Source organism: Enterobacter nematophilus, assembly GCF_026344075.1.
GTDB classification, from domain to species: Bacteria; Pseudomonadota; Gammaproteobacteria; order Enterobacterales; family Enterobacteriaceae; genus Enterobacter; species Enterobacter nematophilus.
The window spans coordinates 287,254-344,218 of the sequence record NZ_JAPKNE010000001.1 but is presented as its reverse complement, the minus strand read 5'-3'; the positions used below and the strand labels follow the sequence as shown (position 1 = coordinate 344,218).

The window sequence follows — 56,965 nt, the reverse complement described above, 5'->3', positions numbered from 1 at the left end:
GGAAGTGGCCTCGGGACAGACCATCAGCGGTAAGGTGGCGAACGCGGAAGCGGGAAATACCGTCACCGTCTCCATTGGCGGCAACAGCTACACCGCGACGGTACAGAACGATCTGACCTGGTCCGTGAGCGTGCCGGAGTCCGTCCTGACCGCGCTGGGCAACGGCGATTTGACCGTGTCGGCGAGCGTCACCAACGGCCACGGCAACACCGGCGCGGGCGAGCGCGAAATCGTTATAGACGCCAGCCTGCCGGGTCTGCGCATTGATACCGTGGCGGGCGACGATGTGATTAACAGCATCGAACATACTCAAAACCTGATCGTCACCGGCTCCAGCGACGGGCTGGCGCCGGGCACCACGCTCACCGTCACCGTGAACGGCAAAACCTATGCGGCCTCCGTGCTGGCGGACGGCACCTGGAGCGCGGCGATCCCGGCCGCGGACGTGGGGGCCCTGGCTGCGGGCACGGTGACCGTGACCGTTGCTGGCCAGAGCGCGGCGGGCAACCCGGTGACCATTAGCCACGACGTGACCGTCGATCTTTCAGCGGTCGCCGTGAGCATCGATGCGATTGCCACCGACGACGTGATTAACGCGGCGGAGAAAGGCGCGGATCTGGTGCTCTCGGGCAGCACCTCGAACGTGGAGGAAAACCAGACCGTCACGATCGCCTTCGGCGGCAAAACCTACACCGCGAAAGTCGATGCTGACGGTAACTGGACGGCCACCGTGCCTTCCGCGGATCTCGCGGGTCTGAAGGACGGTGACGCCAGCGTGCAGGTGAGCGTCACCAACGCGCACGGCAACAGCGCGTCGGCAGGCCGCGAGTACAGCGTGGACGCGACCGCGCCGTCCGTGACTATTGATACGGTGGCTGGCGATAACGTGATTAACGGCAGCGAAGCGGCTGCGGGCGTGGCCATCTCCGGCACCACCACGGCGGAAGCCGGGCAGACGGTCACCGTGACGCTGGGCGGCAAGAGCTATACCGCGCAGGTGCAGCAGGGCGGTATCTGGAGCGTCAACGTGCCGGGCACCGATCTGTCCGCACTGGCGGATAACGGCTACACCGTGCAGGCCAGCGTGAGCGACGCCGCGGGTAACCCGGGCAGCGCGGGCAAAGCGATTACGCTTGATACCACGCCGCCGTCCGTCAGCTTTAACGCCGTGGCGGGCGATGACGTCATCAACAGCGTGGAGCACGGGCAGGCGCAGATCGTCAGCGGTACGGCAACCGGCGCGAGCGTCGGCGATAAGCTGGTCATCACCATCGGTTCGAACCAGTACACCACCACCGTTGACGCCAGCGGCAACTGGAGCGTGGGCGTTCCGGCCAGCGTGATTTCTGCCCTGACCGACGGCACAGTGACCATTAGCGCGACCATTACCGACGGCGCGGGCAACAGCAGTACCCAGACCCACGATGTGGTGGTGAACACCGCCTCCGTGGCGCTGACGGTGAACACCGTTAGCGGTGACGACGTTATCAACGCGGCAGAGGCGGGCAGTTCGCTGGTGATTAACGGCTCCAGCGCCCAGTTTGCCAGCGGGACGCAGGTCACCGTGACGCTGAACGGCAAGACCTATACGGCCACCATCCAGAACGACGGCAGCTGGACGACCACCGTTCCGGCCGCCGACGTGGGTGCCCTGGCGGATGGCGCGAGCTATCAGGTCTCCGTGTCGGCGCAGGACAGCGCGGGCAACAGCGCCTCGGCGACGCACGGCATCAGCGTGGATACCACCGCGCCGGTCGTGAGCATTGCGACGCTGTCGGGTGACGACATGCTGAACGCGCTGGAAGCGCAGCAGCCGCTGACGGTACACGGTTCTTCCAGCGCGGAGGCGGGCCAGACCGTCACCGTGACGCTGGGCGGCAAAACCTACACTGCGCTTGTCGGCAGCGACGGCACCTGGACGCTCGACGTGCCGGCGGCAGATTTGGCTATCCTGAGCCAGGGGGCGCTGACGGTCACCGCGTCGGTCAACGACAAAGCCGGTAACGGCGGCCAGACCACGCACACCTTAACGGTGGATACCGTCGCGCCAACCGTCACCATCAGCACCGTGGCCGATGACGATATCGTCAACAACGCGGAGCAGCTGGCGGGTCAGACCATCAGCGGTACCACCACCGCGGAACAGGGCCAGACGGTGACCGTCTCCTTCAACGGGCACAGCTATCAGGCGACCGTCGGGGCGGACGGATCGTGGTCGGTCTTCGTGCCGGGCCGTGATTTCCTCGGCCTGAGCGACGGGGATTACACCATCACCGCGTCGGTGAGCGATAAGGCGGGCAACCCGGGCAGTGCGACGCACGACGTGACGCTGAACGGCGATGTCCCAACCATCGCGATTAACACCTTTGCGCAGGACGATATCGTCAACGCCGCCGAGCACGGCACGCCGCTGGTCATCAACGGCACCACCGACGCGCCTGCGGGCCAGACGGTGACGATTACGCTGAACGGCAAAACCTACGCGGCGACCGTGCAGAATGACGGCACCTGGAGCTACACGGTGGGCAGCGCAGACGTCACCGCGCTGGCAGACGGCGGTTCATACGTGATTAACGCGCAGGTCAGCAACGCCATCGGCAACAGCAGCAGCGATAACCACACCGTCACGGTGGATCTCACCGCGCCGTCGATGGGCATCAGCATTGATTCGCTGCAAAACGATACCGGCCTGAGCGCGAGTGATTTCATCACCAACGACGCTCAGGTAGTGGTTAACGGCTCCCTGACCGCGCAGCTCGGCAATAACGAGAAGGCGCAGATCAGCCTCGACGGCGGCACCACCTGGATTGACCTGACCGTGACCGGGACCACCTGGCGCTACACCGACGGCCGTACCCTGACGGACGGTACGTATCAGTACCAGGTGCGTGTAATCGATAACGCCGGAAACGTGGGGGCTACGGACAGCCAGGACGTGGTGATTGACCTGACGAAGCCTGCGGCGACGACCATTACCTTGGATTCCGTCACCCAGGATACCGGCCTGTCCGGGAGCGACTTTATCACCAGCGACAACCAGATCAGCCTGAAAGGGACGCTCGGCGCGGCGCTGGGCAGCGGCGACCACGCGCAGATCAGCCTCGACGGCGGGGTCACCTGGACCGACGTCAGCGTTAGCGGCCTGAGCTGGACCTACGTGGACGGTCGTACGCTGCCCGACGGAGACTACAACTACCAGCTGCGCGTGATTGACGACGCGGGCAATATCAGCGCCACCGCCAGCCAGATAGTGACGATTGATACCGTTGCGCCGGACGCCAGCAAAACCATCGCCATCGACAGCATCAGCGACGATACCGGCCTGAGCAGCAGCGACTTTATCACCAACGATACGTCCCTGACGCTGCACGGCTCGCTCGGCGCGACGCTGGCGGACGGCGAGTATGTCCAGATCAGCCTCGACGGCGGCGTCACCTGGCAGAACGTGATCGTCACCGGCAGCAGCTGGTACTACGTGGACGGTCGTACGCTGGGTAACCAGACCTATGACTACTACGTGCGCGTGGTGGATGCCGCGGGTAACGTGGGGGCCAGCGCCCATCAGCAGGTGACCGTCGATACGGTCGCCCCGGATGCGGCGATTACGGTGACCGTGGATAACATCACCGTGGATACCGGCTTCGACAATAACGACTTCCTGACCAGTTCGACCTCGTACACGCTGCACGGAACGCTCGGTGCAGAACTCGGCGCGGGTGAGTTCGTGCAGGTGAGCATGGACGGCGGCAGCACCTGGGTGTACGCCACCGTGAGCGGTACGCAGTGGAGCTACGGCGATACGCGTACCCTGACCGACGGCAGCTACAGCTATCAGGTCCGTGTCATTGACCAGGCGGGCAACGTCGGGGCAACTACGTCGCAGGCGGTGACGGTGGATACCCAGGCGCCGCAGTACGGCGTCACCATCGACAGCATCAGCGAAGATACCGGCCAGTCCGGCAGTGATTTCATCACCATGGACACCACGCTGACCATCAACGGTTCGCTGGGTAGCGCGCTGGCAAGCGACGAGCGCGTGCAGATCAGCCTCGACGGTGGGAATACCTGGCTCGATACCACGGTCACCAACCTGCGCTGGAGCTACACCGATACCCGCGATCTGCCTGACGGAGACTACACCTACCAGGTGCGGATTATCGACCAGGCGGGCAACGTCGGCTCCACCGCCTCCCAGGTGGTGACGGTGGACACCACGCCGCCGACAACGGTGGGGACGGTCGTGAGCTATACCGACGTTGAAGGAGAGCGCCAGGGCACCTTCGGCAGCGCGGTGGCAACGGACGATAACGCGCCGCTGATTAGCGGGACGCTTAACCGTGCGCCGGAAAGTGGCGAGATTGTGCAGCTGTATCGTGACGGTGTGCTGCTGGGACAGGTGACGATGAACGGCGCTGCCAGCTGGTATTTCCAGGACAGCGGTCTGAACGACGGTAATCACACCTATACGCTGCGTGTGACCGATCTGGCAGGGAACTTCACCGATTCAGATGATTTCGTGCTGAAAGTGGATACGAGCATCCCAACCACCACGGTGAGCATTAACCCTGAGACTACGACGGACATCACCCCGATCCTGAGTGGTCAGGTATCGGCGGGACTGACCAACGGCGAGTACGTGGTTATCACCGTGAACGATAAGACCTATACCTCAGAGCCCGGCGGTGCGGTCGTGGTCGATCCGGATAATAACACATGGTATTTGCAGCTTCCGGACGGCGATGCGCTGAGCGTGAAGAACTACGATGTCACGGCACAGGTGAAAAGCAGCGCAGGCAACGGCAATACCGCCGGGTTGACTACCGGTAGCCTGATCGTGGGCAGTGAAGAGTCGTTGACACCGACCTGGTCATTTACCGCCGCGAACTACTCCTATTCTTCCAGCTATATGCTGGATGCGGACGGGCTGTGGACGATTATGGCTAACCAGCAATTCGCATCGGCAAACGCCGGTAGCCGTAATTCTTACACCGTTTCAGGTAATTTCTCGATGACGGGAAATTACACAACCGGTACCTACGCGGATATCAACCGCGACGGGCTGGCTGACGTGCTGGCGGAAGGAACAAGCTACTCGTACATGGCGCAGCTGATTAACAACGGAGATGGGACGTACACCTCCAGTACGCTGACCAATATGGGGGCTGCGGTGTGGTATGGCGCGGTGGTCGCCATAGACATTCAGGGCGATGGCTACACCGACTTTGTGATTGGCGATGCGGGTGGGCCGGATTCCAGCACATTTATGCTCAATAACAACGGCACGCTGATGGGCAGTTCGAAGTCCGGGACGTACTCCAATTTTGTATCGGGCTCAACGGTAGGTAACTACAACAGCCTGATTGAAACGTCCGGCGTGGATTTAAACAACGACGGAAAAGTTGATATTGCCCAGCATACGACCAATGGGGGCAACAACTACGCCCTGTCGACCATGTTTAACCAGGGCAATGGCACATTTACCTGGGGGCAAAATTTTACCAACACCATGTACAGCGGCTATGGCGCAGCCGCAGCGTCCAGCGCAGTAAGCATGACCTGGGCCGACTTTAACGGTGATGGTTACATGGACCTGTATATGAGCATGTCGCGCACCTCCAGCGGAACCAGCCAGGGCGGGGTGTTAATGCTGAACGACGGTAGCGGTAACCTTCTTGCCGGCACTGCGGTTGGAACGGCGACCACGGATAAGTTTGTGGGTAACGTCAGCGTGGCGGTGGACTGGAACCTCGACGGCAAGATGGACATCATCAAGCTGGCGAATAGCGGGCAGTCTTATCTTTACACCAATGATGGACTGGAGGGTACCGCAAGCTTTACCGCCTCAAAATTCAGTACCGCTACGTCAAGCCAGGTATCCGGCGCGGCCCTGCTGGATTACGACTGGGATGGCGCACAGGATCTGCTGATTTTCCGTCAAAACGGTACGGTGCTGCTGGAGCGGAATACCAATACGGTCGCGCCTGGAACGGCTTTGCATTTGAAGATTGTCGACAGCGAAGGGATTAACGCCTTCTTTGGCAACACGGTCCAGCTTTACGACTCGGCAGGTCAACTGGTCGCCAGCGAAATCATCAATGCCCAGTCCGGGATCGGCATTAACGATTCCTCATCGCTCATCAGTTTTTACGGTCTGGATCCCAGTGAAACGTACCGCGCGGTGCTGGTTCGCGCCGTTAACGGTGTATCGAGCAATGAAATTTGGGATGGGCTGACGGCAGGGGACGGTAAAGAAAGTTATGCCCTGACGGCTGAAGCGGCCACGGGCGGTCACCAGGGTACCCTGACAGGTACCGGCTACAACGATACCTTTATCGCTGAGGCAGGAACGTATACCTACAACGGTTCTGGTGGCTGGACGACGACCTCTGAACACGACACCTGGAGCAGTACAGGCGGTATGGATGTTGTGGATTATCGTAACGCCACTTCCGGCGTCACCGTGGATCTGGGACGCTCAACGGCCCAGAGTACCGGATTCGATACCGTAACGCTGGTGAACATTGAAGGCATTAACGGCTCGGACTTCGACGACGTCATTACCGGCAACAGCGGTGATAACCAGTTCGAAGGCCGCGGCGGGAACGACACCTTCAACATCGGCAGCGGCGGCCACGATACGTTGCTCTACAAGCTGATCAACGCGTCGGACGCGACGGGCGGTAACGGTCACGACGTGGTGAACGGCTTCACCGTCGGCACCTGGGAAGGCACGGCGGACACGGATCGTATTGACCTGCGCGATCTGCTCTCCGGCAGCGGCTATACCGGCACGGGCTCGGCGAGCTATGTGAACGGCGTGGCCACGCTGGACAGCAGCGCGGGCAATATCACCGATTACGTCCGCGTGGTGCAGAACGGCAGCAATACCGAAATCCAGGTGGATCTGGACGGTACCGCAGGCCAGTTCTCGCCAACCACCCTGGTGACGCTCAACGGCGTGCAGACGGACCTGGCGACGCTGCTGGCGAATCATCAACTGTTAATTGCGTAAACCAACGCCGCGGGGAGCAATCCTCGCGGCCTTTTGGCGGTTCTTTACACGAATGGCGTTAACCCGGAGATTATGAAGACACATCCACAGTACGAACCCTGGCTTCAGGGCATGCTCATCATCGCGAAGCACTACCGGCTGGACTTTTCGGTGGAGCACGTTCGGGTCACGATTAACCATGAAAGCCAGTCTCCGCGCCAGCTGGTGCTGGAGGAGATGGCGCGCCAGCTTGGGCTGGGGATGCGCGTGGCGGCTGATGCAACGTCTCTCGACCCGTGGCGCCTGCCGCTGCTGGCGGAATTCACCGGCGGACAAATCGCGGTCATTAACCGCATGGACAACGAAGGCAACGTCAGCCTGCAGTTCAGCGGCGACGGCGGGCTGGAGACGACGCTGACGCGGGACGCGCTCGGCTCACGGTTGAAAACGCTGCTGGTGCTGCGCCCGCTTGAGTCCACGCCGGATGCCCGCGTGGACGACTACATCAAACCGTATGAGAAAAACTGGTTCTGGCAGCTGGCGCTGAAGGACTGGCGCCGCTACAGCGATATTATGCTGGTGGCGCTGGTCGCTAACGTGCTGGCGCTCTCCGGCATGGTCTTCTCCATGCAGGTGTACGACAGGGTGGTGCCGTCGCAGTCGGAGGCCACGCTGTGGGTGCTGTTTGGCGGCGTCATGCTCGCCATCGTGTTTGAATTCATCATGCGCATGCTGCGCGTGCATATTTCGGACGTGGTGGGGAAACGCGCCGACCTGCGCATCTCAGAACGCGTCTTTGCCCACGCGCTGCGGATTAAAAACGGGGCGCGCTCCAAATCAACCGGCTCGTTTATCGCGCAGATCCGCGAGCTGGAATCGGTGCGCGAACTCATCACCTCGACCACCATTGCGGCGATCTCCGATCTGCCGTTCTTCCTGCTGTTCGTCTTTATTCTGTGGATGATTGGCGGCCCGCTGGTGCTGGTGGTCCTGCTCGCCGTGCCGCTGCTGCTCATTCCGGGCCTGCTGGTGCAGCGCCCGCTGGGGAAACTCTCCAGCGAAGGGATGCGCGAATCCGCCATTCGTAACGCGACGCTGGTGGAGGCGGTGCAGGGCATTGAAGACATCAAGCTGATGCGCGCCGAGCAGCGCTTCCAGAACCAGTGGAACAACACCAACGACGTGGCCGCCAGCGTCGGCATGAAGCAGCGCTGGCTGACGGGGCTTCTGTTGACCTGGACGCAGGAGGTGCAGTCCATCGTCTATGCGGTAGTCCTGCTGGTGGGCTGTTACCTGGTCATCAGCGGCGACATGACGACCGGCGCGCTGGTGGGAACCTCGATTCTGGCGTCGCGCACTATCGCGCCGCTGTCGCAGATCTCTGGCGTGCTCTCGCGCTGGCAGTCGGCAAAGGTGGCACGCAAGGGGCTGGACGACCTGATGCAGCGCCCGATTGACGATCCGCAGCACGGCAAGAAGGTGCATAAAGCGCACCTGCGCGGCGACTACGCGCTTGAAGACGTCGGGTTCTATTACGACGAGGAAGAGAAGCTCACCGTGCTCAACATCAGCAAGCTTAAGATCCGCGCCGGGGAGCGCGTGGCGGTGCTGGGGCGTAACGGCTCCGGTAAAAGCACGCTGCTGCAGCTTCTGGCGGGCATGCAGGAGCCGCAGCAGGGGAGCATTCTGCTGGACGATATTGCCCTCAATCATCTGGACCCGGCCGATCTGCGTCGCGATATGCAACTGCTCAGCCAGCAGGCGCGGCTGTTCTTTGGCTCCGTGCGGGACAATATCCTGATGGGGAACCCGCTCGCCACCGACGATGAAATTCATCAGGCGCTGGTCAACAGCGGTGCGCTGGAGTTCGTGCGCAAGCAGAAAATGGGAATGAACACCATCATCAACGAGGGCGGAACGGGCCTCTCCGGCGGACAGCGTCAGGCGCTGCTGCTGGCGCGCGCGTTGATCACTGCCCCGAATATCCTGCTGCTGGATGAGCCTACCGCCTGGCTGGACGAGATGAGCGAGAAGCAGTTTATTCAGCATCTTCACAAATGGCTGGGCAAGCGCCGGACGCTGGTGGTGGCAACCCATCGCCTGCCGATTCTGGACCTGGTCGACCGCATCATTGTGCTGGAAAACGGCAAGGTGGTAATGGATGGCCCGCGCGATGCGATCCTGCATCAGCACGGGCTGGCGCCGCAAAAGGCGGCACAGCGCACCGTGACCATGAAGCCGGCGGCGGTTGCAGAGGAGGGCGCGGCATGAACGATTTCTCCCGTTATAACAGCCGTCTGAAAGAGCCGCGCCTGCCGCGCTCCTCGCTGGTGGCATGGTCGCTGTTCGCCCTGCTGGCGGCGTTTATCGCCTGGGCGAGCCTGTTCCAGCTGGATGAAGTCACGACCGGCAGCGGCAAGGTGATACCGTCTTCCCATGAGCAGGTTATTCAGTCCCTGGAAGGGGGGATTATTCACAGCCTGATGGTGCGCGAGGGCGATATCGTCGAACGCGGCCAGCAGCTGGCGCAGCTTGACCGGACGAAAACCGAGTCCAGCGTGCTGGAGAGCGAGTCTCGTCTGAACGCGGCGCTGGCAACGGCTGCGCGTCTGAAGGCCGAAGTCAACGACACGGAGCTCGCGTTTCCCGAGGAGCTGGACGATGACGTTGAGCTGGTCAAACAGGAAACGGCGCTCTATCAGTCCCGTCGCGAGAGTCTCGAAAAAGGGCTGGCCGGCTTACGTCAGGGTGCCGAACTGGTGCAGCGCGAGCTGTCTTTGACCCGTCCGCTGGTGACTCAGGGAGCGGCCAGCAAGGTTGAGGTGTTACGTCTTGAGCGTCAAAAAAATGAGCTTGAGAATAAAATCACCGAGATGAAAAACCAGTATTACGTGCGCGCCCGCGAAGAGCTGTCGAAAGCCAACGCGGAGATTGAAGCCCAGCGTTCGGTGATGAAAGGGCGTGAGGACTCTCTGACCCGGCTGACCTTCAACGCGCCGGTGCGTGGGATTGTGAAGGATATTGACGTGACGACCGTGGGCGGTGTTATTCCCCCGAACGGCAAGCTGATGAGCCTGGTCCCGCTGGACGACCAGATGGTGGTTGAGGCGAAAATCTCGCCGCGCGATGTCGCGTTTATCCACCCCGGCCAGAAAGCGCTGGTGAAAATTACGGCCTATGACTACTCCATCTATGGCGGGCTGGAGGGCGAGGTGACCATGATTTCGCCGGACACCCTGCAGGACGAGGTGAAAAGAGATGTCTACTACTACCGCGTCTATATCCGTACCGACAGTAACCACCTGACCAATAAGCAGGGCAAAGACTTTCCGGTCTTTCCGGGCATGATTGCGACGGTAGATATTAAAACCGGCAGCAAAACCATCCTGGATTATCTGTTGAAACCGCTGAACAAGGCAAAAGAGGCGCTGCGCGAAAGATAAAGATTGGCGTTCGGGATACCGAACGCCATTTGTATTATACCGTAGACGTTACGCTGTTTGAGTGGCGTCGCTCCTTCGGCACCACGTTAATGTAATGAGTAACATAGGCGAAATATAATCCGGCATAGTTTTCGACCAGTTCGAAAAACGCCGGATACACCGACAGGCGACCGTCACCGCGATCTTTAAGATAACCTGCCTCATGCGCCGATTTGATAATCCGGTTGACGTGGATCCGGGAGACAAAGAATTCTTTCGCGAGCGTGCTGGCGGAGTAGTGAATAACCGCGCCGTGGGCTGATTTGTTTTTTATGGCCTGCTGGTAAAGATATAGCATAATCATGCGGCCTCCATCCTTATCAATAAATAATCCCACTTCCGGTAAAACTTTTCTGAAGGTTAATCCCCGAAAAAGATATTCTGCCGCGCGGCGGAAGAAATTATTTCTCAACGTGTCATTATCCAGCAGGTTTACATCAATATTAAACGTCGGGTAAAGAATGCTGACGGGCAAAAATGCACCGGACATATAGCGTTTGAGTTCATTCAATCCTTTTTCGGTTGGGGCAATTCTCGTTTTTCGCCGGTCTTCCGTACAGCGCCAGGTCCTGATGCGACCCGTGGTTCTGAGTATTGTAATGATTGCAATAACGCTGTTGGGGCTGGCTATTTTATAGCGGGAACATAACTCTTTTATCTCTGAGACTGATTCGGCCTGATTGCCAAATATAAAACAACACATGGAGAGGATAATGTTAAACCGTGATTCCTGAAGCATTGTCTTGTAGAACAAGGGTTGTTTTTTGTAGATGGCGTCATTGATTGTGTAGTGTTCTAATATTGCCTCACTAAAACGCGGGTTGCTTTTTATAACATCCCTTCGATGTAGCAAGGCCCTGGATGAGATGTGATTATCCATAGCATTTTTCTCGTATTTGATGAGCCGATAGATGAAGTATCCAGCCTTCTTTTTCGGAATTTTCATTATACCTGAGAAAAAGTGGCTTGAGGTCGGTATTTTAAAAGAAATATATAGTTATATTGATGCGCTTAAAAAGCGTGATTAACGCAAAGATGTTACGGGGTATGGCGTTGATAACAGTATCTTAACCTGATGGTGTATTGTAAAATTATTATACACACCGCTGTTGGTTTAAATATTCATAATAATAATGGCGCTTTCGTGCCCAGGAGCAGGTTATGACCGATAAAATTTCTCTCAGGAATGTTGCGCGCAACGAGCAAAGGTTTGTCATTTCAGCCTGCGGCTTTACGTTTCAGGGATATCACCTGCTGCTCAAAAAGTACGGAATAGAGACTGCGCATATTCACTTCGATGGAGATGAGTTATCCGATCCTGACAAGGAAAATATCCTTATTCATCAAAATGCTCACATCGTAGTGTTCCTGGGAAAAGGTACGATAGATCTGCTGGAGAGCCTGACGCGACTGGCATCCGTGCTCAATGCACTTCCTGTTATTCGTCGTGTTACCCTGTATGGTGATATACCCGACAGCTGGCTGTATCGAACCCTGGGAAGCCTTCTAAATAATAGCCATCAGTTATCATTGATTCGCATAGCCAGCGTTTCTGATGTAATAACCTGTTTCCATACCCACAATAATGGCTTTAAAGACTGCTCGCGCTTATTACGCGATTACTATCTCGATTGCACTTCGCGAGAAAATCTTAAATGGCTAACAAGAAGAGAGGTTGATGTTTTATTAAATTTCTATCGCGGCATGTCTATAAAAGACCTGTGCGACAAACTGAGGCTTTCTAATAAAACGGTTTACACCCATCGTAAAGAAGGTTTGCAGAAATTACATTATATCAAGCGATGGTTGAATGAACCGCGCAATGTAAAAGTGGAAAGGCGGATTAAAAGCCAAAATCAGAAAGTGGACTTCACCGATAAAGAGGCGGAGGTTTTTAATGCGCTGGTGAAAAGGGAGATATTCCCCGCCTATCAGATCATTACGGATCGTGACAAGAAAGGAGTGGGGTTTGAGATACTCATCCGCTGGAATAAGAACGGTAAAATAGTGAAGCCAGCCCGCTTCCTGAATGATATCGCTAATTATGAAGTATGGTTGAAGATTACGGCTATGGTGATCCACGCCGCCGTGTCCGGGATTAATAAATATAACGGTAAATTCTATTTTTCCGTGAATATTCCGCCTCGCCTGGCGTCCGGGAACGCGCTGCCAGAGATGGCAAGGAAAGCCATCGGCATGCTGCTCAACCCCCAGTGGGCGGAAAAGCTGGTCTTTGAATTCGCGGAAGATATTGATGTGACGAAAGATAAAAGCATCCCTGAAACCATGCGGCACCTGCGTAATACGGGGTGCAGACTGTTTCTTGACGACTGCTTCTCAAGCCATCACGCCATGTTCCCCGTCAGGCAGGTGCATTTTGATGGGCTCAAGCTGGATCGGGACATCGTCGATCATTTTGTGGCGAACGACAACGATTATAATCTGATTAAAGCGATACAGATTTACAGCGATATGACCGGAACGGCTTGCATTGCAGAGGGGGTTGACAGTGAAGAGAAATTTGAAAAATTAGTCGAACTGGGGGTGAAAAACTTTCAGGGATATTATCTTTCGCGCGCCGTGAAAGAGGAGGAATTAGACCGTATGGTGAGATTGTTCAGCTAAAAAATAAAGCCCCGAAGGGCCTTGATTATTTGCGTCCCAGCAACAGACCAAGCACAATACCGACGGCACCCGCGGCGATAAGACCGGTAAGCGGATTATTTCTGACCGCTTCAGTCACGTCAGAGACGGCATCGCTGGCCTGTGCGGCATATTTTTTCGCAGCGCCTTTTACCTGATGCTTCGGTGAATCAACAAATTCACCGAACTGCTGCTGGGCTGAACCTGAAAGTTCATCAAATTTATTTTTTGCTTTGTCTTCAGCAAACTGGGTGTTTTTATCAGTACCGAAATCAGACATTTTTGCCTCCTTTTGTTGATAGTTAAAGGATAGCCTCTCTTTGAAAAGATGAGAGGCGTAACGCTAAATTTCGGAGGGAATTGGCCTGTTTTCGGATATATCTACACCAGAAGAGGGCGTTATTTTTCGCTCTCATCCTGGCCATAATACAGTTTGCCAATGCGGATAAGCGGGCGACCCTGAGACTTGCGGTGCAGGTTGCTGTCCCGCAGGGAGTACACGCAGCCGCAATATTCCTGCTGGTAAAACTGTTCCCGCTTGCTGATCTCAATCATGCGCGATGAGCCGCCCTGTTTGCGCCAGTTATAGTCCCAGTAGACCATCCCCGGATAGCGCGCTGCCGCACGCTGGCCGCAGTCATTGATCTGCTGCATATTCTTCCAGCGCGAGATCCCCAGCGAGCTGCTGATAACGCTAAAACCATTTTCCGCCGCGTACAGCGCCGTGCGCTCGAAGCGCATATCGAAGCACATGGTGCAGCGGACGCCGCGCTCGGGCTCCCACTCCATGCCTTTTGCGCGTTCGAACCAGTTATCGGTGTCGTAATCGGCATCAACAAACGGCACGCCGTGTTTTTCTGCAAAACGAATGTTTTCTTCCTTGCGGATGAGGTATTCCTTTTGCGGATGGATGTTGGGGTTGTAGAAGAAAATGGTGTAATCAATGCCCGAGGCCTGAATAGCTTCCATTACTTCACCGGAGCAGGGGGCGCAGCAGGAGTGCAGCAGAAGCTTATCGGCGCCGTTTGGCAGGCTGAGTTGCGGGCGGATGAAGGGAGTTGTACTCATGTTGTTCTACAATATGTTAATGAAATTTATGGAATTGTAGCACAAGATATTAATCTCTTCAGACAGTACCGATGGGCTGAGGGATCCCCATAAATAAACGCAAGCAGCGAACAATCCCCTCGCCCCTTTGGGGGTGGGTTAGGGTGAGGGGAACATACGGCTCAGGTGGTCATTATTCGGCAAATTTAAGCAGCGCTTCGCCGTCAAGACGGTAGCGCACCCATTCGGACTGCGGCAGCGCGCCAATGCTCAGATAAAAATCGATGGCGGGCTGGTTCCAGTCCAGCACGCTCCATTCAAGGCGGCCACACTGCCGTTTAACCGCGAGCTGCGCGATATGTTTCAGCAGCGCTCTGCCCGCGCCCTTACCGCGATAGTCCGGAGAAATATACAGGTCTTCCATGTAAATCCCGTTGCGCCCAAGCCAGGTCGAATAGCTGGTGAAGAACACGGCATAGCCGGCGATCCTGCCGTCAAACTCCGCGATCAAGGCCTCGGTTTTACTGCCCGCACCAAAGAGGGTTTCCCGGATCTCGTCCGGCGTGGTTACGACCTCTTCGGGCGCTTTTTCATACACCGCCAGCTCATAGATCATGGCGTAAATAGCCGCTGCATCTTCGGGACGGGCCTGACGAAGGGTTATGCTCATTGTTTTTCCTGTTTTTTTGCACGGTTCGCGATTGATGGCGTTAAGCATACGGAGTATTGTCCGAAGAATTAAGTGCAATGAAATCAACGAATGATGAATATTATGCATCCGGCTCTGAGACGTCTTGATTTAAACCTGCTGCCCGTTTTTGACGCCATTTACCGCCACCGTTCCGTTCGCCTCGCAGCCGACGAGCTGGCGATGAGCACCTCGGCGCTGAGCCATGCGCTGTCGCGTCTGCGCATGACCCTTAACGATCCGCTCTTTTTCCGGGAAGGGCATCGTATGTCCCCTAGCGTGTATGCCGCTCAGCTTGCGCCTTCTATTGCTTCCGCATTGTCATTCCTTAACCAGGAGCTGACCCCGCAGCCGGAGTTTGACGCCGCCAGCAGTACCGAAAGCTTACAAATTGGGATTACGGATTTTACCGCGCTGTGTATTTTTCCCGCCCTGATGCACAAGCTGCAGGCTGCTGCCCCGGGCTTGCGTTTCGAATTGCGCTATCTGCCGCACAGCCCGGCGCTGACGGAACTCCTGGCCGGTGAGGTGGATCTTGCGCTCGGTTTCAGCACCCCGGAGGAGAGTCGCCATCCGGAGCTGGAGGAGATCGGCTGGTTTGAAGATGAGTATGTGGTCATCTGCAACGCGCGCCGGACCCGGCTGACGCTGGAGGATTACCTCGTTGCCCGGCACCTGGTGGTGACGCCGTGGAATGAAAAGCAGGGCGTTCTGGACGTGCGGCTTGAGCAGCTGGGCTATACGCGGCACATTGCGATCAAAACGCCGTCGATGCTGAGCGCACCGTTTATCGTAGCGGAAAGCGACCTGCTGATGGCCATTCCTCGTTACGCCGCCGAGAAGCTGGTTGCGGCAGCGGAACTCAGGATTTTTGCCTTACCGTTCTCTATTCCCAGGTTTGAGGTGAAAATTTACTCGCATAAGCGCAGCGGCCAGCGGGGGGCGACCCGCTGGCTTCAGGAGGCGCTGCAAATGCTGGTGCAAAATTCCATAAAGGCTTCGACTGCGGCGGGAGGAAGCCGACGTGAAGGGCGGGTGATATAGAGTGGATAGGTTTCGTCCGGCCATTCCGGGAAAAGGTCGACCAGCATTCCGTCAGCGATCTGCTGCGCAACGCTGAGCGAAAGCACCTGGGCAATGCCAACGCCACTTACGCAGGACTGAACCATCAGATCGACGTCGGTTGTGGTGAGGTGGCCACGGGTTTCAACCGTGAGTACTTCCCGACCACGGCGGAATTCCCATTCAAACGGCCTACCGCGGCGAGGATCGATGAACTGGATGCACTCGTGCCTGTTCAACGCTTCAGGATGCTCCGGTCGCCCGTACCGTTCCAGATAGGCCGGTGATGCGACCGTCAGCACGCGCGTCTTTAACAACAATTTTGACGTAATCGTTGAGGGGAGTTGCGGCCCGAAACGCACCGCAACATCAATTCCCTCCGTCACTAAATCCCCGACGTCCGGTTGCTGGACCACCGTCAGCTCCAGTTCCGGATGACGTTCGCGTAACAGCGGCAGGTTAGGCGCCAAAATATGTCGGGCAAATATTGGATTAACGCTGACCCTTAATGCACCCCGAACCGCCACGGCGGCACCGGCAACGTAGCTTGCTGCAACTTCGATACCTTCCAGATGTGGAGCGGCGCGCTCATACAAAGCCCGTCCTTCATTCGTCAGGTTCATGGTACGCGTCGTCCGGTTCAGCAAGCGCACGCCGAGCCTCTCTTCAAGCCTGTCTATCGATCTGCTGACGCCTGACGCGGATAGCCCCAGCACTTCTCCAGCGCGGCTGAAGCTACCCGACTCTACTACCGCAGCCAGTACGCTTAATCCTGACAGTAACCGACCGTCAAAACTCATCTTCGCTCACCTTTGACTTTATGCAAATATAATTTGAATAAACCTACCTTTATCAAAGATGGCGCGCAACCTATTGTGTCAGCCCGTTCGCTGCGAAGAGCAATTTTGACGATCGTCGTCCTGGCAAACCGCGCAACGAACGGCACCACTTAACCCAGAGGAACACGAAATGACAACGACGCGCACGCTTTTTAAAGGCGGCATTATCCTGACCCTGGATGCTGATGTACCTAATCTCTCCGTGGGCGATGTGCTTGTGCAGGACGACCGGATAGCGGCTGTAGGTCCGGATCTGCACGCAGATGACGCCCATGTGATTGACGCCACCGATCATATTGTTATGCCCGGCCTGATTGATGCACATCACCACATGTGGCTCGGGGTTATGCGACGCATGATGCCGGACGTCGATGACCTTTTTGCTTACATTGATGTCGTCGCAGAGAAGCTGGGCAAACATTATCGTCCACTGGACATGTACCTGAGTACAAAGCTCACGGCACTTGCCTCGCTGGACGCTGGTATCACGACCATTATTGATGCCTGCCACAACTCGCGCAGCCCGGAGCATACCGATGCCGCACTTGATGCTCTGAGCGAAAGCGGCATTCGTGCATTGCACATGGTTGGTGCGGCAATGGACAAGGGTGCTCCATCCGCGCATTTGCCGAACGATCTGGCGCGGCTGTCACAACGCTGGAACTCCACTGACAGCCTTGTTCAGGTGGGTCTGTTTGGTCAGCTCAATCTTGACTGGTGGGCGGTCGCACGCAAGCTCGACATGCGTATTCTGACTGAATTCATCGGCGATCTGGCAAATCTCGGCCACGAGTTTGCCAGACCGGGCGTACTGGGCACGGATAACATTTTCAATCACTGCTCAAGGGTGCCTCAGGATACGTGGAAGCTTCTGGCGGATGCCCGGGTCAACGTCACGGTCAATCCACGTTCGGATGCGTTATTTGGCTTCGACGATGAAACCTTTGCTTACCAGCAGGCCGTTGATAACGGCTTAACTCCGGCGCTGGGCATCGACCTGGACACGGCGTTTGGCAGCGATATGTTCGGAGAAATGCACGCGCTGTTCGCTCAGCAGCGTTCGGCTATGCGCTACCGTCGCTTCCGTGGCGAGGAGAACGTGCCATCTCCCATCACGGCAGAAGCGGTCCTCAAGGCGGCAACCGTGAATGGCGCGCGTGCGGCCGGGCTTGAGGAGCAGATTGGGACCCTTACGCCAGGAAAGCAGGCCGACATTATCATGATTCGTACTAACGGCGTCGCCGTTTTCCCGGTGACCAACGCGATCGGCACTGTCGTCCAGGCGATCGAACGGTCTGATGTGGATACCGTGATGGTGGCAGGCCAGCTGCGCAAGCGTGCGGGCAAGTTAACGGGCATCGATCTGGCGGCGCTGAGCGCGGATATTATTCACTCTCGCGATTATCTCCTCAAAGCCAGCGGCTATCACACCGATCTCTTTACAGCATCTTGATAACAGAGCGGCCCGATACGCCGGGCCGTTCAACTCTCTTACGCCTGTATCATCAAGGAGAATTTGATGGAAGCCCACGTAATAAAGCGGCTAGCGGAGGATAACGCTCCGTCCGCACTTCTTCCCCGCCCGGCAACGGGCGTTATTGCCGCGCTATTTTTTGGCTATCTGGCCGTCGGACTGCCGTTGCCGGTGATTCCCTTGTTCATCCACGGGCATCTCGGCTTTAGCAACGTCGTGGTGGGACTGGTCATCGGCATCCAGTTCCTGGCTACGGTGCTTACCCGCGGCTACGCCGGGCGGGTTACCGACCAGCAGGGCGGCAAACGTTCCGCTCTACAGGGCGCGATCCTTTCGGCGCTGGCCGGAGGGCTATATCTGGTGGCTTCGGCAACGGACCTGTCGCCCACCGCCACACTTTGCATTGTTATCGCAGGGCGTCTGATGGCCGGGTTTGGCGAAAGCCAGTTCGTAACGGGATGCGTGTCATGGGCAATTGCCTCCGTCGGCCCTCAGCGCGCCGGGATGTCAATGTCGTGGACCGGCATCGCCATGTTTGCGGCACTGTCGATTGGTGCTCCGGTTGGAATGGCGTTATATCAGCATTACAGCCTCGCGACGGCGATGATTGCCTGTATTGCTTCACCGCTACTGGCCGTCCTGATTGCATTAGGCACTGCATCCTATAGATCGCCGGGAGGTCCGCGGCTGCCGTTCCATCGCGTAGTAGGGCGCATCTGGCGCGAAGGGCTGGGATTGATGCTGCAGGGTGTCGGACTTTCCGGGCTTACCGCTTTTGCCTCGCTGTACTTTGCAGCGCATCACTGGCAGAACGCCGGCCTGGTGATGACTGCTTTTGGTCTGGGTTTTATTTTTGTTCGCGTCGCTTTCGGACATCTACCGGACCAAATGGGCGGCTATCGCGTTGCGGTTTGGTCCCTGGCGGTTGAGGCTTTCGGACAGGCAATGCTGTGGCTGGGATCAAACGAATGGATGGCACTTGCCGGCGCTCTGGTTACCGGCCTGGGCTGTGCGCTGGTTTTCCCCGCGCTGGGCGTCGAAGCCTTAAAACGTGTTCCACAAGCCAACCGCGGCAGTGCGATGGGCGCCTTCGTTGCCTTTCTGGATGTCGCTTATGGCATCGCCGGGCCTGTAGCTGGCCTGATTGCCGGTCAGTTTAGCTATGCAGCCGTATATCTGTCTGGGGCGATCTGTGCGCTGCTGGGTGCGCTGCTTGCGAGCGCGTCGCGCAGACAGCAATTCTGAACATACCTCAAAGCCGTCAGCCGCGGCTGTTGGTTTAATAATCTGGAGAAATTATATGTCACGCATTTTCATCTCCGGTTCGTCCACGGGCCTCGGCCTGATGGCAGCCGAACTGCTGGTTCAACAAGGACATCAGGTTGTGCTCCACGCGCGTAATGTCAGCCGTGCGGAAGACGCTCAACGCGCCTTACCTCAGGCTGAAGCCGTCGTTGTGGGTGACCTGGAGACCATCGCCGGTGCCAGGGAAACGGCATTACGCGTTAACGACCTGGGGCATTTCGATGCCGTCATCCACAATGCAGCCGTTGGCTACAACGAAGCGCATCGCGTGACCCGCGACGGGCTGCCGCATGTTTTCGCGATCAACACGCTCTCGGCTTACATCCTCACCGCGCTGATTGAACGCCCGCAGCGCCTCGTCTACCTGAGTTCAGGTATGCATCATCATGTCCGGGCAAACCTGGACGATATTCTCTGGCGCAAACGCCGCTGGAACGGCGCTGACGCCTATGCAGAGAGCAAATTACATGACGCTATGCTGGCTTTTGCTCTGGCGCGTCGCTGGCGTAACGTACGGAGCAATAGCCTGGAGCCAGGCTGGGTGCCGACAAAAATGGGTGGGCCGCATGCCCCGGACGATATGGACCAGGCGCATCGCACTCAGGCATGGCTTGCCGCCAGCCATGATTCTGCGGCTGATGTGACGGGGAAATATTTCTACCACATGAAGCGCATGGCCGCTAATCAACAGGCTCTCGATGCGGCATTGCAGGATCGCTTCATTGATATTTGTACAGAGATTTCAGGGATAGCGCTGCCGGAGTAATCTTTAATCAGGCAACGGACCAAACTGTGAACCCGCTTCGGCGGGTTTTTTGTGAATTACTTCTTATGGCGGTAAGCACGAATTGAATTAAGCCTCATAAAGAGCATGGTTATACTCCGCGTTTTTATAAGGAGATAAATCATGGCTATACCAGCATACTTATGGTTGAAAGACGATGGCGGCGCGGACATTATTGGCTCTGTAGATGTACAGGGTCGAGATGGCAGTATTGAGATCCACAGCTTCGCTCATGGTCTGCATTTGCCTACAGATAATATGACTGGCAAGATAACCGGCACCCGCATGCATAGCGCGTTGACCTTCGAGAAAGAGTTTGACTCCTCCAGTCCATACCTCTACAAGGCTGTGGCCAAAGGCCAGACACTGAAAAGCGCTGAATTTAAATGGTACAAAATCAACGACGCAGGGCAAGAAGTCGAATACTTCAACATGCTTCTTGAGGGCGTTAAAGTCGTCTCTGTATGTCCGCTGATGCATAACTGCAAAAATGCCAGCACCGAAAAGCACAACCACCTCGAAGCGATTTCCCTGCGCTATGAAAAAATCACATGGAAGTACTGCGATGGCAATATCATGTTCACTGATGCGTGGAATGAACGATGATACACTGCACATTCAGGCTGAACGGTAACGCGCTGTCAAACCTGAGCTGCCCGGGGGTAGGTTTTTTCCCAGCCTATTCCGGTAACGAAGGACATCACCGCAATAACCCGGATTCAGTTGCTGTGAAGAACATAGGGCCGCTTCCGCCAGGTAAATATTACATTGTGGAGAGGCCAAAAAGCATCGGCACACGAGTAAAAGATTTTTTCGCTACCAAGTACACGGGTTCCGATCATTCTATTTGGTTTGCATTGTACCGGGACGATCCCAGTATTGATGACGTAACTTTCTTTGAAGAAGTCGCAAGGGGTAATTTCAGGCTGCATCCCGCAGGTTATGAAGGTATAAGCAACGGCTGCATAACGCTGCCTTCTCCGGCACACTTTCACATTCTCCGGGAGGCACTGTTGAGAACACCTCAAACCCTCGTGACGGCTTCGTTGTCCGCTTACGGCACTGTACAGGTGTATTAACATGGCTCCAGCAAAACAGGCAGGGATGTGGCTGATTCAGTTCATTTCGTTTCTGGTCATCTTCTCCGTGATTTATATCGTATTCCCCTTTGAATATCTTTTTGACGTCTACAGCGACAAAGTGGGGTTCATAACGGAAACGGACTGGAGTGACATGGTGCTGTTCAGCATTATGGCCGTGTCAGTGCTGATGAATGCCGTGCTGATATTCCTCGTGGGCTCAGCGAGAAAGAAAGGTTAAAATTGCGCAAACCCGCTTCGGCGGGTTTTTTTATCTTCGAAAACCATCTTTACCAGTGGCGTGACATTGCAGAGTTTGACCGCGCATCTGCCGCCGCTGCAAAGGACGGCCGCCAGCGACCAGAATACGGTGGCCTTGGTTTTGTCGATACAGCTGATCCGAACCCTGAATGCCGGCATATATCAATGCGCTGGTGCAGGAAGGTAAACTCCGGCGCTTCCGTAACCTGAATATTTCCTTCTCTGATTCTCTGGTGAAGCGAAACAGCCGTAGGACGCGAGACATTATCGCCAGCCCTGAGGCTCAGGAATTGTGGTCATGTCAGTTTGGCGTAAAGCAGGCTGACGAGTGGGAAATTATCAACGCCGCCGGGCGCTCGGTTGGGCAGACCGTTTCCCGCGCTGGTGGCGGCCAGATTACCGGTGGTCGTGGTGGTTACCCGGGACCAGAATTTTCCGGCTTTATGCTGGCTGGCGGAATGGGCCTGAGCTTCGATCATGTTGTTATCCCGGCGATGATTAGCGAGGACTATATCGAGCGGTTGTCGGAAAGTGGGACGTTATGAAACTGGAAGGAGCTACGCAAAAGCATGAATTTTGGGGGCAAATTTGGGGGCAAAAAAGGTCTTAGGGGCAATTTGGGGGCAGTAAAAAGGCTCAATATGTCCGATAGTGTCTTTTCGTCATATCTTCTAAATGGCTGATAACCATGAAAAACATAATGTTTACAGAAGATTACTAAAAAGGGTACCATACCCCCCTATAGTATCAGGAGGGCATATGCCGCACTCACCCGAGGATAAAAAACGTATTCTGACGCGCGTTCGTCGCATTCGGGGCCAGGTTGATGCCCTTGAACGCGCGCTGGAGTCGGGCGACCCCTGTCTGGCCATCCTGCAGCAAATTGCCGCCGTGCGCGGCGCTGCCAATGGCCTGATGGGCGAAATGGTTGAAATTCATCTCAAAGACGAGCTGGTGACGGGAGACACAACGCCGGATCAGCGAGCCGTACGCATGGCGGAAGTCGGCCATTTGCTGCGCTCTTATCTAAAATAAACCCACACACCTCACAATAAGGGACGTCACTATGAAATCTCGCGCTGCTGTCGCATTTGGCCCCGGCCAGCCGCTGAAAATCGTCGACATCGACGTAGCACCGCCGAAAAAAGGCGAAGTGCTGATCAAAATCACCCATACCGGCGTGTGCCATACCGATGCGTTTACCCTCTCCGGTGACGATCCGGAAGGCGTCTTCCCGGCGGTGCTGGGTCATGAAGGCGGCGGGATTGTGGTGGAAGTGGGCGAGGGCGTGACCAGCCTGAAGCCAGGCGATCACGTTATCCCGCTGTACACCGCGGAATGCGGCGAGTGTAAGTTCTGTAAATCCGGCAAAACTAACCTCTGCCAGGCCGTTCGCGCCACCCAGGGGAAAGGGCTGATGCCGGACGGCACTACCCGTTTCTCCTACAACGGTGAGCCAATCTATCACTACATGGGCACCAGCACCTTCAGCGAATACACCGTTTGCGCGGAGATCTCGCTGGCGAAGGTCAACCCTCAGGCGCCGCTGGATAAAGTCTGCCTGCTGGGCTGCGGCGTAACCACCGGCATTGGCGCGGTGCATAACACGGCAAAAGTCAAAGAGGGCGACACCGTGGCGGTGTTCGGTCTCGGCGGCATTGGTCTGGCGGTGATTCAGGGCGCGGTCCAGGCGAAGGCCGGGCGTATCATCGCGGTCGATACCAACCCGGAAAAATTCAAGCTGGCGGGCGAAATGGGCGCGACCGATTTCGTGAACCCGAAAGATCACGAGAAACCGATTCAGGACGTCATCGTTGAGATGACCGACGGCGGCGTGGACTTCAGCTTCGAGTGTATCGGCAACGTGAACGTGATGCGTTCCGCGCTGGAATGCTGCCACAAGGGCTGGGGTGAGAGCATCATCATCGGCGTGGCCGGGGCAGGCCAGGAGATCAAAACCCGTCCATTCCAGCTGGTGACCGGACGCGTCTGGCGCGGCTCCGCGTTTGGCGGCGTGAAGGGGCGTACCCAGCTTCCCGGCATGGTTGAAGACGCGATGGTCGGTAAAATTCAGCTCGACCCGTTCATCACCCACCGTTTGCCGCTGGAGCAGATCAACGAGGCGTTCGATCTGATGCACGAAGGAAAATCCATCCGCACCGTCATTCATTTCGGCGACAAGTAACTCTTCTGCCAGCGGTTTTTAGCCGCTGGCATTTCTTTAATAATCTTTTCTAAAGTGTGACCAGTGCGGCGTTTTTAGCCGTAATTTAAATCTCAACCTTGCCGATGACTATCTAACAGGCGTGTTTTTACGCATCTTACCTATAAGAGAGTCGACGGTCATGGACAACACTTCTTCGATGCAGGCGCAGCGCAAGCTGAGCTTCCTGCATCACATCAGGCTGGTTCCGCTGTTTTCCTCCATTCTCGGTGGCATTATTCTGCTGTTTGCCTTGAGCTCGGGTCTGGCGGGGTATTTCCTGCTGCAGGCCGATAACGATCAGCAGGATGTCACATCAGAAATTCAGGTGCGTATGGGGCTGTCGAACAGCTCAAACCATCTGCGAACCGCGCGTATCAATATGATCCACGCCGGCGCGGCAAGCCGTATCGCGGAGATGGAGGCCATGAAGCAGAACATCCGCGAGGCGGAAACGCGCATCAAGCAGTCCCAGGATAGCTTTACCGCCTATATGAATCGTTCCGTGCGTAGCCCGGCGGACGAAGCGCTGGATGCGGACCTGAAGGCGCGCTACGACGCCTATATCGCGGGCCTCCAGCCGATGGTCAAATTTGCCAAAAACGGCATGTTCGAGGCGATCATCAACCACGAAAATGAGACCGCCCGCCCGCTGGACGACGCTTACAACGCCGTTCTGCTGAAGGCGATTAAGATCCGCACCGACCGCGCCAATGCGCTGACGGCGCAGGCGCACAGCCGCACGCAGCTGGGCCTGATGTTTATGGTGGGCGCGTTTGCGCTGGCGCTGGTGCTGACCGCGATGACCTTCGTCGTGCTGCGCCGCACGGTCATTAATCCGCTCCAGCGTGCCGCCACCCGCATCGAGAATATCGCGAAGGGCGATTTAACGATGCCTGACGATGCGACGAGCCGCAGCGAAATTGGCCGCCTGACGCGCGATCTGCAAACCATGCAGCACTCCCTTGAAACAACGGTCGGCACCGTCCGTCAGGGGGCGGAGGAGATCTACCGGGGTACCAGCGAGATCTCTGCCGGTAACACCGATCTCTCTTCGCGCACCGAGCAGCAGGCCGCGGCCATTGAGCAGACGGCCGCGAGCATGGAGCAGCTGACCGCGACGGTGAAGCAGAACGCCGATAACGCCCATCATGCCAGCAAGCTGGCGGAAGATGCCTCCGGGAAAGCCAGCCGCGGCGGCCAGATGGTCTCCGGCGTGGTGAAAACCATGGGCAATATCTCAAGCAGTTCGAAGAAAATCTCTGAGATCACCGCGGTGATCAACAGCATCGCCTTCCAGACCAATATCCTGGCGCTTAACGCGGCGGTAGAAGCGGCGCGCGCGGGCGAGCAGGGACGCGGGTTTGCCGTGGTGGCCAGCGAAGTCCGTACTCTGGCCAGCCGCAGCGCGAATGCCGCAAAAGAGATCGAAAGCCTGATCAACGAATCGGTCTCTCTGATTGACCAGGGTTCCGGTGAGGTCGTTGCCGCGGGCAACACCATGAATGAGATCGTCGAGGCGGTTAAGCGCGTAACCGACATCATGCTGGAGATTGCTGCCGCATCTGACGAGCAGAGCCGCGGTATCGTGCAGGTCAGCCAGGCTATTTCGGAGATGGATAAAGTGACCCAGCAGAACGCCTCGCTGGTGGAAGAGGCCTCCGCGGCGGCGGCGTCGCTGGAAGAGCAGGGCGCGCGCCTGACCGAGGCGGTCGGGGCGTTTCGTCTGAGCAGTGCAAAGCCGAACCGCGCGGTGGCGTCAGCGCCAGTGGCGACGAGCGCGCCGTTGCGTCCGGCGGCGACGGTTTCCGGGGATAACTGGGAGACGTTCTGAGTCGCACCGGGCAAAAAAAAGGGACCTTTCGGTCCCTTTTTCATTTGTTACTGCTTATCGGGTAACGCGTACGCGATAACGTAATCACCGCGATCCGGCGACTGGCGAGCGCCCCCGGCGTTGATGACGATGTACTGCTTGCCGGTTTTCGGCGAGACGTAGGTCATCGGGCCGGACTGGCTGCCGACCGGCAGGCGGTCCTTCCAGATCTCTTTCCCGGTGGCGGTATCAAACGCGCGCAGGTAGAAATCCTGCGTACCGGCGAAGAACAGCAGGCCGGACTGGGTTGAAAGCGACGCGCCCAGCGTCGGCATCCCGATTGGGATCGGCATGTGCATGCGAATGCCCAGCGGGCCGGTATCTTCCACGGTACCAACCGGTACCTGCCACACCAGCTTGCCGGTTTTCAGGTCAACGGCCGACATGGTGCCGAACGGCGGCTTCTGGCACGGAATACCCAGCGGCGACAGGAAGCGTTCGCGCATCGCGCCGAACGGCGTGCCGTCCATCGGGACAATCCCCATCTCAATGCCGCTGGCGTTTTTCGCCACGTTCGCGCGCGGCACCATGTAGTTTGCCAGGCCCAGGCGCATGTCGTTGACGAACATCAGGCTGTTGTTCGGGTCAACGGAAACGCTGCCCCAGTTCATCCCGCCGAGCGAGCCGGGGAACTGCAGGGAACGGTCGAGACCCGGCGGGGTGAAGACGCCCTGATGACGCATCTCCTTAAACTGAATGCGGCACAGCAGCAGGTCGACAGGCGTCGCCCCCCACATGTCGGACTCGGTCAGCGTCTGGTTGCCAATCATCGGCATGCCAACGGAATACGGCTGGGTCGGAGAGTAGCGCTCACCTTCAACGTTACCTGCCGGAACAGGGCGTTCCTCCACCTTCGCCACCGGCTCACCGGTTTCGCGGTTGAGCATAAAGATCATGCCCTGCTTGCTGGTCTGCACCAGCACAGGCGTGGTGCCGCCTTTGCCGTCCGGCAGGTCGTACAGCAGCGGCTGGGAAGGCAGGTCGAAGTCCCACAGATCGTGGTGGGTGGTCTGGAAATGCCAGCGCACCTGTCCGGTGGTCGCGTCAACGGCGACGATGGAGGAGCTGTATTTATCGTCCAGCGGGGTGCGCTCGCCCGCCCAGAAGTCCGGGGTGGCGTTGCCGGTTGGCAGGTAGATCAGGTTCAGCTTAGCGTCGTAAGACATCGCAGACCAGACGTTCGGGGTGCCGCGCGTGTAGGTCTGGCCTTCCGGCGGCAGGCCGGTCAGGTTCGGGTTACCCGGATCCCACGCCCAGGCAAGCTTACCGGTGTGAACGTCGTATGCGCGCACCACGCCCGGCGGTTCTCCGGTGGAGAAGTTATCCGCGACGCGACCGCCGACGACAACGACGTTTCCGGCCACCAGCGGCGTGGAGGTCTGCTGATAATAGCCCGGCTTGATCTCGCCCATGCCGATGCTCAGATCCACGGTGCCATGGTCGCCGAAGTCATCGCACACCTTGCCGGTATCCGCGTTGATGGCAATCAGACGTGCGTCGGTGGTTGGCAAGAACAGACGGCGCGGGCAGGCCGCAGGCTGAGCTTCGTTTGGTGACGTTGTCACGCTTGAACGATCTTCAAAATAGCCCAGACCGCGACAGCGCTGCCAGTTAGGCGCGGTGGCTTTAGAATCGTAGCGCCATTTTTCCTTCCCGGAATCCACGTCCAGCGCCAGCACTTTACTGTACGGCGTGCAGACATAAAGCGTGTCGCCAATCTGCAATGGCGTGTTCTGATCTTCCGCACCGGAGCCGTTGCTCTGCGGAATATCGCCGGTGTGCGCCACCCAGGCGACTTTCAGATCGCTGACGTTTTGCTTGTTGATCTGGTCCAGCGCGGCGAAGCGGTCGCCGTGGGTGGTGTTGCCCCAGTGCTCCCAGTTTCTCTGCTGTTCGCCGGGGGCGACGGGCTTCACCGGAACGGGCTCGTTCGCCGCCACGAGGGTTTGCGGCTTAAACATCCAGCCGAGGCTGACCAGCATCGCCAGCGCGAGCACCGCCGCAACGCCATAAGCCGGGGCTTTATTCGCTGCGCCGCGGTTGGCCGCGCGCAGGAAAGGCCAGACGATGGCGCAGAGGAAGGCCAGTACGGCAAAGGTGAACAGGCGCGAGAAGAGCGGCCAGAAATCCCAGCCCGCATCGCTTACCGCCCAGAACAGCGAGGCAATAAACGCGATGCCGTAAAGCACGATCCCGCTGCTGCGATTGAGGAAAATCAGGAGCGCGGCAATGACCATCACCACGCCCATTATCACGAAGTAAAAACTTCCGCCTACGGTGGCGAGCTTAAAGCCCAACCCGCCGACTGCCAGACCGATGAGCAACATCAGTCCGGCAAGGAGCCACTGCAGAATACGAGGTATCCCGCGCGGCGCGCTGCCAAATGCCATTTCTGTCTCCTTTAAATCCCCCGTCGTGCCGGATATGTACCAGTTGGATAATAAATGCGGGGAATATAATGATTAATACGAGTGAATTCGTGTTTATAAAATGATTAGCGAACCATTTGGTGAATCCGTCGCTATGATAAAACTGTTAAATTGTTTTACGCAATTGTTAATGAATCATTCCGCATTATTTGATTAACGCACGGGCCAGTTCCCTCTCCCCTAAGGGGAGAGGGTTAGGGTGAGGGGTAAGAGGTCAAACGGGCATGGATTTACGAATCGCGCTCAGCAGCGTTTGTGCGCCCGTGGAAAGTGGGGTATCCACGCGGGTCAAAATACCGATGGGTTCACCCGCACCGGGGGAGGTTATCGGCAGGGCGGTCAGCGTGCCCTGGCGTAAATCATCTTTTACCGCACCGGATGGGACGAACCAGACGTAGTCATAATCCAGGGTAAGCTGACGCGAAAGGGAAGCCGAAAGCGTTTCGATGCACCCTGAAGGCAGCGTACACCCCTGCATCTGCAGCAAGGATTCGGCGGCCTGGCGCGGGACGGTGCCTTTCGGGCAAACCACCACCGGCCACTCCATCACCCGACTTAACGTCACCGTGTCCTGCAGCAGGGGGTGATCGGGGCGAACCACCAGCTTCAGGGATTCCAGGAACAGCAGCTCATAATTGAGACCGCCCATCAGCTCAGGGTCGGACATTCGACCGATGCCGAGATCCAGTTCACCGGATTTCAGCCCCGCGAGCAGCATGGTGTTATTCATAGTGGCAACCTGAATAGTGGTATTGCGCTGCTGCTTGTGGAACTGACCAATAACGGGCGGCAGAATCCCCAGCGCCGCGGTTGGCAGGGCGCCGACGCGCACCACCTCGCTGGTGTGCTCTTCTTTTCGGTGCAGGGACTGGCCTGCGGTGTTGAGCGCATCCAGCACCTTCACGGCGTGCGTCAGGAACTGTTCGCCCACCAGAGTCAGCTGTGCCCCCAGCCGACCGCGGTCAAATAGCCGGGCGCCGGTCAGCTGTTCCAGCTCGTTGAGGGTTTTCGAGAGCGCAGGCTGGCTCAGGTTAAGAGTTTCAGCCGCGCGCCCCAGCGTTCCCTGTTGAGCGACGGCCACAAATGTATGCAAATGGCGCAAGCGTATGCGCTGACTGAACAGACCATTTTTTTCCATAGGCGATGTTAAAAACAGAGCGATGCGGGTGACAAGTTAAGTTGTTTAATTTTGATAACCTGATAGCAAAATATTTTTAACATTTGATCTGTTTGAGTTACAACATGTTTTTCAGGCGGGGCGGGTGATGAACGTCCTTGTTCATTTATTGCTCACTGCGTGGAAGGGAAAAAAGCGTAACGGGTTTTAAATCACGCCGTCGCCGCCGTCAGAACACCATACCTGACCGGAGGTAAAGGAACATTCATCCGAGGCCAGCGTGACGTACAGCGGGGCAATCTCGACGGGCTGCCCCGGACGACCCAGCGGGGTATCGCCGCCGAACTCCTTCACTTTCTCCATCGGCTGGCCGCCGCTGGACTGCAGTACCGTCCAGTAAGGGCCGGGGGCGACCGCGTTGACGCGAATGCCTTTCGGACCCAGCTGTTTGGCTAAGGATTTGGTAAACACCGCCAGACAGGCCTTCGTCTGGGCGTAGTCCAGCAGCACGGGGCTCGGCTTCACCGCCTGAACGGAGGAGGTGTTAATGATCACGGACGACGCTTTCAGGTGGCGCAGGGCCGCCTTGGTGATCCAGAAGGGGGCGTAAACGTTGGTTTTGAACGTCGCGTCAAAATCTTCGGTGGTCAGCTCTTCAAGGGATTCCCGGTACTGCTGACGGCCTGCGTTGTTGATCAGAATATCCAGCCCGCCCAGCTTCGAGACGGCTTCTTCGACCAGATTCTGGCAGAAGGTTTCATCCCGCACGTCTCCGGGCAGCGCGATGGCCTTGCGGCCTTCCGCTTTGATCAGGTCGATGACCTCGGCGGCATCTTTCTCTTCTTCAGGCAGATAGTTGATGGCAACGTCTGCCCCTTCACGGGCGTAGGCGATAGCCACCGCGCGACCAATGCCGGAGTCACCACCGGTGATCAGCGCTTTTTTGCCGGCAAGGCGGCCATGCCCTTTATAGCTTGTTTCCCCGTGGTCGGGTACAGGCTTCATTTCAGACGCCAGTCCCGGCGGCGTTTGCGGCTGTTCCGGGAAAGGGGGTTGCGGGTAAGCGTTCGTACGTTGTGTAGTATCACTCATAGCTGACTCCTTAAGCCAAGGGGTGAGATTTGATGGATAGTTGCAGCGTTAACGCTTCGCTGAATTATTTCTGCAAACGATCAACACGAACGACGGCAGGCGATGATTTTTTATCAAGCGAACCGTTGATACTGATCATCTGATCGGGTTTTACCGTTCTGCCGTCGAAGACTGCCTGGGGAATAATAACGTCGATTTTTCCGGTTTTATCCTGGAATACAAACTTATCGCCGCTACCGTCAATAAGATTACCGCGCAATGAAATTGTCGCGCCATCGTGCATTTGTTTTGCCTGATCGATGGTCATAATACGCGCGTCGTCGGTACCACGATATCCGCTATCCAGCGCGTGGGGTGGCGGCGGCGCTTCACCTTTTTGTAACCCGCCGTTATTATCTGCCCATGCAGCTGGAACCAGAAATATCAAAAAAGCGGAAATAAGTGATAATTTCATCTGATATCCTTCATTTTTGAGTGTCTTGACATATTAAGTATTGTTGCTATTCCTTTATGTGGCAAATGTGATAAGTCTTAAAAACATTCTCTTTGGAAATCAAAACTATCATGAAATAAGCGAAACGGTGACGATGACCATGAAGCGTGAAAATGAAAAGTTACCCGGGATAGATGAGAGTTATCGCTTGCTGAGGTTCGAATATACATTTCGCCAGGTGGGTTTTGTGGTACTGCTGGCTATTATCATCGCTGCGGTTGCCGGTCTTTTTTCAAGCGGAACGGTGAGCGATACGGCCAAAACCAATTCCGCTAACTCATTGAGCATAAACTATGAACTCTTCGGCCGGCGGGAGACGGAGTCAAGAATGCAGGTCACCTTCCCGGTGAAAACGGAGGGCAGATATACCCTCAGCCTGACCACCGATAGCAGCGACGTGTACGAGCCCGGCAGCGTCTGGCCGCAGCCAGATAAAATGTATAGCCACGGAAAAACCCTCTATTTGGTCTATGACGACCTGCAAAAATCAGACAATTTCTCTGTTTTATACTTCACGACACCTTCCAGAGCCGGTAAATGGAACACCGTCATCCGCGTTAACAACGAGCCGGAGATTAACCTCTGGCAATTTATTTACCCCTAGGAGGCTGATATGGATATGGTCTTTCGCGCGCTGGCGATTTATCTGTTTCTCGTGGTGGTATTTAAAGTGGCAGGGCGACGCGCGCTGCTGCAGATGACCAGCTTTGATCTCATCCTTCTCTTAATTATTAGTGAGGCGACGCAGCAGGCGCTTTTGGGGCAGGATTTCTCCGTTACCGGCGCAATGATTACTATTACCACGCTGGTGGTCGTTGACATTATATTTGGCTTGATGAAGAAATATTTTTCCCCGGTGGAGAATATCCTGGATGGAACTCCTGTGATTCTGGTTGAGAATGGCGTTCCCATAGCGGATAAGCTTAAAAAAGTCGACGTATCTTGTGATGATATTCTGGTGTCAGCGCGTCAAAATAATGGCATTACAGAAATGAGCGATATTAAATATGCCATACTTGAGCGCAATGGACATATTTCAATCATTCCTGTTGAAAAATAAGAGGCGGCAAAATGAGCAATCTTTTACACGACAGTCATTATACCGTGAGTGAACTCACCAAAAAGCTGGCGAGTAAATTAACCGATGCCGGGCTGCGCTTAACCACCGCGGAATCCTGCACGGGAGGAAAGCTTTCGGTGGCGCTGTGTGCAGAGGAAAACACGGCCGATTTTTATGACGTCGGGCTGGTTGTGTTCAGCGATGAAGCCAAATCGCGGATCCTCGGCGTGCGCCCTGAAACGCTGGCGCGCTATACCGCCGTCAGTGAACAGACGGTGACCGAGATGGCCGCCAGCATCCGCGACATTGCCCAGGCGGATATTAGCATCGCCATCAGCGGCTACGCGGGCCCGGAAGGGGGCGATGACGGCACGGCGGCGGGAACGGTCTGTTTTGCCTGGAATATCTGCGGTGAGACGAAAACCCGTACCGTCCTTTTCTCCGGCGACTGCCAGGACGTGGTGGAAAAAGCGGTGCAGTATTCGCTCGCTGAACTGGTGACGACATTATCGGACGGCAATAACGGCTAAATTCACGCGGAGGTTCTATGGCGGTCATAGTGATTACCGGCGGGACGGCGGGCGTGGGAAAAGCCACGGCGCTGCACTTTGCAAAGGCAGGTTACGATGTGGGGCTTATCGCCCGCGATGAAGCCAGCCTGCACTCAACCCAGGAAGAGCTGCGCCGCTTTGGCGTTAATGCCCACGCGGTGCAGGCGGACGTTGCCGACAGCCAGGCGGTGGTGGATGCGGCTAACGAGATTGAGTATCGCCTCGGGGCGATTGATGTCTGGGTCAACAATGCGATGGGTGCCGTGCTGGCACCGTTTCGCACCCTGACGCCGGATGAGTTTCGTCGCGTGACTGACGTTACCTATCTTGGGTTTGTTAACGGCACCCGCGCCGCGCTGGAGCTGATGGTGCCCCGCGACAGGGGCGTGATTATCCAGGTGGGGTCCGCGCTGGCCTACCGTTCCATCCCTTTGCAGTCGGCCTACTGCGGGGCGAAAGCGGCGATCCGCGGGTTCACCGATGCGGTGCGCACGGAGCTGATGCACGAGAACAGCCGGGTCCAGCTTTCGATGGTTCAGATGCCGGGGCTCAATACGCCGCAGTTCGAATGGGCGAGGAATAAGTTCGCCTGGGCGATGCGCCCGGTGCCGCCGGTCTTTGAGCCTGAAGTCGCCGCCAGGGCCATCTTTAAGGTTGCGCAGAAACCGGTGCGCGAGCTGTGGGTGGGCAGCAGCACCATCCAGTCCATCGTCGGGCAATTTTTCTTCCCCGGTTTTCTCGACCGGCTGATGGTGAAAAAAGCCTGGGAAGGCCAGATGACCGACGATCTGAACGCCGCGGATCGTCGGGACTATCTCGACCAGCCGGTTAACGACCTGCACAAAATCCACGGTCGTTTTACCGACGAAGCGAAGAACCGCGCCCCGTCCGTCACCTCCGGTATGCCGGGCAAGGTGGCGCTGGGGGCGCTCGCGGTGGCGGGGATTATGCTGACGCGCCTGATAACCCGCCGGAAACGCTAATCAGCGCAGCGCGCTGCGGTGCGTCCAGAACCAGCGGTAGCCGTAGCCGCCAATACTGAGTTCGACGGTTTTGCCGCAAACCAGCGCGTCGTCGTAGCGTTTGTCCGCGAGGCAGGCGGTCCAGGTGGCGTTGCGGATCCCCTTTGCGGTGAACTGTACCGGCTGGTCGCTGAAGTTAACGAAGGTCAGGATGCTGCGCTCGTCGGTCTCGTAATAGATCCCCAGCACCGCGTCATGATCGAGGGCGATGAGGCGAAAGGGCGCCACGGCAATTTCGGGGAACTCCGATCGGGTATTGGCAATATCAATGATCCGGTGCAGGAGCGAGTTGCGGTGAAGCAGCGAATCGGCGACGTTGATTTTCTGATAGCGGTAAGGGCCGTGGTCGATAATCGGCGCAATAAATTTTTCAGGATCGGCCGCCGAAAAACCGCCGCCCCGTGAGCCCGCCCACTGCATTGGGGTGCGAACGGCGTAGCGTTCCTCCAGCTCCAGGTCGTCACCCATGCCGATCTCATCGCCGTAGCGCATCACCGGGACGCCCGGCAGGGAAAAGAGCACCGCGTGGCAGAACGCCAGCCGCTTTGGGTCGCCATTCAGCATCGGTGCCAGACGTCGGCGGATCCCGCGCTGGTAGACGTTCATCTCCTCGTCAGGGGCGAAGGTGTCGAGGACAAACTGTTTATCTTTTTTGCTAATCCCCTCGAGATCCAGCTCGTCGTGGTTGCGCAGCCAGTTGGCAAAACAGCATGAATCGGGCGGGACGATCATCTTCTTCACCGCGTTGCGCAGCGGGCGGGCGCTTTTTCTGGCCAGGCTGACGTAGAAATACTTGTTGAGCCAGAAGTTGAGCACCAGATGCAGGCGGTCGTTATTGCCGAAATAGTCTTTATAAACCTCCACGTCCACGTCCACTTCACCGAGCAGGATTGCGTCCGGGTTACGCTGTTCGATAAGACGGCGCATGTGCTCCAGGATCCACAGACCCTTTTTCTCTTCGCCGTTGCCCGCCTGCTTCGTGAGGTGTGATGCGGCATCCAGACGAAATCCCGAAACCCCCAGCTTGAGCCAGAAGAGGATAATATTCTCAATCTCTTTAAGCACGGCGGGCGAGGTCAGATTCAGGTCCGGCTCGTGGCGGTAGAACATGTGCCGATAATACTGTCCCGCCTCGTCGTCCCAGCTCCAGATGCTTTTTTCCACGCCGGGGAACATGGGGGGCATGTCGTCTTCGTTGTTATCCGACCAGATATAGTAGTCGCGGTAGGGCGAGGCGGGGCTGCGGCGTGCCTGCTGGAACCAGGGATGGGCGTCCGAGGTGTGCTGGATCAGCAGCTCAATAATGACCTGCATGCCCAGTTCACGGGCCTGTTCGATAAAGGCGATAATATCGGCCAGTTTTCCGAAGCGGGGGTCCACCTGTAGATGGTCGCTAACGTCGTAGCCCTCATCGAGAAAGGGCGTGAGGTAAAACGGGGTGAGCCAGATAACCGTTGCCCCCATGCGGCGAATATAGCGCAGCTTGGCCGCGATCCCTGCGATGTCCCCGCAGCCATCGCCGTTCATATCATAAAAAAGCGCGGTATCAATCTGGTAAATAATGGCCCGTGTATGCCAGTCCGTCATAGCGTTCCTCAGTGATAGCCTTCAGTATCCGAAACTTTTCCCCGGAAGACGTAGTAGCTCCAGGCGGTGTACACCAGAATCACCGGAATAATCAGCAGGGTCCCGACCAGCATAAACAGCTGGCTGGCGGGGGGCGCCGCGGCTTCCCACAGAGTGATGCGCGGCGGAATGATGTTTGGCCACAGGCTGATACCCAGGCCGCTAAATCCGAGGAATATCAGCCCCAGCGTCAGCAGGAAGGGGCGCGAGTGGCTGGCAGGGTTGCGGGTCAGCCGCCAGATCAGCACGCTAAACAGGCCTACCAGCAGGGGAACCGGCAGGAACCAGAAGAAGTTGGGCAGGGTAAACCAGCGGTCGGCCACGTACTGCCAGCCGAGCGGCGTCCAGACGCTGACGACCGCGATCACCACCACCAGGGCCAGCAGCACGTGGCGGGTCAGTTCGCGCATGCGGTGCTGCAAGGCGCCTTCACTTTTCATGATAAGCCAGGTGGTGCCCAGCAGCGTGTAGGCGACCACAAGCCCGATACCGCAGAAAAGGTTAAAGGGCGTCAGCCAGTCAAGCGGCGAGCCCACAAAGCGTCTGCCCTCAACCTCAAAGCCGTTGATCACCGCCCCCACGACGATCCCCTGGCTGAAGGTGGCGAGCAGAGAGCCGCCGGCGAAGGAGTAGTCCCAGAACTTGCGGTGCGAAGGCGTCGCTTTAAAGCGAAACTCAAAGGCGACACCGCGAAAGATGAGGCCGATCAGCATCGCGGTGAGGGGGATAGTGAGCGCATCAATGATCACCGCGTAGGCCAGCGGGAACGCGCCGAACAGCCCCGCGCCGCCAAGCACCAGCCAGGTCTCGTTGCCGTCCCACACGGGCGCTACGCTGTTGACCATCACATCGCGCTCTTTGGCATCGCCCACGAAGTTAAACAGCAGGCCGATGCCCAAATCAAAGCCATCCATAATGATGTACATCAGCGTGGCAAAGACGATGATGGCAAACCAGATAACAGAGATATCGACGCCCATCAGTTTCTCTCCTGTTCCGGAACAGACTCCGCGGCAGACAGCGGACGGGCGGGGGTGCCCGACGTGTTTGACGTCAGCGTATCGACGGGCTGCGGGCCTTTCTTAATCAGCCGGATGAGGTACACATAGCCCACGCCAAACACCGACGAGTAGACAACGAAGAACGCCAGCAGGCTGATGCTCATCTGCAGAGTGCTGTGCAGGGAGACCGCGTCAATCGTGCGCAGATAGCCGTAGACGACCCACGGCTGGCGGCCCACTTCGGTGGTGACCCAGCCAGCGAGCAGCGCCACCAGACCGGCAGGCCCCATGCAGAGGGCAAACCACTGGAACGGACGCGAGTGGTAGAGCCGGTGGCGATAGCGCAGCCAGAGGCTGACCAGGCCAAGGGTAATCATCAGCAGGCCCATTCCGACCATGATGCGGAATGACCAGAAAACGATGGTCGAGTTTGGGCGATCCTCTTTCGGAAAGTCCTTCAGCGCCGGAACCTGCTTATCCAGGCTGTGTGTCAGGATTAGGCTGCCGAGCGCGGGGATCTCCAGACCGTACTTGGTGCGCTCCTCGTCCATGTCCGGCAGGCCAAACAGCAGCAGCGGCGTGGCCTCGCCGGGCGGATTTTCCCAGTGCCCCTCAATGGCGGCAATTTTGGCCGGCTGATGCTCAAGCGTGTTCAGGCCGTGCATATCGCCCACCACGGCCTGGATGGGGGCAACCAGCAGCGCCATCCACATCGCCATGGAGAACATGGTCCGTATGGCGGGGGTATCGTTACCGCGCAGCAGGTGCCATGCGCCCGACGCGCCGACAAACAGCGCGCTGCTCAGAAACGCGGCGATGGCCATATGAATCAGGCGGTAAGGGAAGGAGGGGTTAAAGATAATCGCCAGCCAGTCCTGCGGAATAACCTGCCCGTTCTCGATAGTAAAACCCTGCGGGGTGTGCATCCAGCTGTTTGAGGCGAGGATCCAGAAGGTCGACATCAGCGTGCCGAGCGCCACCATGCAGGTTGAAAAAAAGTGGAGCCCTGGGCCGACCTTGTTCCAGCCGAACATCATCACGCCAAGGAAACCGGCTTCCAGGAAGAAGGCGGTTAACACCTCGTAGGTCAGCAGGGGGCCGGTAATACTGCCCGCAAACTGGGAGAACCCGCTCCAGTTGGTGCCGAACTGATACGCCATGACCAGCCCGGAAACCACCCCCATCCCGAAGTTGACGGCAAATATCTTGAGCCAGAAGTGGTAAAGTGAGCGCCAGACGTCGTTTTTGGTGCGTAGCCACATGCCTTCCAGCACGACAAGATAGCTGGCAAGACCAATGGTAATCGCCGGGAAAAGGATGTGAAACGAGACGGTAAAAGCGAACTGAATTCTGGCGAGATGGAATGCATCAAGTTCGAACATGGTCCGTACCTCTGAAGCGATGGGGCACGAGAATTGCCGGACAGCGCAGGGCTGCCCGGCAAAACCGATTACGGTTTTTTCTTACCGGCGCCCAGCTCGGCACCGGTCAGCGGGTCGGAACAGGGATCGGACTTCGTGCGGGCAGACATCGCCTTAACCAGGGCTGCCTGTTCAGCTGTGAGCGTCACGCTGGCGCTGCCGTCTCCGCCATCAACCGCAGGCTGGGGGGACTCAACGTAATCAAAGTGCTTATCGCTGTTCCAGCTTCCGCGAACCTCTCCACCTTCAGACATATTGTAGTACTTGTTGGTGAATTCCTCGATTGGCGGCAGTTTTCCCGGCGGGAAATTGTTGCGAATGGACTGCAGAGCCTTCTCAAAGGAGAGCTGATGCGCCGCCTCACGCGTCATCAGAAACGCCAGCGCATCTTTCACTCCGGGATCGTCAGTGACGTTGATCAGCCGTTCATAGATGATTTTCGCCCTGGCCTCTGCCGCCACGTTCGAGCGTAGATCCGCCGTCGGTTCGCCGATGGTATCGACATAGGCCGCCGTCCACGGCACGCCCGCCGAGTTAGTGAGCGGGGTACCGCCGCCGTAGAGAAGGGAGGTGATGTGGCTGTCGTTACCGTTTTCGGTCATGGACCGATACAGCTCAGCCTCATTTTCTACCCCTTCCGCCAGCTCGCCTTTGGCGCCTTTGTTCAGCATACCGACCAGCGTACCGATGATTTCGAGGTGGCTAAGCTCCTCGGTTGCTATATCCATCAGCATATCCTTACGACCAGGATCGTCATCGCTCAACCCTTGCGTAAAGTAGCGGCAGGCGGCCGCCAGCTCGCCCTGCGGCCCGCCAAACTGTTCGAGCAACAGATTGGCAAGACCCGGATTCGGTTCAGCAACGCGAACCGTGTACTGCAGCTGTTTAACGTGTCGAAACATGCAGACTCTCCAGAGTTATTTTTTCGCTTCGACACCCGATGCGTCTGAACGCAGCAGGAACTGTTCCGTCGTCTGGGGGATGTGGCGAATCAGCCAGTCGGCCATCTCGCGCTCTTCCGCCAGGATCGTCTCAATGGCGGGCACGGAGGCGGTATCGCCCGCTTTTTTCGCGGCAGCAAGCAGGGAGGTATAGCAGGCGATTTCAAACTGCTCGAAAACATAGCCGCTGATCGAGCCCTTAACGATCTCATCAGAGGGGAACATGCCGCCGATGGACTGACCCAGCGCCGCCATTTTGCTCATCGAGTCTTTTAAAACCGAACGAGAAATATCATTACGGTCGAGGATTTCCTCCAGCAATGTGATTTGCCGTTTTGTCTCATTAAGATGCTGTTCAATTCTGGCGCGAACATCAGGATAATTATCGATACGGCTGGCCATAGATTCCAGCATTGACTCGGCTTGCTTTTCCATCGCATGGGCATCGCGTAGCCAGTCATGGTAGTGTTCTACGTGATTCATCATTGTATCCTCATTATGGGTTCGCTTATTTGGTCTCACTTTCAGCAGCCTGATCGGCACGCGCGGCACTGTAGCCAGACAAATGGCCGACTATATTAGCGTAAATACTGATGATAATGACCCACAGCACGCTGTTCTTCCACCATATTACGGAAGGGATAGCGAGAATGAACCATATTATAGCTGCCGTTAAATGGCACCGTTTAATTGTCCTGGGACTGATGCTCATTTTATTTAACCTGTATTATTGCGTCATTTCTGCGCTTTTTGGTTAATATTTCCAACGGCCAGATCGGTGAGTTTAAGGTCGGTCTCTTTTTCTTCTTCCAGCGTTTCGGCAAGAAGTTTAACGGCTTTTTTATAGCCCAGCTGTTCTGCGAGTGTTGCAAGGGTACCGTAACTGGCAATTTCGTAATGCTCTACTTTTTGCGCAGCGGCAATTAGGGCGGCATCACGAACTTCATTTTTTTCCGTGCTTTCGATGACTTCGTTGGCTTCTTCAATTAAGCCTTCCATCGCCACGCATTTCATGCGCTTGAGTTTGATACCGTCTTCCTGTTCAACGATCTGGTCGATACGTTCGATCTGACCCTGCGTCTCTTCAAGGTGTGCGGTAAAGGCCGCGCTCAGTTTCTCGCTGGATGCGGCACGGGCGAGCTTACTCAGCGCGCGGGTTAGCTGTTTTTCCGCACTGTAGGTATCCGACAGAAGATGAATAAATACATCCTCAACGCTTTTCATATTCATAATTATTACGCTCCGGTAAAATAAGGAGAGGGTACTGCGAGCTTTTCAGCCCGCAGCATGCTCTCTGGTATTATTAAAAGAGTACTAAATAAGATCAGGAGTTATCAGATTTACGGCCTCCGCCGTGACTGTTCTGTCCCCCTTTCTTACCCGCTTCAGATGCGCGTTGCGGATCGTTTTTAAAATTACCACCGCTGTGCTGGCCACCTTTACGTCCAGCTTCTGATGCTTTTTCACGGTCTTCAGCGAAATTACCGGAACCACCACGATGCTCTGCCATATTAAACCTCATATTCATATATTGGTTATGTCAGTACGATACGAAAATATTCCGTATCACTCGTCGTTCGAGTAATAACTCTAGTCGCTGTGCGTCATTCGTCAAATGCGTTTCGCCATTAGCGGTTACGTTATATTTAATTATTGCTGCGTTTGCGCTTCGCTTGGTTGGGAAATATGGAAGGGTGGGAAGGACTTGTAAACAAACGCTCGGATTAGTCCTAAGTTTAAGTTAAAAAGCGCAAGGTTGAAGCCGATAATAATGGCGTAACCAAATCGGATAATTTGCAAGCGGTGATATGGAAAAAATTACCTCTTCAGGGCTAGAAAAAATAGCCGCTACGAATCATAAGGAAAATCCTGGAAAAAGATGACGAGGCGCCCGGCAGGGGTCGGTAGCACACGGTTTAACCACTGGCGTCTTAAGATCACAAATCAGAAATTCTTCCCCCCGGAAGGAACGTCCTTCTCTACACTCCAGGTAATATTCACTGGAGGCATGACATCATGGCGAACACCATCACGGCTGATGATATTCGGGAACACTTTTCGCAGGCTATGTCGGCGATGTACCAGCAGGAAGTTCCGCAGTACGGCACCTTGCTTGAGCTGGTCGCGGACGTAAACCTGGCTGTTCTGGAAAATAACCCACTATTACATGAACAACTGGCGAACGCCGACGAGCTGGCGCGCCTGAACGTGGAGCGTCACGGGGCGATCCGCGTTGGCACCGCACAAGAGCTTTCCACCCTGCGTCGTATGTTTGCCATCATGGGCATGTTCCCGGTCAGCTATTACGATCTCTCGCAGGCGGGGGTGCCGGTTCACTCAACGGCGTTTCGTCCGGTTGACGATGCGGCGCTGTGCCGTAATCCGTTTCGTATCTTTACTTCACTGCTGCGCCTTGAGCTGATTGAAAACGTGGCGTTACGCGAGCGGGCGGCAGAAATTCTCTCTCACCGGAACATCTTTACGCCGCGCTGTCTGGAACTTATTGACCTCCACGAGTCGGAAGGGCGTTTTACCGAAGCGCAGGCGCACGAGTTTGTGCAGGAAGCGTTAGAAACCTTCCGCTGGCACCGTCATGCTACGGTCGACCAGGAGACCTACCTGGCGCTGAGTAATGAGCACCGCCTGATAGCTGACGTGGTCTGCTTCCCGGGCTGCCATATCAACCACCTCACGCCGCGCACGCTGGACATTGACCGGGTGCAGGAGCTGATGCCGAAGTACGGCATTGAGCCAAAAATTCTGATCGAAGGGCCGCCGCGTCGTGAAGTGCCGATCCTGCTGCGTCAGACCAGCTTTAAAGCCCTCGAAGAGCCGGTGCTTTTCGCCGGGGAACATAAAGGCACCCACACCGCGCGCTTCGGTGAAATTGAACAGCGCGGCGTGGCGCTGACCCCGAAAGGCCGTGAACTGTACGATAGCCTGCTGGCCCAGGCCGGAACCGGAAAAGATAACCTTACGCACCAGCTGCATCTGCGGGAGATTTTCAGCGCCTTCCCGGACAGCGAAATGTTCCTGCGCCGTCAGGAGCTGGCGTATTTTCGCTATCGCCTGACCCCGGCGGGAGAGGCCCATCGTCACGCGTTTCGTCCGGGCGATGACCCGCAGCCGCTGATCGAACGCGGGTGGGTGGTGGCCCAGCCGATAATCTACGAAGATTTCCTTCCGGTCAGCGCGGCGGGGATTTTCCAGTCCAATCTTGGAAATGAAACCCAGGCGCGCAGCCACGGGAATGCCAGCCGCAATGCGTTTGAAGCCGCGCTCGGCTGCCCGGTGTATGACGAATTTACGCTCTACGAGGAGGCGGAAACGCGCAGCAAACAGCGTTGCGGTTTGCTCTGAAATCGTTACTCTTCAGGGGTGTGATGGAAAAAATAAGGTCGTTATGCAAAATCCTTCCGCCCCTGTGGTTGAAACGCGCCAGGGCGCACTGTCTGGTTTAACCGATGAAAACGTTCACCTCTGGCGCGGTATTCCCTATGCCGCACCGCCCGTTGGCGACTGGCGCTGGCGCTCACCCCGGCCGCCGGAACGCTGGGACGGCGTGCGTGAAGCTACCGCCTTTTCGCCCTCAAGCTGGCAAAGCAGTGAATATTGTCAGGAGCTGGGCGGGGGCGATCCCGGCCAGTTTTCTGAAGACTGCCTCTATCTGAACGTCTGGTCTCCCGTCGACCGTACCGGGCCGCTGCCGGTCATGGTCTGGCTGCACGGCGGCGGGTTTACGATTGGCGCCGGAAGCCTGCCGCCCTATAACGGCAAGGCCCTGGCATCCCGTGGGGTGGTTGTCGTCACGATTAACTACCGTCTCGGCCATCTCGGCTTCTTCGCCCATCCCGCGCTGGAGGGGGAAGAGGAGCGGGTGGTGCATAATTTTGCCCTGCTGGACCAGATCGCCGCGCTCGAATGGGTGCGGGAGAATATCGCCGCGTTTGGTGGCGACCCTACTAACGTGACCCTGTTTGGTGAATCCGCCGGCGCGCGCAGCGTGCTGTCGCTGCTGGCCTCGCCGCTGGCGGAAGGACTATTCCATAAGGCGATAGTGCAAAGCGGGTACACCCTGCCGGATACGCCGCGCGAGCAGGCCCTGCAAAAAGGGGAAGCGCTTGCCGCCCACTTCGGGCTGGAGAACGCGACGGCAGAGCAGCTGCGCGCCATCCCGCCCGAGGCGTTCTGGCCGCTGACCGCGCCGCTGAACGTCGCCCCGGCGCCCATCGTCGGGGATTGCGTTCTGCCGGAGGCGATGCTGGACGTCTTTTTCGCCGCCCGCCAGCATCCCGTGCCGGTGATGATTGGCTCCAACAGCGATGAAGCCAGCGTGATGGCGGTGTTTGGTGTCGATCTCGCCGGGCAGATCCAGAAGCTTCGCCGGGAGCGCCGCTTCGGGCTGGGGCTCATCAAGCTGCTTTATCCGGGCGTGAAGGGCGACGAGGAGCTCGGCAGGCAGGTGTGCCGCGACATGGCCTTCACCACCATGGGCTACGTGGTAATGCAGGCGCAGCAGCGCGTCGGCGGGCTTTGCTGGCGTTACTGGTTTGACTATGTGGCCGAAGCGGAACATGACACCTATATCAACGGTGCCTGGCACGGCAATGAGGTGCCGTACGCGTTTGATACCCTCGGGCAGGTGGAGCCTTCGCGCCAGTACGTTAACGAACGGGACCTGACGTTTGCCGCCCGGGTGGCTGATTACTGGGTGAGCTTTGCGCGCGATGCCGGAACGCATGACAGCCTTCACGGGCCGGCGCGCTGGCCCGCCTGCCGCAAAGGGCGGGACGTGCTGTTACGTATTGGGGTGAATAAACATGCAGGTTTCAGGCTTGAAAACCGATTTATGCGCGCCCGCATGAGCCTCTTCAAGCGCGTGATGAAGCACCACGTCAGCCTCGATTAAGCAAACAGGCGCGAAACGCCGCCAGACCATTTTCCTGACAAGGCGTTTCGCGCAGCACCAGCCGGTAGCTCGCGCCGGTTTTTATGCTGGTCTCATAGGGCCGCATCAGCCTTCCGGCGCGGACATCTTCTGCCACCAGCGTTTCGTCGGCGATGGCCACGCCCAGCCCCTGAATGGCGGCGGTAATGGCGAGATCCATCGTATCGAAGTGTTGATTTTTGTGCATAACAAAGCCCGGACCTTCCTGATTCGCCAGCCACAGTGACCAGTCTGTCTTATCCCTTGTCGGGTGAAGAAACGTCAGCGAACCCAGCGCGGCACCCGCCCGCACGGGGCTGAACACCGGGGTGAGCGCCTCTTCAAACAGCAGATCGCCTGCGCTCATGTGCGTGCCGAAGACGATGGCGGCGTCGTAAGATTCGGTTTTGAAATTGACGTTATGATCGGTGGTGGTGGTCAATGCGATCTGCAGATCCGGCTGCTCGCGCTCTACCTCCAGCAGGCGCGGCACCAGCCAGCGCATCGCGCAGGTGGGGGCCTTGAGGCGGATCACCGTGTGCTGGCTGCGGGCCTGGTCGGCCACGCTCAGCAGCTGTTCGAATGAGGACTGCAGCTCGGGAAGCAGGGCGCTGCCCTGCGGGGAGAGGCGCAGCCCGCGCGCGTGGCGCTCAAACAGCGGAAAGCCAAACCAGGCTTCAAGGGAGGCAATCTTTCGGCTCACGGCCCCCTGCGTCAGGCACAGCTCCGCGGCGGCGTGGGTGAGGTTCAGATGACGCGCGGTGACTAAAAATGCGTCGATGGCATTGAGCGGGAGCGAACGGCGCGACATTAAAACACCTCTGCTATGCATTTTTCTCATGGCTATTATGACAACAATTCGATTGTCCCGGCAACGCAGATGTTGTTTGAATAGTTATGCAATATCCATGAGAAGGGAAAGAGGATGACTTTACGAACGCCGGTGCAAACGCGCTCCAAGCTGCCAGACGTGGGGACCACCATTTTTACCGTTATCGGCCAGCTTTCGGCCCAGCATAACGCCATCAACCTTTCTCAGGGGGCACCGAATTTTTCCTGCGACCCGAAGCTGATTGCCGGCGTCACCCGCGCGATGGAGGCAGGGCATAACCAGTATGCGTCGATGACCGGCCTGCAGCCGCTCAAAGAACGCATTGCCGATAAGATTGCCGCGCTCTACGGCACGCGGTACGACCCTGCCAGCGAGGTGCTGGTCACCGCCAGCGCCAGCGAAGGGCTCTATTCGGCGATAAGCGGGCTGGTGCACCCTGGCGACGAGGTGATCTACTTTGAGCCGTCGTTTGACAGCTACGCGCCCATTGTGCGCCTGCAGGGGGCAACGCCTGTCGCCATCAAGCTCACGGTGCCGGATTTTGCCGTCAACTGGGATGAGGTCCGTGCGGCCATCACCCCGCGCACGCGCATGATCGTCGTCAATACGCCGCACAACCCGAGCGGCAAGGTCTTCTCCGCTAATGACCTGCAGCAGCTGGCGGCGCTGACGCGCAATACCGACATCATTATTTTGTCTGACGAAGTGTACGAACACGTCGTGTTTGATGGGGAACCGCACCACGGGATGGCCACGCATCCGCAGCTGGCGGAGCGCAGCGTGATTATTTCTTCTTTCGGAAAAACCTATCACGTCACCGGCTGGCGCGTGGGTTATTGTGTGGCACCCGCGGAGCTGATGGACGAGATATGTAAAGTCCATCAATTTTTGATGTTCTCTGCCGATACGCCAATGCAGCACGCGTTTGCAGAGCACATGACCGATCCGCAAACCTGGCTGGCGCTGTCGGCGTTTTACCAGCGTAAGCGCGATCTGCTGCACGGCCTGCTGGCCGATTCGCCGTTTACCCTGCTGCCGAGCGCCGGGTCGTTCTTTATGCTGGCGGACTACAGCCGGTTCAGCGACGAGCGCGACAGCGAGCTGGTGAAGCGGCTGATCGTTGAGTACGGTGTTGCCACCATTCCGCTGTCGGCGTTTTATGCCGACGGCACGGATAATAAGTTGATTCGTCTCTCTTTTGCGAAGGATGAGGCGACGTTACGGGCAGGTGCCCAGGCCCTGTGTCGGGTTAAACCACGCTAAGGAGTATGAGATGAAATTACGCGCGTTAGTTGTCGGCATGGGATTGCTGTGTACCTTTTCCTCCTTCGCGGCCACCGAGCTGCGCTACGGTCTGGAAGCGGAGTACCCGCCGTTTGAGAGCCGCAACGCGGCAGGCGAACTGGAAGGGTTTGACGTTGAGCTGGGGAATGCCATCTGCAAAGCGGCTGCGCTGAAGTGCAGCTGGGTAGAAACCTCGTTTGACGCGCTGATCCCGGGGCTGGTGGCGAAGAAGTTTGACGCCATCAACTCGGCGATGAATATCACCGAACAGCGCCGCAAGAGCATTGATTTTACCCAGCCGATCTACCGTATTCCGTCTCAGCTGGTCGGCAAGGCCGGTACGGCGGTCGAAGCGACGCCTGAAGGGCTGAAGGGGAAAACCATCGGCGTGCTGCAGGGGGCGATTCAGGAAACCTATGCCAAAGAGCACTGGGAAAAGCAGGGTGTCACCGTGGTGTCTTATAAAGATCAGAATATGGCCTGGGGTGACCTGCTGAATGGCCGCATTGACGCCTCGCTGGTGATGTCCGCGGCCGGGCAGGCGGGTTTCCTCAGCAAGCCGCAGGGGAAAGGGTTTGGCTTCATCGGCAAACCGGTGTCTGACGACACGATCCTCGGCAGTGGGATCGGCTTTGGGTTGCGCAAAGGCGACGAGGCCACCAAAAAGCAGCTTGATGCCGCCATTGATAAAGTACGTGCCGACGGCACGATCGCCAAACTCGCTGATAAGTACTTCCCGGGTATCGATGTCAGCGTAAAATAACCGCCTCATTCGCCCCGTCAGCTGATGTCCTGACGGGGCATTTTTATACACATTTTCCAGGCTTTCTTTACACCACTTTCGGGCCGTTCTGGTCGACAGAAAATATTTCTCACTTTGTTCAGATAATCACCGGCCAACAATTGGATTCTTAACCATTTTTGTTTAGGCTGTGCGTTCTTTCTTGCCGTCATTTCGCCGAGCGCGAAACACATTCACACGACCATAAGGACGTTTTTCCAGGCATGAATCGCAGACGTTTTCTAAAAGGCTCGCTGGCTGTGGCAGCCCTGAGCGGCACCTCCGGCCTTGCTTCCCTGTTTTCCAAAGCGGCATACGCTGCTGACTCTGACATCGCCGACGGTCAGAGCCGTCGGTTTGACTTCTCCGTACTGCAATCCATGGCGCATGACCTGGCGAAAACCCCGTGGGGTGGCGCGCCGCGTCCGCTGCCGGAGACGCTGGCGACCATGACGCCGCAGGCGTATAACGCCATCCGCTACGATGAAAAACAGTCTCTGTGGAACAACATTGAAGGGCGTCAGCTGGATGTGCAGTTCTTCCATATGGGAATGGGGTTCCGCCGCCGCGTGCGGATGTTCTCGCTGGACCAGTCGACCTCTATGGCGCGCGAGATCCACTTCCGCCCCGAGCTGTTCAGCTACGGTGACACGGGAGTTGATACCAAACAGCTTGAAGGGCAAAGCGATCTCGGCTTCGCGGGCTTCCGCGCCTTTAAAGCGCCAGAGCTGGCGCGCCGCGATATCGTCTCTTTCCTGGGCGCGAGCTATTTCCGCGCGGTGGATGACACCTACCAGTACGGCCTTTCCGCGCGCGGTCTGGCGGTAGATACCTTTACCGACACCCCGGAAGAGTTCCCGGACTTTACCTCCTTCTGGTTTGAAACCGTTAAGCCCGGCGATACCACCTTTACCGTCTATACGCTGCTGGACAGCCCGAGCGTCACTGGTGCCTATAAATTCGTAATCCACTGCGAGAAGAGCCAGGTGATCATGGAGGTGGAAAACCATCTCTACGCGCGCAAGGACATTAAGCAGCTGGGCATCGCGCCGATGACCAGCATGTTCAGCTGCGGCAATAACGAACGCCGCATGTGCGACACCATTCACCCGCAAATCCACGACTCCGACCGCCTGGCAATGTGGCGCGGCAACGGGGAGTGGATCTGCCGTCCGCTGAATAACCCGCAGAAGCTGCAGTTCAATGCCTATCTGGATAAAAATCCGAAAGGGTTCGGCCTGCTGCAGCTCGACCGCGATTTCTCCCACTATCAGGACGTGATGGGCTGGTATAACAAGCGCCCGAGCCTGTGGGTTGAGCCGCGCAACGACTGGGGGAAAGGATCCATTGCGCTGATGGAGATCCCAACCACCGGTGAAACGCTGGATAACGTGGTCTGCTTCTGGCAGCCGGAAAAACCGGTGAAAGCGGGCGACGAGCTGGACTTTAAATATCGTCTCTACTGGAGCGCGCAGCCGCCGGTGCGTTCCCCGCTGGCTAACGTTTACGCGACCCGCACCGGCATGGGCGGCTTCCCGGAGGGCTGGGCGCCGGGCGAACACTATCCGAAAGTGTGGGCCCGCCGCTTTGCTATCGACTTCGTCGGGGGTGACCTGAAGGCCGCCGCGCCGAAGGGCATTGAGCCGGTGATTACGCTCTCCAGCGGTGAAGCAAAGCAGGTTGAGATCCTCTACGTTGAACCGTTTGACGGCTATCGCATTCTGTTTGACTGGTATCCAACCTCTGACTCTACCGAACCGGTGGATATGCGCCTGTTCCTGCGCTGCCAGGGCGATGCCATCAGCGAAACCTGGCTGTATCAGTATTTCCCGCCAGCGCCGGATAAACGTCAGTATGTTGATGATAGGGTGATGCGTTAACCCTTGTGCCGGGTGGCGGCTTCGCCTTACCCGGCCTACGTTTCGATACTGTAGGCCCGGTAAGCGCAGCGCCACCGGGCGATGACGAGGCACCATGACAACTGAAATCATCCCCGTTTCACAACACATTGAACTGCGTTCTGTCGAAGAGCGCTACACCACTGACCTGCACAATCTCGTCGTCAAAAACAAAACCTTTCTGCAAACCGCCTTTGACTGGGCGCAGCACGTGGGCAGGGAGGAGGATACCCGACGCAACGTGCAGAGTAACCAGATGCTGCACCAGCGCGGCTACGCCAAAATGTTTTTGATCTTCAAGGAGGAAGAGCTGGTCGGCGTGCTGTCGTTCAATGCGATTGAGCCTGCGAACAAAGCCGCGTACATCGGCTACTGGCTGGATGAAGCGCATCAGGGGCAGGGGATCCTCTCGCAGTCTTTACAGGCGTTTATGCGCTACTACGCCGGGCGCGGTGAGGTCCGCCGTTTTGTGATCAAGTGTCGGGTGGCGAATCAGCAGAGCAACCGCGTTGCCCTGCGCAACGGTTTTACGCTGGAAGGGTGCCTGAGGGAAGCGGAATACCTGAACGGCGCCTATGACGATGTGAACATTTACGGGAAAATTTATACCCTATAGCGCCCCCAGCAGCGGCGTGCGGGTAATGCGCTGGTCGCCGTTGATCACCTTTTCACCGCGCAGGTGAATGCTCTCACCAGCAAAGGCCTCTATCACCGCATCGTCGGTGATTTCTACCCGATGCTCAATCAGCACGTCGCCGCTGATCCGCGCGCGTCCCTGAATTACCACTTTATCATCCAGCATGATCGGCCCGCCGCGCAGCCATGCCTGCCCGCCAATCAGAACGTGGTGCTTGATGACGCAGTTTCCTTCCACCACGGCGTTCTCCGCAATCTGTGAGCTGTAGCGCACGGTAGGGATAGCGTCGTCGTCGAAACCGGCTATCACGCGGGCGTTGCCGTACACTTTGGCGCAGTCGCACACCCAGACGTTGTTGAGTTCATTACCTTCGAGGATAGCGCAGTCGAACACTTCAGCGCGGTGCTCAACAAACGCGTTATTCACCATCGCTTCGCCGTATATTTGCGCCTGATGCACAATGCGCGACCGGCTTACCGTCGCCTTGCCGTAAATTTGCAGGATCTGGTCGTGGTCCGGCGTGAGGCCTTTGGCAGCAATGATGACGCTGTTGTGCAGGACGCGCGCGTCGCCGTAGAGATGGCACTCACCCCGCACGCAGGAGTGCTGAACGGTGACGTTGTCACTTATTCGCGCCCCGTGGCTGACCTCTGCGGCGTCCAGCCAGCAGTTATCGCCGATGTGCGCGTCATGGCTGACGGTGCACGGCAGGGTAAGGCGCGCGTTGCCGGACACGGTTGCGCCGGCGAATACCACGCTATTCTCATCGTAGATCCAACAGTTTCCGTCCTGCGCAAGGGCGCGCTCATCGTCAACCCAGCCGCCTTTCGTACCGGCTTTCACATCGTCAAAATCCACCGTGGCGATAACCTGCCGCAGCGTCGTTGTGTGGGATGTTTCGCCATCTTTCCATTGCCAGAGCCGGGTTTCATCGCTGAGCCGATACTTTTTCATCGTGGGATCCCTGATATGCGTCTTCACTAAACGTAGCAAACTTTCGGCTTTCCGTTGTGCTGGCATCCGTTGCGGAAACCTCTTAAAATGGCATTTAAAATACATTTTAAAGATTCAAATTAATGGATAAATTAAACAAACCCCAACAGGCGCTTAACCTTCCCGCAGGCTATTTTGGCATGGTGCTTGGCATCATCGGCATGGGTTTCGCCTGGCGATACGCCAGCACCCTGTGGCCGGTGACGCGCTGGCCGGGTGAGATTCTGGTCGCTCTCGCGGTTGCATGCTGGTTTTTACTGACGGCGGCGTTTATTACCCGTGCGATCCGCTTCCCACACAGCGTGCTGGCAGAGATGCGCCACCCGGTAATGAGCAGCTTCGTCAGCCTTTTTCCGGCCACCACCATGCTGGTCGCCATCGGTTTTGTGCCCTGGTTCCGCCCGGTATCGCTGGCGCTGTTCGGCGTGGGGGTGGTGTTACAGCTTGCTTATTCCGCCTGGCAAAGCGCCGGGCTCTGGCGAGGCCGACACCCGCAGGAGGCCACCACGCCGGGATTATATCTGCCGACGGTGGCGAATAATTTCATCAGCGCAATGGCGTGCGGTGCCCTGGGGTTCAACGATGCAGGGCTCGTTTTTCTCGGCGCGGGCGTCTTTTCCTGGCTCAGCCTGGAGCCGGTGATTCTCCAGCGTCTTCGCAGCGCCGGAGAGCTTCCCACCGCGCAGCGCACCGCGTTAGGCATTCAGCTGGCCCCCGCGCTGGTGGCCTGTAGCGCCTGGTTTAGCGTCAACGGCGGGGAAGCCGACACCTTCGCCAAAATGCTGTTCGGCTACGGCCTGTTGCAGCTGCTGTTCATGCTGCGCCTGCTGCCGTGGTATGTGTCTCAGCCGTTTAACGCCTCGTTCTGGAGCTTCTCGTTTGGCGTGTCGGCCCTGGCAACCACGGGGCTGCACCTGGGGCACGGCAGTTCGTCCGGATTTTTCCATGCCATTGCCGTGCCGCTGTTTATCTTTACCAACCTTATCATTGGGATGCTGTTGGTCCGTACGTTTATTCTGCTGATTCAGGGCAAACTTCTGGTGCGCACTGATAAAGCACTGCTTATGCAATCTGAGGAAAAATAATGGCTGTCGATGAAAATTACTTCACAGAGAAATATGGCTTAACCCGTACGCATTCAGAGGTGCTGTACAGCGCGGGGATCGTGAAGCCCGGCAAGACGCTGGATCTGGGCTGTGGAAATGGCCGCAACAGCCTTTACCTGGCGGCCAACGGCCACGATGTCACCGCCTGGGATAAAAACCCGATGAGCGTGGATAACATCGAGCGCGTCAAGGCGGCAGAAGGGATTGAAAATCTGCAAATTGCCGTCAAAGATCTGAACAGCCTGAGCTTTGACGGCGAGTACGACTTTATTCTTTCCACCGTGGTGCTGATGTTCCTGGAGGCGAAAACCATCCCGGGCCTTATCGCCAACATGCAGCGTTGCACCAAACCCGGCGGCTACAACCTGATCGTTGCCGCGATGGACACGGCGGATTACCCGTGCTCCGTCGGCTTCCCGTTTGCGTTCAAAAGTGGCGAGCTGAGCAGCTACTACGAAGGCTGGGAGCTGCTCAAATACAATGAAGAGGTGGGCGAGCTGCACCGCGCCGATGAAAACGGCAACCGCATCAAGCTGCGCTTTGCCACCATGCTGGCGCGCAAGCCCGCTTAACGGGCGGCCAGCAGGCAGATCTGCAGGGCAGTCTTGTAAGACGCCTCGAACGACGACAGCGGCAGGAACTCAAACTTCGAATGGAAGTTATGCGCGCCGGTGAAGAAGTTCGGGGTGAGTAACCCTTTTGCCGACAGCGCCGCGCCGTCCGTGCCGCCGCGCATAGGGATCGGTTTTGGGGTGATGCCGAGCGATTCCATCGCCTCAAACATCAGGTCGATGGCGCGCCGGTCTTCGCCAATCGCATTGCTGATGTTGCTGTAGGTATCCTCAATGCGATACTCCACCTTCGCCGTCGGGTGTCGGGCGGCAATCAGCGCGGCGACGTCCGCAATCTGCTGCTTGCGGGCGGCAAAGCCGGCTTTATCAAAATCACGAATATTGGCCTTTAGCACGGCGTCGTTCTGTCCGGCCTGAATGCCGTTAAACCAGATATAGCCCTCGCGGCCCTCGGTGCACTCCGGGGTTTGCTGGCGGTCGAAATGGCTGATGAAGTCGGTCGCCATCAGTAATGGGTTCACCAGCACGCCTTTGGCGGACATCGGGTGCGCCGTCACGCCGGTGAAGTGGATCTCTGCCGCTGCCGCGTTGAAATTCTCGTAAACAATCTCTCCCAGCTCGCAGCAGTCGATGGTCCAGGCAAAGTCCACGTCGAAGCGTTTCAAATCCAGCGCCTTGGCGCCGTTCAGGCCAATCTCTTCGTCTGGCACAAACGCGACCACAATGTCGCCATGCTGATGTTCAGCGGTGAGGTTTTCCAGCACGGTCATCACCACCGTCACCGCTGCTTTATTATCTGCTCCCAATACGCTGGTTCCGTCGCTGAAAATAATCTCCTCATTCGGGTAAGCCAAAATTTCCGGGTGCTCGTTCACGCGCAGCCAGATGTCTTTTTCTTTATTCAGACAGAGATCTTCACCATTAAAGGTTAATATTTGCGGATGAATATTCGGTGATAAACCGACGTCAACGGTATCAATATGGGTAATAAAGCCGATGCGCGGCGCGCCGGGCACGTTGCCTTTTTTTACCGCCGTCACGGTAGCGAATTCGTCAATCACGATGTCGTCTAACCCCAGCTGCGCCAGCTCCTGCGCCAGTTCTCGCGCCATGTCGTGCTGGCCCGGCGTGGAGGGCAGGGTTTTTACTTTTGGATCGCTCTGGCTGGTAATCGCAAGATAGCGGAAAAAACGGTGCGTTAATTGTCTGGAAAGCGGCGAGCCCATAGTGTTTTCTTCCTTATTTATTTTTCGGGTGTTTGCCACTTCACTTTAATGTTATTTATGAAATGGCAAAAGAATTAATTAGCCGTCGAATTAAAAAGACAGGAATAAATGATGACAAGCAAACGCACAACGTTAACGCTGGCACTCGCTGCGCTCACGGTCAGTTCCACCGTAGGCGCGAAAACGCTGGTGTATTGCTCCGAAGGGTCACCGGAAAACTTTAATCCTCAGCTATACACCTCGGGCACCAGCGTGGATGCCAGCGCCGTGCCGGTCTATAACCGGCTGGTCGATTTCAAACCCGGCACCACGGAGCTGGTGCCGAGCCTGGCAGAGCGCTGGGAGGTGAGCGACGACGGCAAGGTTTACACCTTCCATCTGCGTAAAGGGGTGAAGTTCCAGAGCAATAAATTCTTCACGCCGACCCGCGATTTTAACGCCGATGACGTGATCTTCTCGTTTATGCGTCAGAAGGACGTGAATCATCCGTATCACAACGTCTCAAACGGCAGCTATTCCAACTTCGAAAGCCTGGAGTTTGGCAGCCTGATTACCGCCATTGATAAAGTTGATGACCACACGGTGCGCTTTACCCTGGCCCATCCGGAAGCGCCGTTTGTTGCGGATCTGGCATGGTATTTTGCCTCAATCCTCTCCGCGGAATATGCCGATGCGATGCTGAAAGCGGGCACGCCGGAGAAGGTGGATATGCAGCCGATCGGCACCGGGCCGTTTAAGCTGGCGCAGTATCAGAAGGACTCCCGAATCCTGTTTACCGCGTTTGCCGACTACTGGCAGGGGAAATCGAAGCTGGACAGGCTGGTCTTTACCATCACCCCGGATCCCTCCGTGCGTTTTGCCAAAATTGAGAAAAACGAATGCCAGGTGATGCCGTTCCCGAACCCGGCGGATCTGCCGCGCATGAAGGCCAATAAAGATATTACGCTGATGAGCAAGGCCGGGCTGAACACCGGTTTCCTGGCGTTTAACACCCAAAAGCCGCCGCTGGATAACGTGAAGGTTCGCCAGGCGCTGGCGATGGCGATCAATAAGCCGGCCATTATCGACGCGGTGTTCCACGGCACCGGCACCGCGGCGAAAAACCTGCTGCCGCCGGGCGTCTGGAGCGCTGACAGCGAACTGAAGGATTACGATTACGATCCTGAAAAAGCGAAAGCGTTGCTGAAAGAGGCAGGTTTAGCCAGCGGCATGAGTTTTGACCTGTGGGCGATGCCCGTCCAGCGGCCCTATAACCCGAACGCCAGACGGATGGCGGAGATGATTCAGGCTGACTGGGCGAAGGTGGGGGTGCAAACCAAAATTGTCACCTACGAATGGGGCGAATATCTCAAGCGCGTGAAGGATGGTGAACATCAGGCCGCCCTGATGGGCTGGACGACTGCAACGGGCGACCCGGATAACTTCTTTGGGCCGCTGTTTACCTGCACCTCGGCCAACGGCGGTTCGAATTCGGCGAAGTGGTGCTACAAGCCGTTTGATAAAATCATTGCGGAAGCAAAATCAACCACCGATCGCGACAAGCGCGTGGCGCTGTATAAAGAGGCGCAGCAGATCATGCATGACCAGATGCCTGCGGTCATGATTGCGCATTCAACGATCTTCGAACCGGTGCGCAAAGAGGTGACAGGCTACGAAATCGATCCGTTTGGCAAACATTTGTTCTGGCAGGTGGATATTAATCAGTAATTTTTCACTGCCCGGTACGCGGCCGGGCACTCTTTTCGCAATTTGTGCTCCCCACATCATTTTTTGTCACAACAAACCCACCGAACTTTTGCTATAACTTCAAATGCATACTTGCAGATAACATGGAAAACTATCATGCGTACTCAAACTTTTTTTAAAGTTGCAGTGCTTACTGGTTTATTGGCAGTGGCGGGCTGTTCTTCAAAGGTCGCGGCTCCAGAACAATATTCAGGCTTTTTAAAAGATTATTCCGGCCTGCAGCAGACGACCTCTGCAACGGGTAAACCAACGCTGCGTTGGGTTGATCCTTCCTATAACGAAGCCAACTACGACAGCATTATCTGGACGCCGATTACCTATTATCCAGCGCCAAAACCAACCACTCAGATTGGTCAAAAAACGCTTGATGAGCTGCTGAATTATACCAATAACAAAATGAAAACGGCGATTGGTACCCGTAAGCCGATTGTTACCACGCCGGGCAAACACAGCCTGATTTTCCGCGGGGCAATTACCGGGGTGAGTTCCCAGAAAGAGGGCCTGCAGTTCTATGAAGTGGTGCCGGTCGCGCTGGTGGTAGCGGGTACGCAGATGGCAACCGGGCACCGCACCATGGATACCCATCTCTACTTTGAAGGCGAGCTGATCGACGCGGCCACCAATAAACCGGTGATGAAAGTCGTTCGTAAAGGCGAAGGTAAAGAGCTGGCAAACGAAAACACGCCTATGGGCTTCGCTACGCTGAAGCAGGTTGTTGACGACATGGCGACGGACGCCACCATGTTCGACGTGCATAAAACAGCGAAATAATCTTAAGCGGCCTGCATCGCGCAGGCCGTTTTTTACGCCGTACGCAGGCGCCTGAACCAGGTCTCTGGTTTCGTGAACATCACCATATTCCCGCCCAGAATCAGCAGCAAACCGACGATACCGTTGATGTGCCAGACGTAGCCTTCATACACCGTTGAGATGGAGAGCGCCACCAGCGGGAAGAGCAGCGTGCTGTAAGCCGCTTTCCCGGGGCCGATACGTCCCACCAGCGTGAAGTAGGCGCCAAAGGCAATCACCGAGCCGAACAGGGCCAGATAGAGCAGCGCGCCCATATAGGTGACCGTCCATTCCGGGGTAAAACTGTCGCCTCTGAAAAGCGCAATACATCCCATCACCAGCGTGCCGTAAAGCATCGCCCAGGCGTTGGTGGTCATGGTTTCAAGGGCTCTGCGCTGATGGCGCATGCTGATCATATTGCCCAGCGAGAAGCCGTACGTGCCGAGAGCGGAAAGGCCAATGCCCGTCAGGAGCGATACGCTCCAGCCGCTGGCCAGCAGGTCGTCCCAGAAAAGGGTCACAATCCCCACAAGACCGAGCGCTGCCGCCGTCCAGAAACGCGCGGGCGGGCGCTGCCCGAAGAAAATAAAGCAGTTAATCGCGTTGTAGAGCACCGCCATGGAGAAGATCACCGATTCCAGGCCGGTGTTGATGTGTGCCGCCGCGGTATAAAAACACCAGAAGTTAAAGCAGAAGACGCAGCATCCCTGAAGCATGCAGAACAGGTGATCCCGCAGCGCCAGCTTGCGCAACCGGCGCAGGGCGAGTAACACCACCATCATCGTGGCGCTGGCCACCGCGAAGCGCCAGAAAATAGAGACGGGAGCGGGTACGGGACCCTGCTGCAGGAAAATGGCAATCCAGGTGGTTCCCCAGATGACCACCACCAGTCCGTATAATAACGCGTTCATATTTTTCTCTTCTCAAACCACGGAAGCCCGCAGTATGGCGCCGTCATCGGTCAGGGGCTTTCACCGGCTTGCGGTAGACTTGCAAAATCTTGCGCTTTTTTCTTTTCCGGGGGCTGGCAACGGGGGACAACAGTTCTTAGACTGACAGTTCACTCAATAACGCGCTAACGGTTATGTCTCACGCTTACGATACCTTTGAAACGCTACGCCAGCAGAATGCGGTCCTGCGGGAAACCGTCTCGCTCAATTCCGGCATTCAGCTGGCGGCGTGGTACAACAAGCGCGATACGATAACGGTTAAAAGCAATCATCATACCCTCAGCCTGTACGTCGCCGACGGCTACGAGAGCTATCAAAAGACGCCGGGCGGCTGGAAGAACGGCGGGGGACCGGACCGTTTCTGTCTGATGCCGAAAGAGAGTGAATCGACGTGGGATATTCGCGATGACCTGTCGTTTGTCCATCTCTACTGCACCGATGAACACCTGCGCGATGTGGGCGAAAAAATCTGGGACAAGCGGCCGCTGTCGCTGACCCTGGACGAGCGCATTTTTGGCAGCGACCCGAAGATCACCGCGCTGTACCGCCAGTTTCTGCTCGGCTGCGACTGGCAGCAGCAGGCCAATCAGCTCACCCTGAGCACGGCCTCCACGCTGCTGTTGACCCACCTGCTGCAAAACTACTCTAACGTTCAGTGGAAGCTCCCGGTCGTTACCGGCGGGCTATCGCCGTTTGTTCTGCGCAACGTGCTGGCCTTTATCGAAGAAAACCTTGGGCAG

The 56,965-nt window shown here is 57.0% G+C and carries 50 protein-coding genes and 2 pseudogenes (2 of these 52 running past the window's edge); 31 read left to right on the top strand and 21 right to left on the bottom strand.

Features of this window, described 5'->3' with window-relative positions:
* From OSH03_RS01605 to OSH03_RS01595, 3 genes are all read left to right on the top strand, one after another.
* Window positions 1–7,012, top strand: partial view of an Ig-like domain-containing protein gene (locus OSH03_RS01605; protein WP_478213771.1) — the end only. 8,513 nt of this gene lie to the left of the window's left edge; the window shows 7,012 of its 15,525 coding nt (coding positions 8,514–15,525); the start codon falls outside the window, past its left edge; its stop codon occupies window positions 7,010–7,012.
* Between the two features lie 72 nt (window positions 7,013–7,084).
* Window positions 7,085–9,262, top strand: coding sequence for a type I secretion system permease/ATPase (locus OSH03_RS01600; protein ID WP_266178069.1), 2,178 nt, complete (start codon window positions 7,085–7,087; stop codon window positions 9,260–9,262).
* Entirely contained in the window at window positions 9,259–10,434 is a 1,176-nt protein-coding gene (locus OSH03_RS01595; protein WP_061098272.1) for an HlyD family type I secretion periplasmic adaptor subunit, read from the top strand. The genes OSH03_RS01600 and OSH03_RS01595 overlap by 4 nt, the downstream gene beginning before the upstream one ends.
* A 34-nt stretch (window positions 10,435–10,468) precedes the next feature.
* On the opposite strand, the gene OSH03_RS01590 is transcribed toward OSH03_RS01595, so the two are convergent.
* Entirely contained in the window at window positions 10,469–11,353 is an 885-nt protein-coding gene (locus tag OSH03_RS01590) for a helix-turn-helix domain-containing protein (protein WP_061099669.1), read from the bottom strand.
* A 281-nt stretch (window positions 11,354–11,634) separates the two neighbouring features.
* On the opposite strand from OSH03_RS01590, the gene OSH03_RS01585 reads away from it, so the two are divergent.
* Complete coding sequence (locus tag OSH03_RS01585) at window positions 11,635–13,098, top strand: EAL domain-containing protein (protein ID WP_266178068.1); 1,464 nt, start codon at window positions 11,635–11,637, stop codon at window positions 13,096–13,098.
* A gap of 25 nt (window positions 13,099–13,123) precedes the next feature.
* Here the strand turns inward: OSH03_RS01585 and OSH03_RS01580 are convergent, their stop codons facing one another.
* The 3 genes from OSH03_RS01580 to OSH03_RS01570 all read right to left on the bottom strand — a co-directional run bounded on the left by OSH03_RS01580 (window position 13,124) and on the right by OSH03_RS01570 (window position 14,833).
* Window positions 13,124–13,396, bottom strand: a complete 273-nt coding sequence (locus tag OSH03_RS01580) for an ElaB/YgaM/YqjD family protein (protein WP_028013089.1) — start codon at window positions 13,394–13,396, stop codon at window positions 13,124–13,126.
* Between the two features lie 119 nt (window positions 13,397–13,515).
* Window positions 13,516–14,184, bottom strand: coding sequence for an epoxyqueuosine reductase QueH (locus OSH03_RS01575; RefSeq protein ID WP_151413805.1), 669 nt, complete (start codon window positions 14,182–14,184; stop codon window positions 13,516–13,518).
* Between the two features lie 172 nt (window positions 14,185–14,356).
* On the bottom strand, window positions 14,357–14,833 hold the full coding sequence (locus tag OSH03_RS01570) for a GNAT family N-acetyltransferase (protein ID WP_045260478.1): 477 nt from the start codon (window positions 14,831–14,833) through the stop codon (window positions 14,357–14,359).
* Between the two features lie 90 nt (window positions 14,834–14,923).
* On the opposite strand from OSH03_RS01570, the gene OSH03_RS01565 reads away from it, so the two are divergent.
* Window positions 14,924–15,895, top strand: a complete 972-nt coding sequence (locus OSH03_RS01565) for a LysR family transcriptional regulator (protein ID WP_266178067.1) — start codon at window positions 14,924–14,926, stop codon at window positions 15,893–15,895.
* Here OSH03_RS01565 and OSH03_RS01560 read toward each other — a convergent pair.
* Entirely contained in the window at window positions 15,808–16,713 is a 906-nt protein-coding gene (locus OSH03_RS01560) for a LysR family transcriptional regulator (protein WP_266178066.1), read from the bottom strand. The genes OSH03_RS01565 and OSH03_RS01560 overlap by 88 nt on opposite strands.
* A gap of 169 nt (window positions 16,714–16,882) precedes the next feature.
* On the opposite strand from OSH03_RS01560, the gene OSH03_RS01555 reads away from it, so the two are divergent.
* The 11 genes and pseudogenes from OSH03_RS01555 to OSH03_RS01510 all read left to right on the top strand — a co-directional run bounded on the left by OSH03_RS01555 (window position 16,883) and on the right by OSH03_RS01510 (window position 25,692).
* Window positions 16,883–18,205 carry an amidohydrolase family protein gene (locus tag OSH03_RS01555; RefSeq protein WP_266178065.1) on the top strand — a complete coding sequence of 441 codons (1,323 nt, stop codon included), beginning with the start codon at window positions 16,883–16,885 and terminating at the stop codon, window positions 18,203–18,205.
* 66 nt (window positions 18,206–18,271) lie between these two features.
* Window positions 18,272–19,471 carry an arabinose transporter gene (locus OSH03_RS01550; protein ID WP_266178064.1) on the top strand — a complete coding sequence of 400 codons (1,200 nt, stop codon included), beginning with the start codon at window positions 18,272–18,274 and terminating at the stop codon, window positions 19,469–19,471.
* Window positions 19,472–19,526: 55 nt separating this feature from the next.
* A complete protein-coding gene (locus OSH03_RS01545; protein ID WP_151413801.1) occupies window positions 19,527–20,297 on the top strand; it encodes an SDR family oxidoreductase in 771 nt (256 codons plus the stop codon).
* A 141-nt stretch (window positions 20,298–20,438) separates the two neighbouring features.
* Window positions 20,439–20,921 carry an Hcp family type VI secretion system effector gene (locus tag OSH03_RS01540; RefSeq protein ID WP_151413800.1) on the top strand — a complete coding sequence of 161 codons (483 nt, stop codon included), beginning with the start codon at window positions 20,439–20,441 and terminating at the stop codon, window positions 20,919–20,921.
* On the top strand, window positions 20,918–21,394 hold the full coding sequence (locus tag OSH03_RS01535; protein ID WP_266178063.1) for a DUF2778 domain-containing protein: 477 nt from the start codon (window positions 20,918–20,920) through the stop codon (window positions 21,392–21,394). Before OSH03_RS01540 ends, OSH03_RS01535 begins: the two co-directional genes overlap by 4 nt.
* Window position 21,395: 1 nt before the next feature.
* Window positions 21,396–21,635, top strand: coding sequence for a hypothetical protein (locus tag OSH03_RS01530; RefSeq protein WP_151413798.1), 240 nt, complete (start codon window positions 21,396–21,398; stop codon window positions 21,633–21,635).
* A 38-nt stretch (window positions 21,636–21,673) separates the two neighbouring features.
* Window positions 21,674–21,808: pseudogene (locus OSH03_RS22240) on the top strand (terminase small subunit); the annotation flags it as partial.
* Window positions 21,808–22,185, top strand: a pseudogene (locus tag OSH03_RS01525) (hypothetical protein); the annotation flags it as partial. The pseudogenes OSH03_RS22240 and OSH03_RS01525, both read left to right, overlap by 1 nt.
* A gap of 229 nt (window positions 22,186–22,414) precedes the next feature.
* On the top strand, window positions 22,415–22,690 hold the full coding sequence (locus OSH03_RS01520) for a metal/formaldehyde-sensitive transcriptional repressor (protein ID WP_028013093.1): 276 nt from the start codon (window positions 22,415–22,417) through the stop codon (window positions 22,688–22,690).
* A gap of 31 nt (window positions 22,691–22,721) precedes the next feature.
* Window positions 22,722–23,840 carry an S-(hydroxymethyl)glutathione dehydrogenase/class III alcohol dehydrogenase gene (locus OSH03_RS01515; RefSeq protein WP_041910069.1) on the top strand — a complete coding sequence of 373 codons (1,119 nt, stop codon included), beginning with the start codon at window positions 22,722–22,724 and terminating at the stop codon, window positions 23,838–23,840.
* A 160-nt stretch (window positions 23,841–24,000) separates the two neighbouring features.
* A complete protein-coding gene (locus tag OSH03_RS01510) occupies window positions 24,001–25,692 on the top strand; it encodes a methyl-accepting chemotaxis protein (RefSeq protein WP_266178062.1) in 1,692 nt (563 codons plus the stop codon).
* A gap of 47 nt (window positions 25,693–25,739) precedes the next feature.
* On the opposite strand, the gene OSH03_RS01505 is transcribed toward OSH03_RS01510, so the two are convergent.
* The 4 genes from OSH03_RS01505 to OSH03_RS01490 form a co-directional block, all read right to left on the bottom strand.
* The gene (locus tag OSH03_RS01505) at window positions 25,740–28,121 is read right to left on the bottom strand and encodes a glucose/quinate/shikimate family membrane-bound PQQ-dependent dehydrogenase (RefSeq protein ID WP_266178061.1); all 2,382 of its coding nucleotides are present in this window, start codon (window positions 28,119–28,121) and stop codon (window positions 25,740–25,742) included.
* Between the two features lie 253 nt (window positions 28,122–28,374).
* A complete protein-coding gene (locus OSH03_RS01500; RefSeq protein WP_151413756.1) occupies window positions 28,375–29,298 on the bottom strand; it encodes a LysR substrate-binding domain-containing protein in 924 nt (307 codons plus the stop codon).
* 186 nt (window positions 29,299–29,484) lie between these two features.
* Entirely contained in the window at window positions 29,485–30,369 is an 885-nt protein-coding gene (locus OSH03_RS01495) for an SDR family oxidoreductase (RefSeq protein WP_266178060.1), read from the bottom strand.
* A gap of 64 nt (window positions 30,370–30,433) precedes the next feature.
* The gene (locus OSH03_RS01490; RefSeq protein WP_061098261.1) at window positions 30,434–30,823 is read right to left on the bottom strand and encodes a YdeI family stress tolerance OB fold protein; all 390 of its coding nucleotides are present in this window, start codon (window positions 30,821–30,823) and stop codon (window positions 30,434–30,436) included.
* 139 nt (window positions 30,824–30,962) lie between these two features.
* On the opposite strand from OSH03_RS01490, the gene OSH03_RS01485 reads away from it, so the two are divergent.
* From OSH03_RS01485 to OSH03_RS01470, 4 genes are read left to right on the top strand one after another with little or no spacing between them, the layout of a single operon-like run.
* On the top strand, window positions 30,963–31,466 hold the full coding sequence (locus OSH03_RS01485) for a hypothetical protein (protein WP_266178624.1): 504 nt from the start codon (window positions 30,963–30,965) through the stop codon (window positions 31,464–31,466).
* A 9-nt stretch (window positions 31,467–31,475) separates the two neighbouring features.
* Window positions 31,476–31,922, top strand: coding sequence for a DUF421 domain-containing protein (locus OSH03_RS01480; RefSeq protein WP_266178059.1), 447 nt, complete (start codon window positions 31,476–31,478; stop codon window positions 31,920–31,922).
* An 11-nt stretch (window positions 31,923–31,933) separates the two neighbouring features.
* The gene (locus OSH03_RS01475) at window positions 31,934–32,452 is read left to right on the top strand and encodes a 2-oxo-tetronate isomerase (protein WP_266178058.1); all 519 of its coding nucleotides are present in this window, start codon (window positions 31,934–31,936) and stop codon (window positions 32,450–32,452) included.
* 17 nt (window positions 32,453–32,469) lie between these two features.
* Window positions 32,470–33,456: an SDR family oxidoreductase gene (locus OSH03_RS01470; RefSeq protein ID WP_266178057.1), complete on the top strand. Its 987-nt coding sequence runs from the start codon at window positions 32,470–32,472 to the stop codon at window positions 33,454–33,456.
* Here OSH03_RS01470 and OSH03_RS01465 read toward each other — a convergent pair whose 3' ends face one another.
* The 8 genes from OSH03_RS01465 to OSH03_RS01430 all read right to left on the bottom strand — a co-directional run bounded on the left by OSH03_RS01465 (window position 33,457) and on the right by OSH03_RS01430 (window position 39,994).
* Window positions 33,457–35,082 carry an alpha-amylase family protein gene (locus OSH03_RS01465; protein WP_266178056.1) on the bottom strand — a complete coding sequence of 542 codons (1,626 nt, stop codon included), beginning with the start codon at window positions 35,080–35,082 and terminating at the stop codon, window positions 33,457–33,459.
* 8 nt (window positions 35,083–35,090) lie between these two features.
* A complete protein-coding gene (gene cydB, locus OSH03_RS01460) occupies window positions 35,091–36,101 on the bottom strand; it encodes a cytochrome d ubiquinol oxidase subunit II (RefSeq protein WP_166711100.1) in 1,011 nt (336 codons plus the stop codon).
* Entirely contained in the window at window positions 36,101–37,504 is a 1,404-nt protein-coding gene (locus OSH03_RS01455) for a cytochrome ubiquinol oxidase subunit I (RefSeq protein WP_028013105.1), read from the bottom strand. Before OSH03_RS01455 ends, cydB begins: the two co-directional genes overlap by 1 nt.
* A gap of 68 nt (window positions 37,505–37,572) precedes the next feature.
* The gene (locus tag OSH03_RS01450) at window positions 37,573–38,445 is read right to left on the bottom strand and encodes a manganese catalase family protein (RefSeq protein WP_266178055.1); all 873 of its coding nucleotides are present in this window, start codon (window positions 38,443–38,445) and stop codon (window positions 37,573–37,575) included.
* Between the two features lie 15 nt (window positions 38,446–38,460).
* Window positions 38,461–38,967: a ferritin-like domain-containing protein gene (locus OSH03_RS01445; RefSeq protein ID WP_266178623.1), complete on the bottom strand. Its 507-nt coding sequence runs from the start codon at window positions 38,965–38,967 to the stop codon at window positions 38,461–38,463.
* Window positions 38,968–38,992: 25 nt separating this feature from the next.
* Window positions 38,993–39,196 carry a hypothetical protein gene (locus OSH03_RS01440; protein WP_013096662.1) on the bottom strand — a complete coding sequence of 68 codons (204 nt, stop codon included), beginning with the start codon at window positions 39,194–39,196 and terminating at the stop codon, window positions 38,993–38,995.
* Window positions 39,197–39,219: 23 nt separating this feature from the next.
* A complete protein-coding gene (locus OSH03_RS01435) occupies window positions 39,220–39,714 on the bottom strand; it encodes a YciE/YciF ferroxidase family protein (RefSeq protein WP_008502272.1) in 495 nt (164 codons plus the stop codon).
* Window positions 39,715–39,808: 94 nt separating this feature from the next.
* Entirely contained in the window at window positions 39,809–39,994 is a 186-nt protein-coding gene (locus tag OSH03_RS01430; protein ID WP_004150795.1) for a con-10 family general stress protein, read from the bottom strand.
* A 506-nt stretch (window positions 39,995–40,500) separates the two neighbouring features.
* On the opposite strand from OSH03_RS01430, the gene hglS reads away from it, so the two are divergent.
* On the top strand, window positions 40,501–41,844 hold the full coding sequence (gene hglS / locus OSH03_RS01425; protein WP_266178054.1) for a 2-oxoadipate dioxygenase/decarboxylase HglS: 1,344 nt from the start codon (window positions 40,501–40,503) through the stop codon (window positions 41,842–41,844).
* A 43-nt stretch (window positions 41,845–41,887) separates the two neighbouring features.
* Entirely contained in the window at window positions 41,888–43,393 is a 1,506-nt protein-coding gene (locus tag OSH03_RS01420) for a carboxylesterase/lipase family protein (protein ID WP_266178053.1), read from the top strand.
* Here the strand turns inward: OSH03_RS01420 and OSH03_RS01415 are convergent.
* Entirely contained in the window at window positions 43,380–44,222 is an 843-nt protein-coding gene (locus OSH03_RS01415) for a LysR family transcriptional regulator (RefSeq protein ID WP_193051938.1), read from the bottom strand. The two genes, OSH03_RS01420 and OSH03_RS01415, sit on opposite strands and share 14 nt — an antisense overlap.
* 114 nt (window positions 44,223–44,336) lie before the next feature.
* Here OSH03_RS01415 and OSH03_RS01410 point away from each other — a divergent pair, with 114 nt between their 5' ends.
* From OSH03_RS01410 to rimL, 4 genes are all read left to right on the top strand, one after another.
* On the top strand, window positions 44,337–45,506 hold the full coding sequence (locus OSH03_RS01410) for a pyridoxal phosphate-dependent aminotransferase (RefSeq protein WP_253541960.1): 1,170 nt from the start codon (window positions 44,337–44,339) through the stop codon (window positions 45,504–45,506).
* Between the two features lie 10 nt (window positions 45,507–45,516).
* The gene (locus tag OSH03_RS01405) at window positions 45,517–46,290 is read left to right on the top strand and encodes a transporter substrate-binding domain-containing protein (protein ID WP_266178052.1); all 774 of its coding nucleotides are present in this window, start codon (window positions 45,517–45,519) and stop codon (window positions 46,288–46,290) included.
* A gap of 242 nt (window positions 46,291–46,532) precedes the next feature.
* The gene (locus OSH03_RS01400; RefSeq protein ID WP_266178051.1) at window positions 46,533–48,188 is read left to right on the top strand and encodes a glucan biosynthesis protein D; all 1,656 of its coding nucleotides are present in this window, start codon (window positions 46,533–46,535) and stop codon (window positions 48,186–48,188) included.
* 94 nt (window positions 48,189–48,282) lie between these two features.
* Entirely contained in the window at window positions 48,283–48,822 is a 540-nt protein-coding gene (rimL, locus tag OSH03_RS01395; protein WP_266178050.1) for a 50S ribosomal protein L7/L12-serine acetyltransferase, read from the top strand.
* Here the strand turns inward: rimL and ydcK are convergent.
* Window positions 48,817–49,797 (bottom strand): YdcK family protein, encoded by a 981-nt coding sequence (gene ydcK, locus OSH03_RS01390; RefSeq protein WP_266178049.1) that lies wholly within the window; start codon window positions 49,795–49,797, stop codon window positions 48,817–48,819. The two genes, rimL and ydcK, sit on opposite strands and share 6 nt — an antisense overlap.
* 122 nt (window positions 49,798–49,919) lie before the next feature.
* Here ydcK and tehA point away from each other — a divergent pair, with 122 nt between their 5' ends.
* Together tehA and tehB are read left to right on the top strand one after the other, a co-directional pair.
* Window positions 49,920–50,921 carry a dicarboxylate transporter/tellurite-resistance protein TehA gene (gene tehA, locus OSH03_RS01385; RefSeq protein ID WP_266178048.1) on the top strand — a complete coding sequence of 334 codons (1,002 nt, stop codon included), beginning with the start codon at window positions 49,920–49,922 and terminating at the stop codon, window positions 50,919–50,921.
* Complete coding sequence (gene tehB / locus OSH03_RS01380; RefSeq protein WP_266178047.1) at window positions 50,921–51,514, top strand: tellurite resistance methyltransferase TehB; 594 nt, start codon at window positions 50,921–50,923, stop codon at window positions 51,512–51,514. The genes tehA and tehB overlap by 1 nt, the downstream gene beginning before the upstream one ends.
* On the opposite strand, the gene pepT is transcribed toward tehB, so the two are convergent.
* Window positions 51,511–52,740, bottom strand: a complete 1,230-nt coding sequence (gene pepT / locus OSH03_RS01375; RefSeq protein ID WP_266178046.1) for a peptidase T — start codon at window positions 52,738–52,740, stop codon at window positions 51,511–51,513. The genes tehB and pepT overlap by 4 nt on opposite strands.
* A 111-nt stretch (window positions 52,741–52,851) precedes the next feature.
* On the opposite strand from pepT, the gene OSH03_RS01370 reads away from it, so the two are divergent.
* Together OSH03_RS01370 and OSH03_RS01365 are read left to right on the top strand one after the other, a co-directional pair.
* Entirely contained in the window at window positions 52,852–54,447 is a 1,596-nt protein-coding gene (locus tag OSH03_RS01370; RefSeq protein WP_266178622.1) for an ABC transporter substrate-binding protein, read from the top strand.
* Window positions 54,448–54,582: 135 nt separating this feature from the next.
* Window positions 54,583–55,257 (top strand): DUF3313 domain-containing protein, encoded by a 675-nt coding sequence (locus OSH03_RS01365; protein ID WP_061098240.1) that lies wholly within the window; start codon window positions 54,583–54,585, stop codon window positions 55,255–55,257.
* 32 nt (window positions 55,258–55,289) lie between these two features.
* On the opposite strand, the gene OSH03_RS01360 is transcribed toward OSH03_RS01365, so the two are convergent.
* Entirely contained in the window at window positions 55,290–56,186 is an 897-nt protein-coding gene (locus OSH03_RS01360) for a DMT family transporter (RefSeq protein ID WP_266178045.1), read from the bottom strand.
* 173 nt (window positions 56,187–56,359) lie between these two features.
* On the opposite strand from OSH03_RS01360, the gene OSH03_RS01355 reads away from it, so the two are divergent.
* A protein-coding gene (locus OSH03_RS01355) for a helix-turn-helix transcriptional regulator (protein WP_266178044.1) crosses the window boundary here: on the top strand, window positions 56,360–56,965 show its 5' portion. Its footprint extends 267 nt past the window's final position; 606 of the gene's 873 nt are visible here — the first part of the coding sequence; its start codon is at window positions 56,360–56,362; its stop codon lies beyond the right edge, outside the window.

What these genes read in the sequence shown, in the direction of transcription:
- OSH03_RS01510 (WP_266178062.1), top strand. Translation starts at nt 24,001, where the DNA reads ATGGACAACACTTCTTCGATGCAGGCGCAGCGCAAGCTGAGCTTCCTG.
- OSH03_RS01405 (WP_266178052.1), top strand. Translation starts at nt 45,517, where the DNA reads ATGAAATTACGCGCGTTAGTTGTCGGCATGGGATTGCTGTGTACCTTT.
- hglS (WP_266178054.1), top strand. Translation starts at nt 40,501, where the DNA reads ATGGCGAACACCATCACGGCTGATGATATTCGGGAACACTTTTCGCAG.
- OSH03_RS01485 (WP_266178624.1), top strand. Translation starts at nt 30,963, where the DNA reads ATGAAGCGTGAAAATGAAAAGTTACCCGGGATAGATGAGAGTTATCGC.
- OSH03_RS01550 (WP_266178064.1), top strand. Translation starts at nt 18,272, where the DNA reads ATGGAAGCCCACGTAATAAAGCGGCTAGCGGAGGATAACGCTCCGTCC.
- OSH03_RS01465 (WP_266178056.1), bottom strand. Translation starts at nt 35,082, where the DNA reads ATGACGGACTGGCATACACGGGCCATTATTTACCAGATTGATACCGCG.
- OSH03_RS01445 (WP_266178623.1), bottom strand. Translation starts at nt 38,967, where the DNA reads ATGAATCACGTAGAACACTACCATGACTGGCTACGCGATGCCCATGCG.
- OSH03_RS01400 (WP_266178051.1), top strand. Translation starts at nt 46,533, where the DNA reads ATGAATCGCAGACGTTTTCTAAAAGGCTCGCTGGCTGTGGCAGCCCTG.
- OSH03_RS01555 (WP_266178065.1), top strand. Translation starts at nt 16,883, where the DNA reads ATGACAACGACGCGCACGCTTTTTAAAGGCGGCATTATCCTGACCCTG.
- OSH03_RS01450 (WP_266178055.1), bottom strand. Translation starts at nt 38,445, where the DNA reads ATGTTTCGACACGTTAAACAGCTGCAGTACACGGTTCGCGTTGCTGAA.
- OSH03_RS01435 (WP_008502272.1), bottom strand. Translation starts at nt 39,714, where the DNA reads ATGAATATGAAAAGCGTTGAGGATGTATTTATTCATCTTCTGTCGGAT.
- OSH03_RS01575 (WP_151413805.1), bottom strand. Translation starts at nt 14,184, where the DNA reads ATGAGTACAACTCCCTTCATCCGCCCGCAACTCAGCCTGCCAAACGGC.
- OSH03_RS01365 (WP_061098240.1), top strand. Translation starts at nt 54,583, where the DNA reads ATGCGTACTCAAACTTTTTTTAAAGTTGCAGTGCTTACTGGTTTATTG.
- OSH03_RS01520 (WP_028013093.1), top strand. Translation starts at nt 22,415, where the DNA reads ATGCCGCACTCACCCGAGGATAAAAAACGTATTCTGACGCGCGTTCGT.
- OSH03_RS01360 (WP_266178045.1), bottom strand. Translation starts at nt 56,186, where the DNA reads ATGAACGCGTTATTATACGGACTGGTGGTGGTCATCTGGGGAACCACC.
- OSH03_RS01540 (WP_151413800.1), top strand. Translation starts at nt 20,439, where the DNA reads ATGGCTATACCAGCATACTTATGGTTGAAAGACGATGGCGGCGCGGAC.
- OSH03_RS01535 (WP_266178063.1), top strand. Translation starts at nt 20,918, where the DNA reads ATGATACACTGCACATTCAGGCTGAACGGTAACGCGCTGTCAAACCTG.
- OSH03_RS01530 (WP_151413798.1), top strand. Translation starts at nt 21,396, where the DNA reads ATGGCTCCAGCAAAACAGGCAGGGATGTGGCTGATTCAGTTCATTTCG.
- pepT (WP_266178046.1), bottom strand. Translation starts at nt 52,740, where the DNA reads ATGGGCTCGCCGCTTTCCAGACAATTAACGCACCGTTTTTTCCGCTAT.
- OSH03_RS01480 (WP_266178059.1), top strand. Translation starts at nt 31,476, where the DNA reads ATGGATATGGTCTTTCGCGCGCTGGCGATTTATCTGTTTCTCGTGGTG.
- OSH03_RS01545 (WP_151413801.1), top strand. Translation starts at nt 19,527, where the DNA reads ATGTCACGCATTTTCATCTCCGGTTCGTCCACGGGCCTCGGCCTGATG.
- OSH03_RS01420 (WP_266178053.1), top strand. Translation starts at nt 41,888, where the DNA reads ATGCAAAATCCTTCCGCCCCTGTGGTTGAAACGCGCCAGGGCGCACTG.
- OSH03_RS01415 (WP_193051938.1), bottom strand. Translation starts at nt 44,222, where the DNA reads ATGTCGCGCCGTTCGCTCCCGCTCAATGCCATCGACGCATTTTTAGTC.
- OSH03_RS01495 (WP_266178060.1), bottom strand. Translation starts at nt 30,369, where the DNA reads ATGAGTGATACTACACAACGTACGAACGCTTACCCGCAACCCCCTTTC.
- OSH03_RS01370 (WP_266178622.1), top strand. Translation starts at nt 52,852, where the DNA reads ATGACAAGCAAACGCACAACGTTAACGCTGGCACTCGCTGCGCTCACG.
- OSH03_RS01430 (WP_004150795.1), bottom strand. Translation starts at nt 39,994, where the DNA reads ATGGCAGAGCATCGTGGTGGTTCCGGTAATTTCGCTGAAGACCGTGAA.
- OSH03_RS01595 (WP_061098272.1), top strand. Translation starts at nt 9,259, where the DNA reads ATGAACGATTTCTCCCGTTATAACAGCCGTCTGAAAGAGCCGCGCCTG.
- OSH03_RS01500 (WP_151413756.1), bottom strand. Translation starts at nt 29,298, where the DNA reads ATGGAAAAAAATGGTCTGTTCAGTCAGCGCATACGCTTGCGCCATTTG.
- OSH03_RS01505 (WP_266178061.1), bottom strand. Translation starts at nt 28,121, where the DNA reads ATGGCATTTGGCAGCGCGCCGCGCGGGATACCTCGTATTCTGCAGTGG.
- cydB (WP_166711100.1), bottom strand. Translation starts at nt 36,101, where the DNA reads ATGGGCGTCGATATCTCTGTTATCTGGTTTGCCATCATCGTCTTTGCC.
- OSH03_RS01590 (WP_061099669.1), bottom strand. Translation starts at nt 11,353, where the DNA reads ATGGATAATCACATCTCATCCAGGGCCTTGCTACATCGAAGGGATGTT.
- ydcK (WP_266178049.1), bottom strand. Translation starts at nt 49,797, where the DNA reads ATGAAAAAGTATCGGCTCAGCGATGAAACCCGGCTCTGGCAATGGAAA.
- OSH03_RS01470 (WP_266178057.1), top strand. Translation starts at nt 32,470, where the DNA reads ATGGCGGTCATAGTGATTACCGGCGGGACGGCGGGCGTGGGAAAAGCC.
- OSH03_RS01585 (WP_266178068.1), top strand. Translation starts at nt 11,635, where the DNA reads ATGACCGATAAAATTTCTCTCAGGAATGTTGCGCGCAACGAGCAAAGG.
- OSH03_RS01455 (WP_028013105.1), bottom strand. Translation starts at nt 37,504, where the DNA reads ATGTTCGAACTTGATGCATTCCATCTCGCCAGAATTCAGTTCGCTTTT.
- rimL (WP_266178050.1), top strand. Translation starts at nt 48,283, where the DNA reads ATGACAACTGAAATCATCCCCGTTTCACAACACATTGAACTGCGTTCT.
- OSH03_RS01570 (WP_045260478.1), bottom strand. Translation starts at nt 14,833, where the DNA reads ATGAGCATAACCCTTCGTCAGGCCCGTCCCGAAGATGCAGCGGCTATT.
- OSH03_RS01410 (WP_253541960.1), top strand. Translation starts at nt 44,337, where the DNA reads ATGACTTTACGAACGCCGGTGCAAACGCGCTCCAAGCTGCCAGACGTG.
- OSH03_RS01440 (WP_013096662.1), bottom strand. Translation starts at nt 39,196, where the DNA reads ATGAGCATCAGTCCCAGGACAATTAAACGGTGCCATTTAACGGCAGCT.
- OSH03_RS01565 (WP_266178067.1), top strand. Translation starts at nt 14,924, where the DNA reads ATGATGAATATTATGCATCCGGCTCTGAGACGTCTTGATTTAAACCTG.
- tehA (WP_266178048.1), top strand. Translation starts at nt 49,920, where the DNA reads ATGGATAAATTAAACAAACCCCAACAGGCGCTTAACCTTCCCGCAGGC.
- OSH03_RS01490 (WP_061098261.1), bottom strand. Translation starts at nt 30,823, where the DNA reads ATGAAATTATCACTTATTTCCGCTTTTTTGATATTTCTGGTTCCAGCT.
- OSH03_RS01580 (WP_028013089.1), bottom strand. Translation starts at nt 13,396, where the DNA reads ATGTCTGATTTCGGTACTGATAAAAACACCCAGTTTGCTGAAGACAAA.
- tehB (WP_266178047.1), top strand. Translation starts at nt 50,921, where the DNA reads ATGGCTGTCGATGAAAATTACTTCACAGAGAAATATGGCTTAACCCGT.
- OSH03_RS01515 (WP_041910069.1), top strand. Translation starts at nt 22,722, where the DNA reads ATGAAATCTCGCGCTGCTGTCGCATTTGGCCCCGGCCAGCCGCTGAAA.
- OSH03_RS01560 (WP_266178066.1), bottom strand. Translation starts at nt 16,713, where the DNA reads ATGAGTTTTGACGGTCGGTTACTGTCAGGATTAAGCGTACTGGCTGCG.
- OSH03_RS01600 (WP_266178069.1), top strand. Translation starts at nt 7,085, where the DNA reads ATGAAGACACATCCACAGTACGAACCCTGGCTTCAGGGCATGCTCATC.
- OSH03_RS01475 (WP_266178058.1), top strand. Translation starts at nt 31,934, where the DNA reads ATGAGCAATCTTTTACACGACAGTCATTATACCGTGAGTGAACTCACC.